This window comes from Streptomyces griseochromogenes (assembly GCF_001542625.1).
In the GTDB taxonomy this organism is placed as follows: domain Bacteria; phylum Actinomycetota; class Actinomycetes; order Streptomycetales; family Streptomycetaceae; genus Streptomyces; species Streptomyces griseochromogenes.
In genome coordinates, this window is record NZ_CP016279.1 from 6,169,368 (window position 1) to 6,224,161 (window position 54,794).

The 54,794-nt window shown below is 72.5% G+C and carries 53 protein-coding genes and 6 pseudogenes (2 of these 59 cut by a window edge); 28 read left to right on the forward strand and 31 right to left on the reverse strand.

Annotated features, from left to right (window positions below):
* From AVL59_RS26460 to hypA, 4 genes are all read left to right on the forward strand, one after another.
* A protein-coding gene (locus AVL59_RS26460) for a DUF5947 family protein (protein WP_099053133.1) crosses the window boundary here: on the forward strand, positions 1-531 show its 3' portion. The gene continues 66 nt to the left of window position 1, outside the view; 531 of the gene's 597 nt are visible here — the last part of the coding sequence; its start codon lies off the left edge, out of view; it ends in the stop codon at positions 529-531.
* A 20-nt stretch (positions 532-551) separates the two neighbouring features.
* Positions 552-758, forward strand: coding sequence for a hypothetical protein (locus AVL59_RS26465; protein ID WP_067309001.1), 207 nt, complete (start codon positions 552-554; stop codon positions 756-758).
* A gap of 83 nt (positions 759-841) precedes the next feature.
* Positions 842-976 carry a hypothetical protein gene (locus AVL59_RS55715; RefSeq protein ID WP_257785108.1) on the forward strand — a complete coding sequence of 45 codons (135 nt, stop codon included), beginning with the start codon at positions 842-844 and terminating at the stop codon, positions 974-976.
* Positions 977-983: 7 nt separating this feature from the next.
* On the forward strand, positions 984-1,331 hold the full coding sequence (gene hypA / locus AVL59_RS26475) for a hydrogenase maturation nickel metallochaperone HypA (protein WP_067309004.1): 348 nt from the start codon (positions 984-986) through the stop codon (positions 1,329-1,331).
* 63 nt (positions 1,332-1,394) lie between these two features.
* Here the strand turns inward: hypA and hypE are convergent, their stop codons facing one another.
* From hypE to AVL59_RS26510, 7 genes are all read right to left on the reverse strand, one after another.
* Positions 1,395-2,486 (reverse strand): hydrogenase expression/formation protein HypE, encoded by a 1,092-nt coding sequence (hypE, locus tag AVL59_RS26480; RefSeq protein WP_067309006.1) that lies wholly within the window; start codon positions 2,484-2,486, stop codon positions 1,395-1,397.
* Positions 2,479-3,621: a hydrogenase formation protein HypD gene (hypD, locus tag AVL59_RS26485; protein ID WP_067309009.1), complete on the reverse strand. Its 1,143-nt coding sequence runs from the start codon at positions 3,619-3,621 to the stop codon at positions 2,479-2,481. The genes hypE and hypD overlap by 8 nt, the downstream gene beginning before the upstream one ends.
* On the reverse strand, positions 3,618-3,908 hold the full coding sequence (locus AVL59_RS26490; protein ID WP_067309012.1) for a HypC/HybG/HupF family hydrogenase formation chaperone: 291 nt from the start codon (positions 3,906-3,908) through the stop codon (positions 3,618-3,620). Before AVL59_RS26490 ends, hypD begins: the two co-directional genes overlap by 4 nt.
* 3 nt (positions 3,909-3,911) lie before the next feature.
* Entirely contained in the window at positions 3,912-6,326 is a 2,415-nt protein-coding gene (hypF, locus tag AVL59_RS26495) for a carbamoyltransferase HypF (protein ID WP_067309014.1), read from the reverse strand.
* Positions 6,323-7,048, reverse strand: a complete 726-nt coding sequence (hypB, locus tag AVL59_RS26500; protein ID WP_067309015.1) for a hydrogenase nickel incorporation protein HypB — start codon at positions 7,046-7,048, stop codon at positions 6,323-6,325. Before hypB ends, hypF begins: the two co-directional genes overlap by 4 nt.
* Positions 7,049-7,109: 61 nt before the next feature.
* Positions 7,110-7,700 (reverse strand): hydrogenase maturation protease, encoded by a 591-nt coding sequence (locus AVL59_RS26505; RefSeq protein ID WP_067309016.1) that lies wholly within the window; start codon positions 7,698-7,700, stop codon positions 7,110-7,112.
* Positions 7,697-9,421, reverse strand: a complete 1,725-nt coding sequence (locus AVL59_RS26510) for a hydrogenase maturation protein (protein ID WP_067309017.1) — start codon at positions 9,419-9,421, stop codon at positions 7,697-7,699. The genes AVL59_RS26505 and AVL59_RS26510 overlap by 4 nt, the downstream gene beginning before the upstream one ends.
* 235 nt (positions 9,422-9,656) lie before the next feature.
* On the opposite strand from AVL59_RS26510, the gene AVL59_RS26515 reads away from it, so the two are divergent.
* From AVL59_RS26515 to AVL59_RS26520, 3 genes are all read left to right on the forward strand, one after another.
* Complete coding sequence (locus AVL59_RS26515) at positions 9,657-10,085, forward strand: DUF2267 domain-containing protein (RefSeq protein ID WP_067309018.1); 429 nt, start codon at positions 9,657-9,659, stop codon at positions 10,083-10,085.
* A 76-nt stretch (positions 10,086-10,161) separates the two neighbouring features.
* Positions 10,162-10,974, forward strand: coding sequence for a nitroreductase family protein (locus AVL59_RS56650; protein ID WP_079146997.1), 813 nt, complete (start codon positions 10,162-10,164; stop codon positions 10,972-10,974).
* Positions 10,863-11,837: an AI-2E family transporter gene (locus AVL59_RS26520; RefSeq protein WP_372450310.1), complete on the forward strand. Its 975-nt coding sequence runs from the start codon at positions 10,863-10,865 to the stop codon at positions 11,835-11,837. Before AVL59_RS56650 ends, AVL59_RS26520 begins: the two co-directional genes overlap by 112 nt.
* Before the next feature lie 346 nt (positions 11,838-12,183).
* Here AVL59_RS26520 and AVL59_RS26525 read toward each other — a convergent pair whose 3' ends face one another.
* Complete coding sequence (locus tag AVL59_RS26525) at positions 12,184-12,741, reverse strand: TetR/AcrR family transcriptional regulator (RefSeq protein WP_067309021.1); 558 nt, start codon at positions 12,739-12,741, stop codon at positions 12,184-12,186.
* 109 nt (positions 12,742-12,850) lie between these two features.
* Between AVL59_RS26525 and AVL59_RS26530 the strand changes: the two genes are divergently transcribed.
* The gene (locus AVL59_RS26530) at positions 12,851-14,008 is read left to right on the forward strand and encodes an FAD-dependent monooxygenase (protein WP_067309023.1); all 1,158 of its coding nucleotides are present in this window, start codon (positions 12,851-12,853) and stop codon (positions 14,006-14,008) included.
* 74 nt (positions 14,009-14,082) lie between these two features.
* Here the strand turns inward: AVL59_RS26530 and AVL59_RS26535 are convergent, their stop codons facing one another.
* The 3 genes from AVL59_RS26535 to AVL59_RS26545 all read right to left on the reverse strand — a co-directional run bounded on the left by AVL59_RS26535 (position 14,083) and on the right by AVL59_RS26545 (position 16,889).
* The gene (locus tag AVL59_RS26535) at positions 14,083-14,991 is read right to left on the reverse strand and encodes a hypothetical protein (RefSeq protein ID WP_067309024.1); all 909 of its coding nucleotides are present in this window, start codon (positions 14,989-14,991) and stop codon (positions 14,083-14,085) included.
* 59 nt (positions 14,992-15,050) lie between these two features.
* Positions 15,051-16,226, reverse strand: coding sequence for a DUF2306 domain-containing protein (locus AVL59_RS26540; protein WP_067317803.1), 1,176 nt, complete (start codon positions 16,224-16,226; stop codon positions 15,051-15,053).
* Between the two features lie 132 nt (positions 16,227-16,358).
* Entirely contained in the window at positions 16,359-16,889 is a 531-nt protein-coding gene (locus AVL59_RS26545) for a PadR family transcriptional regulator (RefSeq protein ID WP_067309026.1), read from the reverse strand.
* A gap of 142 nt (positions 16,890-17,031) precedes the next feature.
* Here AVL59_RS26545 and AVL59_RS26550 point away from each other — a divergent pair, with 142 nt between their 5' ends.
* The 3 genes from AVL59_RS26550 to AVL59_RS26560 all read left to right on the forward strand — a co-directional run bounded on the left by AVL59_RS26550 (position 17,032) and on the right by AVL59_RS26560 (position 20,113).
* Positions 17,032-18,231, forward strand: a complete 1,200-nt coding sequence (locus AVL59_RS26550) for an SMI1/KNR4 family protein (RefSeq protein WP_067317804.1) — start codon at positions 17,032-17,034, stop codon at positions 18,229-18,231.
* 47 nt (positions 18,232-18,278) lie between these two features.
* On the forward strand, positions 18,279-18,989 hold the full coding sequence (locus tag AVL59_RS26555) for a hypothetical protein (RefSeq protein WP_079147450.1): 711 nt from the start codon (positions 18,279-18,281) through the stop codon (positions 18,987-18,989).
* Between the two features lie 185 nt (positions 18,990-19,174).
* The gene (locus AVL59_RS26560) at positions 19,175-20,113 is read left to right on the forward strand and encodes an alpha/beta hydrolase (RefSeq protein WP_067309028.1); all 939 of its coding nucleotides are present in this window, start codon (positions 19,175-19,177) and stop codon (positions 20,111-20,113) included.
* Positions 20,114-20,175: 62 nt separating this feature from the next.
* Here AVL59_RS26560 and AVL59_RS26565 read toward each other — a convergent pair whose 3' ends face one another.
* Complete coding sequence (locus AVL59_RS26565; RefSeq protein WP_067309031.1) at positions 20,176-21,177, reverse strand: LacI family DNA-binding transcriptional regulator; 1,002 nt, start codon at positions 21,175-21,177, stop codon at positions 20,176-20,178.
* Between the two features lie 344 nt (positions 21,178-21,521).
* On the opposite strand from AVL59_RS26565, the gene AVL59_RS26570 reads away from it, so the two are divergent.
* The 3 genes and pseudogenes from AVL59_RS26570 to AVL59_RS26575 all read left to right on the forward strand — a co-directional run bounded on the left by AVL59_RS26570 (position 21,522) and on the right by AVL59_RS26575 (position 23,427).
* Positions 21,522-22,706, forward strand: coding sequence for an MFS transporter (locus AVL59_RS26570; RefSeq protein ID WP_237281680.1), 1,185 nt, complete (start codon positions 21,522-21,524; stop codon positions 22,704-22,706).
* A 110-nt stretch (positions 22,707-22,816) separates the two neighbouring features.
* Positions 22,817-22,909 (forward strand): annotated as a pseudogene (locus tag AVL59_RS52590).
* Positions 22,910-22,965: 56 nt separating this feature from the next.
* Entirely contained in the window at positions 22,966-23,427 is a 462-nt protein-coding gene (locus AVL59_RS26575) for a hypothetical protein (protein ID WP_067309036.1), read from the forward strand.
* 17 nt (positions 23,428-23,444) lie between these two features.
* Here AVL59_RS26575 and AVL59_RS26580 read toward each other — a convergent pair whose 3' ends face one another.
* The 4 genes from AVL59_RS26580 to AVL59_RS26595 all read right to left on the reverse strand — a co-directional run bounded on the left by AVL59_RS26580 (position 23,445) and on the right by AVL59_RS26595 (position 27,423).
* Positions 23,445-24,344, reverse strand: a complete 900-nt coding sequence (locus tag AVL59_RS26580) for a lysozyme (RefSeq protein ID WP_079146999.1) — start codon at positions 24,342-24,344, stop codon at positions 23,445-23,447.
* A gap of 93 nt (positions 24,345-24,437) precedes the next feature.
* Positions 24,438-26,300, reverse strand: a complete 1,863-nt coding sequence (locus tag AVL59_RS26585; protein ID WP_067309039.1) for a M1 family aminopeptidase — start codon at positions 26,298-26,300, stop codon at positions 24,438-24,440.
* A gap of 224 nt (positions 26,301-26,524) precedes the next feature.
* Positions 26,525-27,175, reverse strand: a complete 651-nt coding sequence (locus AVL59_RS26590; RefSeq protein WP_067309044.1) for a maltokinase N-terminal cap-like domain-containing protein — start codon at positions 27,173-27,175, stop codon at positions 26,525-26,527.
* 38 nt (positions 27,176-27,213) lie between these two features.
* Positions 27,214-27,423 (reverse strand): hypothetical protein, encoded by a 210-nt coding sequence (locus AVL59_RS26595; RefSeq protein ID WP_372450292.1) that lies wholly within the window; start codon positions 27,421-27,423, stop codon positions 27,214-27,216.
* 275 nt (positions 27,424-27,698) lie between these two features.
* Between AVL59_RS26595 and AVL59_RS26600 the strand changes: the two genes are divergently transcribed.
* Positions 27,699-28,619 (forward strand): SGNH/GDSL hydrolase family protein, encoded by a 921-nt coding sequence (locus AVL59_RS26600; protein WP_067317806.1) that lies wholly within the window; start codon positions 27,699-27,701, stop codon positions 28,617-28,619.
* Positions 28,620-28,682: 63 nt separating this feature from the next.
* Here AVL59_RS26600 and pgm read toward each other — a convergent pair whose 3' ends face one another.
* The gene (gene pgm, locus AVL59_RS26605; protein ID WP_067309046.1) at positions 28,683-30,323 is read right to left on the reverse strand and encodes a phosphoglucomutase (alpha-D-glucose-1,6-bisphosphate-dependent); all 1,641 of its coding nucleotides are present in this window, start codon (positions 30,321-30,323) and stop codon (positions 28,683-28,685) included.
* A 186-nt stretch (positions 30,324-30,509) separates the two neighbouring features.
* Between pgm and AVL59_RS26610 the strand changes: the two genes are divergently transcribed.
* A complete protein-coding gene (locus AVL59_RS26610; protein ID WP_079147000.1) occupies positions 30,510-31,127 on the forward strand; it encodes a DUF4328 domain-containing protein in 618 nt (205 codons plus the stop codon).
* 99 nt (positions 31,128-31,226) lie between these two features.
* On the opposite strand, the gene AVL59_RS26615 is transcribed toward AVL59_RS26610, so the two are convergent.
* Positions 31,227-32,066, reverse strand: coding sequence for a chitosanase (locus tag AVL59_RS26615; RefSeq protein ID WP_067309048.1), 840 nt, complete (start codon positions 32,064-32,066; stop codon positions 31,227-31,229).
* A gap of 276 nt (positions 32,067-32,342) precedes the next feature.
* Here AVL59_RS26615 and mgrA point away from each other — a divergent pair, with 276 nt between their 5' ends.
* The 6 genes and pseudogenes from mgrA to AVL59_RS26645 form a co-directional block, all read left to right on the forward strand.
* Entirely contained in the window at positions 32,343-33,386 is a 1,044-nt protein-coding gene (gene mgrA, locus AVL59_RS26620) for an L-glyceraldehyde 3-phosphate reductase (RefSeq protein WP_067309051.1), read from the forward strand.
* A 124-nt stretch (positions 33,387-33,510) separates the two neighbouring features.
* Positions 33,511-33,693 (forward strand): hypothetical protein, encoded by a 183-nt coding sequence (locus AVL59_RS26625; RefSeq protein ID WP_067309054.1) that lies wholly within the window; start codon positions 33,511-33,513, stop codon positions 33,691-33,693.
* Between the two features lie 110 nt (positions 33,694-33,803).
* Positions 33,804-34,289: a cation:proton antiporter regulatory subunit gene (locus AVL59_RS26630; protein WP_067309056.1), complete on the forward strand. Its 486-nt coding sequence runs from the start codon at positions 33,804-33,806 to the stop codon at positions 34,287-34,289.
* A gap of 5 nt (positions 34,290-34,294) precedes the next feature.
* Entirely contained in the window at positions 34,295-35,554 is a 1,260-nt protein-coding gene (locus AVL59_RS26635) for a cation:proton antiporter (protein WP_067309058.1), read from the forward strand.
* A 58-nt stretch (positions 35,555-35,612) separates the two neighbouring features.
* Positions 35,613-36,260, forward strand: coding sequence for a DedA family protein (locus AVL59_RS26640; protein ID WP_067309060.1), 648 nt, complete (start codon positions 35,613-35,615; stop codon positions 36,258-36,260).
* A gap of 123 nt (positions 36,261-36,383) precedes the next feature.
* A pseudogene (locus tag AVL59_RS26645) lies at positions 36,384-36,827 on the forward strand (exonuclease/endonuclease/phosphatase family protein); the annotation flags it as partial.
* Here AVL59_RS26645 and AVL59_RS26650 read toward each other — a convergent pair.
* Entirely contained in the window at positions 36,800-38,596 is a 1,797-nt protein-coding gene (locus tag AVL59_RS26650; protein WP_372450293.1) for an MFS transporter, read from the reverse strand. The pseudogene AVL59_RS26645 and the gene AVL59_RS26650 sit on opposite strands and share 28 nt — an antisense overlap.
* Positions 38,593-39,036, reverse strand: a complete 444-nt coding sequence (locus AVL59_RS26655) for a MarR family winged helix-turn-helix transcriptional regulator (RefSeq protein WP_237281682.1) — start codon at positions 39,034-39,036, stop codon at positions 38,593-38,595. The genes AVL59_RS26650 and AVL59_RS26655 overlap by 4 nt, the downstream gene beginning before the upstream one ends.
* Positions 39,037-39,241: 205 nt before the next feature.
* Between AVL59_RS26655 and AVL59_RS55005 the strand changes: the two are divergent.
* Positions 39,242-39,426 (forward strand): annotated as a pseudogene (locus tag AVL59_RS55005) (4Fe-4S dicluster domain-containing protein); the annotation flags it as partial.
* Between the two features lie 2 nt (positions 39,427-39,428).
* Here AVL59_RS55005 and AVL59_RS26660 read toward each other — a convergent pair.
* From AVL59_RS26660 to AVL59_RS26680, 5 genes and pseudogenes are all read right to left on the reverse strand, one after another.
* Positions 39,429-39,695: pseudogene (locus AVL59_RS26660) on the reverse strand (GTP-binding protein); the annotation flags it as partial.
* Positions 39,696-39,700: 5 nt separating this feature from the next.
* Positions 39,701-40,024, reverse strand: a pseudogene (locus AVL59_RS26665) (L-seryl-tRNA(Sec) selenium transferase); the annotation flags it as partial.
* A 90-nt stretch (positions 40,025-40,114) separates the two neighbouring features.
* The gene (locus AVL59_RS26670) at positions 40,115-41,176 is read right to left on the reverse strand and encodes an MASE1 domain-containing protein (protein WP_208870456.1); all 1,062 of its coding nucleotides are present in this window, start codon (positions 41,174-41,176) and stop codon (positions 40,115-40,117) included.
* Between the two features lie 50 nt (positions 41,177-41,226).
* Positions 41,227-42,057 (reverse strand): PP2C family protein-serine/threonine phosphatase, encoded by an 831-nt coding sequence (locus AVL59_RS26675; protein ID WP_067309079.1) that lies wholly within the window; start codon positions 42,055-42,057, stop codon positions 41,227-41,229.
* A gap of 103 nt (positions 42,058-42,160) precedes the next feature.
* Entirely contained in the window at positions 42,161-42,481 is a 321-nt protein-coding gene (locus AVL59_RS26680; protein ID WP_067309082.1) for a hypothetical protein, read from the reverse strand.
* Between AVL59_RS26680 and AVL59_RS56655 the strand changes: the two are divergent.
* Positions 42,480-43,046 (forward strand): annotated as a pseudogene (locus AVL59_RS56655) (hypothetical protein); the annotation flags it as partial. The gene AVL59_RS26680 and the pseudogene AVL59_RS56655 sit on opposite strands and share 2 nt — an antisense overlap.
* 165 nt (positions 43,047-43,211) lie before the next feature.
* Here the strand turns inward: AVL59_RS56655 and AVL59_RS26690 are convergent.
* Complete coding sequence (locus AVL59_RS26690) at positions 43,212-43,904, reverse strand: alpha/beta fold hydrolase (RefSeq protein WP_079147451.1); 693 nt, start codon at positions 43,902-43,904, stop codon at positions 43,212-43,214.
* A gap of 70 nt (positions 43,905-43,974) precedes the next feature.
* A complete protein-coding gene (locus AVL59_RS26695) occupies positions 43,975-45,183 on the reverse strand; it encodes a hypothetical protein (protein WP_067309089.1) in 1,209 nt (402 codons plus the stop codon).
* A gap of 238 nt (positions 45,184-45,421) precedes the next feature.
* On the opposite strand from AVL59_RS26695, the gene AVL59_RS26700 reads away from it, so the two are divergent.
* Complete coding sequence (locus AVL59_RS26700) at positions 45,422-46,867, forward strand: glyceraldehyde-3-phosphate dehydrogenase (RefSeq protein ID WP_067309091.1); 1,446 nt, start codon at positions 45,422-45,424, stop codon at positions 46,865-46,867.
* 72 nt (positions 46,868-46,939) lie between these two features.
* Here AVL59_RS26700 and AVL59_RS26705 read toward each other — a convergent pair whose 3' ends face one another.
* The 3 genes from AVL59_RS26705 to AVL59_RS26715 all read right to left on the reverse strand — a co-directional run bounded on the left by AVL59_RS26705 (position 46,940) and on the right by AVL59_RS26715 (position 51,055).
* Positions 46,940-48,877, reverse strand: coding sequence for a collagenase (locus AVL59_RS26705; protein WP_067309094.1), 1,938 nt, complete (start codon positions 48,875-48,877; stop codon positions 46,940-46,942).
* A gap of 146 nt (positions 48,878-49,023) precedes the next feature.
* The gene (locus tag AVL59_RS26710) at positions 49,024-49,977 is read right to left on the reverse strand and encodes a LysR family transcriptional regulator (protein WP_067309097.1); all 954 of its coding nucleotides are present in this window, start codon (positions 49,975-49,977) and stop codon (positions 49,024-49,026) included.
* Between the two features lie 163 nt (positions 49,978-50,140).
* Complete coding sequence (locus tag AVL59_RS26715) at positions 50,141-51,055, reverse strand: oxidoreductase (RefSeq protein WP_067317812.1); 915 nt, start codon at positions 51,053-51,055, stop codon at positions 50,141-50,143.
* A gap of 72 nt (positions 51,056-51,127) precedes the next feature.
* Here AVL59_RS26715 and AVL59_RS26720 point away from each other — a divergent pair, with 72 nt between their 5' ends.
* Positions 51,128-52,114: an ArsR/SmtB family transcription factor gene (locus tag AVL59_RS26720; protein WP_372450294.1), complete on the forward strand. Its 987-nt coding sequence runs from the start codon at positions 51,128-51,130 to the stop codon at positions 52,112-52,114.
* Between the two features lie 170 nt (positions 52,115-52,284).
* Here AVL59_RS26720 and AVL59_RS26725 read toward each other — a convergent pair whose 3' ends face one another.
* The gene (locus AVL59_RS26725; RefSeq protein WP_067309098.1) at positions 52,285-53,172 is read right to left on the reverse strand and encodes an NAD(P)-dependent oxidoreductase; all 888 of its coding nucleotides are present in this window, start codon (positions 53,170-53,172) and stop codon (positions 52,285-52,287) included.
* Positions 53,173-53,251: 79 nt separating this feature from the next.
* On the opposite strand from AVL59_RS26725, the gene AVL59_RS26730 reads away from it, so the two are divergent.
* Complete coding sequence (locus tag AVL59_RS26730; RefSeq protein WP_067309101.1) at positions 53,252-53,602, forward strand: winged helix-turn-helix transcriptional regulator; 351 nt, start codon at positions 53,252-53,254, stop codon at positions 53,600-53,602.
* Positions 53,603-54,325: 723 nt separating this feature from the next.
* Positions 54,326-54,794: the 5' portion of a TetR/AcrR family transcriptional regulator gene (locus AVL59_RS26735; RefSeq protein ID WP_067309103.1), read on the forward strand. It continues 101 nt past the right edge of the window; the window shows 469 of its 570 coding nt (coding positions 1-469); the start codon lies at positions 54,326-54,328; its stop codon lies beyond the right edge, outside the window.

Below are 54,794 nucleotides of genomic sequence, written 5' to 3' on the forward strand. Positions count from 1 at the left end.
CCCGAGGTGTGCGACCTGTGCGCCGCCCCGGTGGCCGAGGAGCACCCGCACCTGTACGACACCGGGGCGGCGGAGGTGCGGTGCGTGTGCCGCCCGTGCTCGGTGCTGTTCGCCGAGGACGGGGCGGGCGAGGGACGTCACCTGCTGGTGCCCCGGCGCCGGCTCCGGCTGCCGCCGGTCGACACGGCGGTGCTGGGTGTACCGGTGGGCCTGGTGTTCTTCGTGCCGCGCTCCGACGGCACGGTCACCGCCCAGGGCCCGAGCCCGGCGGGAGCCATGCGCTGGGAGGTGGACGCGTCCGCCTGGCAGCGGCTGACCGCTACGTTTCCGCAGCTCGCATCCATGGCACCCGAGGTGGAGGCGCTGCTGGTGAACACCGCCCGGGGCCCGCGCGCACACTGGATCGTGCCCATCGACGACTGTTTCCGGATGGTCGCCCTCGTCCGCCGCGAGTGGCGGGGTCTGTCCGGTGGCGGCCGGGTCTGGCCGGCCGTCGAGCGGTTCTTCGCGGAGCTCACCGAGCGGCCGTGAAGCCCAGAAAGGAGACGACCATGGGCAGCATCAGAGTGGGCCGCCGCCAGGCGAAGCCCGACACGCCCAGCCATGTGCGCGGCCTGCACCAGGGCAACCAGGGCCCGTACGAGCATCAGAGCGGACACCACGCGGACGGTACGTCCGACGCGCGCCGCTCCACGGGGATCGACTCGAAGCGGCATGACGCGCTGATCGAGGAAATGCCGAACATCTCGCCGGGATGAGAGAGCAGGGAGTGAGCGTGATGAAGCGCTGCGAAAGGGCGGGGTCAGCGAGGTCAGCCAGATCGGTGGTGTCCGGTCGCCAGGTGCTGATCGCGCAGGCCCTGCTGGTGAGCGGTCTGGCACTGGCCCTGTTCATGAGGGAACTGCCTGGTGTGGTACGGGAGTTGCGCATCTACCGGATGACCGGTGGTGTCCGCGCGAACCGCCGCTACCCCTGAGCCGGCCGTGCACGAGCTGTCGATCGCGACCGCGATCGTGGAGCAGGCCGAGGAGATCGCCCGCGAGGACGGCTCCGACGGTGTCTCGTCGGTGACCGTCCGGGTCGGGGAGCTGGCGGGGGTGGTGCCCGACGCGCTGCGCTTCGCCTTCGAGGTGGCCCGGGACGGCACGGCCCTCGCCTCGGCCCGGCTCGTCGTCGAGCAGGTGACCGCGCGGGCCTGGTGCGGTGAGTGCGCCGAGGAGTTCGCGGTCGGCATGCCGCCGTTCTTCTGGTGCCCGCGCTGCGACCGGCCCTCGCAGGACCTGCGCAGCGGACGGGAACTGGAGATCACGGGCGTCGAAGCGGTGCCCTGACCGGGTGCAGCGGCCCCGCCGGTGCCTCGGGCTCCGGCGGGGCCGCACGCTGTCCGCACCCCCTCAGCAGATGCGCGGCAGCTGCTCCCCCAGCGGCAGGTCCACCACCCGGGTGCCGCCCAGGGCGGTGGCGACGACGACCATGCCGGGATGGTCCTCGACGCACTCCCCGACGAGGACAGCGCCGCCGCCCTGCGGGTGGGCGCGCATCGCCGCGAGCACCGCCTCGGCCTCCTGCGGGGGCACGAAGGCGACGAGCCGGCCCTCGTTGGCGACGTACAGCGGGTCCAGGCCGAGGAAGCCGCAGGCGTTCACGACCTCGTCCGGGACGGGGATGGCCCGCTCGCGCAGCCGTACGCCGGTCCCGGAGGCGCGGGCGATCTCGTTCAGGGAGGTGCCGAGACCGCCCCGGGTGGGGTCGCGCAGGACGTGGATGTCCCGGGTGACCGCCAGCATGTCCGCCACCAGGCCGGCCAGCGGCGCGGTGTCGGAGGCGATCTCGATGCCGAACTCCAGCCCCTCGCGCACGCTCATGATCGCCACGCCGTGCAGGCCGATCGGGCCGCTGACGATGACGGCGTCGCCCGGCCGGGCGCGCTGCGGGCGGATGTCGACCCCGTCGGGGACGAGGCCGACGCCGGCGGTGGTGACGTAGACGCCGTCGCCGTGTCCGGACTCGACGACCTTGGTGTCGCCCGTGGCGATGATGACGTCCGCCGCGCGGGCGGCCGCCCCGACGGCGTGGGCGATCCGCTCGACGACGGCGAGTTCCACGCCTTCCTCCAGGACGAACGCCGCGGAGAGGTAGGCGGGCCGGGCGCCGCTCATGGCGAGGTCGTTGACGGTGCCGTTGACCGCGAGGTCGCCCAGGCTGCCGCCGGGGAAGAACAGTGGCCGTACGACGTAGGAGTCGGTGGAGAACGCCACTCGCGCGCCGCCCAGGTCGAGGACGGCCGAGTCGGTGAGGGCGGCCAGGGTGGGGTTGCCGTAGGCGGGGGCGAAGACCTGATCGATCAGCTCGGCGGACAGGGCGCCGCCCCCGCCGTGGCCCATCACGACGACCGGCTGGTCGCGCAGGGGGGCGGGGCAGGTCCAGTTCGCGGGGTCTACGGCCGTCGCCGTCGCTTCGGCCGCGACGGTTGCGAGGTCAGCCAACGGGGTTCATCTCCTCCCGCGGGATACGGGATCCCTGGGGCGCGGGGCCGGTCATCCGGCGGTACAGGTAGTAGGCCGCACAGGCGCCCTCGTTGGAGACCATGGTGGCGCCGAGCGGGGTGCGCGGGGTGCAGGTGGTGCCGAACGCCTCGCACTCGGTCGGTTTGATCAGGCCCTGCAGGACCTCGCCGGCGCGGCACTCGGCGGGCTCCTCGGTGCGGATGCCGGCGACGTCGAAGCGGAGCTCGGCGTCGTGGGCACGGTAGGCGTCCGTCAGACGCCAGCCGCTGGCCGGGATGCGGCCGATGCCGCGCCAGTTGCGGTCGGTGATCTCGAACACCTCCTCGATCATGCGCAGAGCCGCCGGGTTGCCCTGCTCGCGCACGGCCCGCGCGTAGGCGTTCTCCACCCGGTGCTCCCCGCGCTCCAGCTGGTGGACGGCGCGGCGGATGCCTTCGAGGATGTCGAGCGGTTCGAAGCCGGTGACCACGATCGGCACCCGGTGCTTGTCGGCCAGGTCCGGGTACTCGGCGGTGCCCATCACGCTGCACACGTGCCCGGCGGCGAGGAAGCCCTGCACCCGGCACTCGGGGGCCGTCATGATGGCATCGATCGCCGGGGGGACCCGGACGTGGGACACGAGCAGGCTGAAGTTGTCCAGGCCGAGGCGGCGGGCCTGGTGCACGGCCATGGCGTTGGCGGGGGCGGTCGTCTCGAAGCCGATCGCGAAGAAGACGACCTGCCGGTCGGGGTTCTTGCGGGCGAGGTCGAGGGCGTCGAGCGGCGAGTACACCACTCGTACGTCACCGCCCTCGCCCTTGACCCGGAACAGGTCCCGGTCGGTGCCGGGCACGCGCAGCATGTCGCCGAAGGAGCAGAAGATCACGTCGGGGCGGGCGGCGATCTCCAGCGCCTGGTCGATGACGTCGAGCGGTGTGACGCACACCGGGCATCCGGGGCCGTGGATCAGCTCCACGTTCTCCGGCAGGAGTTGGTCGATGCCGTGGCGGATGATGGAGTGGGTCTGGCCGCCGCAGACCTCCATCAGCGCCCACGGCCGGGTGGCCGCGGCGTGGATCTCGTCCAGCAACCGGCGTGCCAGATCCGGGTCGTTGAACTCGTCGATGTACTTCACAGGACCTCGCTTCCGGTCTCCTGCCGGGCCGCCTGCTTCCAGGCGTCACCGAACTCCTCCTCCAGCAGCCCCAGTTGCTCGAACAGCTCCAGGGACGCCCGGGCCGACTCCTCGTCCAGGCGCTGCAGGGCGAAGCCGACGTGGACGATGACGTACTCCCCGACCCGTACGTCGGGCAGGTACTCCAGACACGCCTGTTTGCGCACTCCGCCGAAGTCGATCAGCCCGGTGAGCGGGTCGGCGCCGTCGAAAATGGCCACGACCTTGCCGGGCACTGCCAAACACATGGGTCACTCCGTCTCGTGGTTGGTTGCCGTTGCCGCGACCATGAGCTGGCCGAGCGCCAACCCGCCGTCGTTCGGCGGGACTTCGCCGTGCCTGAGGACCGTGAAGCCGTCCGCGGTGAGCAGGGCGGCGCACTCCTCCTCCAGCAGGCAGTTGGCGAAGACGCCTCCGGTGAGGGCGACCGTGGTCAGGCCGGTCGTTCCGCGGGCCCGTCGGCAGATCTCCGTGACGGCTCGCGCCACACCGCGGTGGAAGCGGGCCGCGAGCACCGGGGCGGGGGTGCCGCGGCGCCGGTCGGCGAGGAGGGCCCGCAAGGGGGGTGCGATCTCCCACCGGCCCGCCCGGCTCAGCCGGTCGGGGCTCTGGCGCGGGGGCACTGCGCCCCGGACCCCGCGGGGTGGTGGGAGGGTCCGGAATCCGAAGCGGTACGCCCCGGCGTCCGCATCCCACGCCCGCGTCGCCGCCGCCTCCAGTTCCAGCGCGGCCTGTGCCTCGTATCCCGCGCGATGGCACACGCCGGCCAGCGACGACACGGCGTCGAAGAGACGGCCCATGCTGGACGTGGGCACACAGGCCACCTGCCGGTGCAACTGCTGTCGCAGCGTGGCCAGTTCGGGCTCGGTGCACGCGACGACGCTCGGCAGATCCCGCTCCCACGCCAGCCCCGCCGCCCACAGCCGGGCCAGCGCCGTCCGGCAGGGGTTGGCCACGCCCGCGTCGCCGCCGGGCAGCGGGGCGGGGGTCAGGTGGGCGAAGCGCCGGTAGCCGGAGTAGTCGGCGAGCAGTACCTCGCCGCCCCACACGGTGCCGTCGTCGCCGTAGCCGGTGCCGTCGAAGGCGACGCCGATCACGGGTGCGGTGCCGTCGAGACCGTGCTCGGCCATGGCCGAGGCGATGTGTGCGTGATGGTGCTGGACCGGCTTCGGTGGTTCCAGGGCGAGTCGGGAGGAGCGTCGGCGTGCCCAGGCCGTCGAGTGGTAGCCGGGGTGCAGGTCGGCGGCCAGCAGTCGAGGGACGACTCCGGTGAGGCGGGTGAGGTGCCGTTCGGCCCGCCCGGCGGCTTCGAGGGTGGCGAGGTCACCCATGTCCCCGATGTGCGGTCCGAACCAGGCGTACTCGCCCTCGCCCAGGCAGGGGGCGTTCTTCAGGTCACCGCCGACCGCGAGCGCGGGCCGGACCGGGAGCGGGAGCCTCAGGGGGCGGGGGACGTATCCGCGGGAGCGGCGGAGCACCTGTGCGGTGCCGTCGGGGCGTACCCGCAGCAGGGAGTCGTCGCACGGGGAGGCGATGGGCCGGTCGTGGGCGAGCCAGGCGTCGGCCAGCCCGGCCAGCCGGGACAGCGCGTCGGCGTCGTCGGTGACGATGGGCTCGCCGGAGCGGTTGCCGCTGGTCATGACCAGGACGCGAGGGCCGGGCGGATCGCCCGGCAGCCCGAACAGCAGGGTGTGGACGGGGGTGTAGGGCAGCATCACGCCCACGTGCGGGCTGCCCGGGCAGACCTCGTCGGCGAGGCGGAGGCCGTCCGCCCGTGCGCGTCTGCGCAGCAGGACGATGGGGCGCCGGGCGCTGGTGAGCGCGGTCCGTTCGGCGTCGGACAGGAGCGCGAGGCGCTCGGCCGTGTCGAGGTCTGCGCACATCACGGCGAAGGCCTTGCCACCGCGTTCCTTGCGGGTGCGCAGGGTGGCGACGGCCCGTGGGTCGGTGGCGTCGCAGGCCAGGTGGTAGCCGCCGACGCCCTTCACGGCGACGATCCGCCCCGCGGCCAGCAGGGCCCGTGCCGTGGCCAGGGCGTCGGCGTCCCGGGCCGGGCGGGCGCCGCCGCCGTCGGCCGGGACCAGACTCAGCCGCGGGCCGCAGTCCGGGCAGGCGACGGGCTGCGCGTGGAAGCGCCGGTCGGCCGGGGCTCCGTACTCGCGGGCGCAGACGGGGCACATCGGGAAGTCCGCCATGGTCGTGGCCGCGCGGTCGTACGGCATCCCCGTCGCGATGGTGAAGCGGGGGCCGCAGTGGGTGCAGGTGATGAACGGGTGGCGGTGGCGGCGGTCGGCCGGATCGGCCAGCTCGCGCAGGCAGTCGGCGCAGGTCGCGGTGTCGGGCGGAAGCTGGGTACGGCCCGCTGACCGCTCGGTGGGACGGATGGCGAAGGGGTCGGTCGCGCCGGTGGCCGGGAGGTTCTCGCAGCCGACGCCGGTGACGGCGGCGAGCGGCGGCGGCCGCTCGGCCAGCAGGTCGCAGAAGCGGGCGACGCCCTCCGCCGGGCCCTCGACCTCGATGAGCACGCCGCTCGCGGTGTTGCTCACGAAGCCGGCCAGCGCGAGGTCGGCGGCCAGGCGGTGCACATACGGCCGGAAGCCGACGCCCTGGACCGTGCCGCGCACGGTGAGCCGCCGGCGTACCGGGCCGATGACGGGCGCGGTCACGAGACGGTGGCGGACGCGGGGTGGTGGTGGCCGTGGGGGTGCGGGGCTAGCGGAGGCCGGTGCGGCGGGGCTCCGCGCCGGGCGGCGAGCGCGTGGGCGAGGAAGGTGTCGACTCCGTCGCCGGTGCGGGCGCAGGACCGTACGATCTCCACGCCCGGGTTGACCCGCTGGACGTTCGCCCTGAACGCGGTCTCGTCGAAGCCGGCCGCCTCGGCCAGGTCGGTCTTGGTGATGACGACCAGATGGGCCGAACCGAACGCGGTGGGGTACTTCAGCGGCTTGTCCTCGCCCTCGGTCACCGCCATCAGCACGATGCGCAGGCTCTCGCCGAGGTCGTACGACGCCGGGCAGACGAGATTGCCGACGTTCTCCACGAAGAGCAGGGCGGTGTCCGCCGGCAGCCAGCCCGTCAGATGCTCGGCCACCTGCCGGGCCTCCAGGTGGCACAGTCCGTCGGTGAGCAGTTGCCGGACCGGCGCGCCCGAGCGCGCCAGCCGGACGGCGTCGTTCTCGGTCGCGAGGTCGGCGGTGAGCGCGGCGACCGGAACGCTCCGGTCCACGGCTTGGGCCAGGACCCGGCCGAGCAGTTCCGTCTTGCCGCTGCCGGGGCTGGACAGCAGGTTGACCACCGTGACGCCCTGCCGTGTCAGGTCCTCGCGCAGGCTCGCGGCCAGGTCGTCGTTCTTCGCCAGGACGGCCTGCTTGACGTCGGACCGGCACATGGGCGCAGCTCCTCGCGGTCGTGAAGCGGAGCCCCGGCCGCGTCCCGTGCGGCCCGGGGTCTCACCGATCTTCGGCTCGGTCGGCCACGAGACCGGGCAGCGCAGCCGCGTGCGGGGGCCCGGATTCCATCGGGCGGCCCAACGGCGGTGCGGGGGCGGCCGGATCCGCCAGCAGGACGGGGATCAGGGTGTGCAGCGCCTCCACGGCCCGGTCGACGGCCGCTCGCACCGGTGCGCCCAGGCCCGGCAGGATGTCCTCGTCGCCACGCGGCAGGACGCCGGGTTCGCAGGCCAGGACGAGGACCCGGGGCAGCGGCTCGTCCCCCAGGTGTGCGGCCAGGGCCAGCACCTTCTCCGGGTCCATGCCGTGGGCCTCGGGTACGACCGTGCCGTCGGGCGGTTCCGCCTCGATCAGGGTGAGGGTGCCGGGGCGGTGTCCGCGGGGGGCGGCGTCGACGAGGACGGCGGTGGCACAGCCGTCGAGCAGGGTGTAGGCGAGGTCCAGTCCGCGGATGCCGAAGTCCCGCACGCGTACCTCGGGCGGCAGCGGACGCCGGTCGAGGGCGCGGATCACCTCGGGGCCGAACGCGTCGTCGCCGAGGAAGATGTTGCCGACGCCCGCGACGAGCAGCCGGCCGGGTACGGGGCTCACCGGGCGGTTCCGGTGACCGGTGCCAGGGGACGGGCGGAGCCGGCCGGCTTCTTGCGGACGAAGGCCGACCTCAGCGCGTGGTAGGGGGCCTGGGGGTCGAAGAAGACGGCGTGCATCCGGGCGAGTTCGTCACGCCGGTGGTGCGCGAGCGGTCGTACCTCCTCGTCCGAGTGGCGTGCCGCGGCCTTGGCGGCGATGCGTCGTCGCAGGTCGGGGGCGGCGGCGAGGGCGGCGGCCAGCCGCTCGACCTCGGCGGCGAACGCGGCCGCCCCGGTGGGCACGAGGCGGTCCACCAGCCCGATCCGCTCGGCCGTCGCGGCGCTGATCGGCAAGGCGTCCCGCGTCAGCCGGTGGGCGGTTTCGGCGCCGGTGCGGCGCGGGAGCGTGTACGTCCAGTACTCGGATCCGTACAGGCCCATCCGCCGGTAGTGCGGGTTGAGGACGGTTCCCGTGCGGCACCACACCTGGTCGGCGGCAAGGGCGAGCATGGCACCGCCGGCGGCCGCGTTGCCGGGGAGTGCGGCCACCACCAGCCGGTCGGTGGTGCGCAGTACCGCCTCGACGAGGTCGTCCATGGCGTTGAGGTTGGTCCAGGACTCCTGGGCCGGGTCGGCGGCCGCCTCGATGACGTTCAGGTGGATGCCGTTGGAGAAGAAGTCGCGGTCGGAGCCGAGCACCAGGACCGAGGTGGGGCGGGCGAGCGCGTACCGGTAGGCGGCGAGCAGCCTGCGGCACTGGTCGGTGCTCATCGCCCCGCCGGGGAAGGAGAAGGTCAGAAAGCCGGCGTCGCCGCGCTGCCGGTAGCGGATGTCGCTCCAGGTGCGCCGGCGCGGGGGCAGTTCGAGCGGGACGGTGTCCTCCGCGAGCGGCGGGGTGTCCCGGCCGGAGAAGGCGGCGAGTACGGAGGCCGCGGGGCGCTTGAAGGGTGCCCGGTCGCCGGAGTTCTTGCGCGGGCGCAGTTCCGGGATCCACACGGCGCCGTCGCGGGTGGCCCGGCAGACCGCGCCCGCCCGGGTCGCCAGCAGCTCGCCGGGGCGGCCGCGCAGCAGGTCCTCGGGGTGGCCGCCGTGCAGGAACACCTCCCGGCCGAGGAGTTCGTCGAGGACGCCCGGCTGCGAGTCGGCACCGCGCAGCATGCGCAGCACACGCTCCGTGCTGTCCTTCTCCCAGTCGATCCGGCGCCGCTCCTGCCGGTAGAAGTCGCGCCATACGATCCGGACGGAGTCGTCGGAGTCGTCGGTCTGGGGTCGGGGTTTGTACGAGGCGTCGGCGTACCGGCGCACCGCCAGCAGGACGGCGGCGGCCGCGGCGTCGGAGGCCTCGTTGCGGTACAGGTCGCTCTTGCCGACGGGCGGCACGGGGAAGGACTCGGCCGCCCAGATGTCCCCGGCGTCCATGGCCGCCTCGGCCTGCAGGACGGTCACGCCCCAGCGGGGCGCCCGCTCGGCGATCGCCCAGTCCAGCGAGGAGGGGCCGCGGTCGCCGGGCGGTCCCGGATGCACGATCAGGCAGGTGTGCTCCCGCCAGACGTCCTCGGGCAGGGCCGTCCTCAGCATCGGGGCGACGACCAGGTCCGGGCGCAGTTCGCGGACGGCGGCGCGGACGGGGTCGGCGCCGTGGGTGGCGAGCACGACGTCCACCTGGTGTCCCTGGTCGGACAGTTCGGCGTAGATCCGCTGGGTGAGGCTGTTGAACGCGCTGGCGACGAGCAGAATGTCCATGACATGGCATGTTCGTCAGTTCCCGGGGTGCCGGAAAGAACCCCGGCGGCGTTTCGCCTACCTCGGTGAGGTCTCTTCCGCCATCCGGATCGCGTTCCGCAGCCTCCGGAGCGCCTGGCTCCGCTGGTCCTCGTACCCTTCCGGCAGGGGCACCCGCCGAGGGCGGCACACCGGTCGCAGAGGTCGGCGAATACGGGTACTCGGCCGTTGCCCCCGTGGGGAAGGAGGCCGGTTCATGAAGCACGACGAGATGATCGGAAAGGTGCAGGCGCTCGCCCAGCTGCCCGACCGGGGATCGGCCGAGCGCGCGACGCACGCCGTGCTGAGCACCCTGTCCGAGCGGCTGCCGTCCGGGCTCGCCCGCCATGTGGCCGCCCAGCTGCCGCCGGATCTGGCGGCGGCCGTGCGGCAGGCGGTGGACGCGTCGACGACCCCTGACGCGGGTACCTCGGGTGAGCGGTTCGGGCTGACGGTCTTCGCCGGACGGATCGCCGACCGGGCCGGATCGGACGAGGACACGGCCCTGCGCGATGCCGCCGCCGTGCTGGAGGTGCTCGACGCCGCTCTAGCGCCCGAGCTGACCGAGCGGATGGCCGGGGCGCTGCCCGCGGACATCCGGGAACTGCTGCCCGTGGAGCGCGCACTCGAAAGGGAGACCGGCTGAGGCAGCGGACACACGCCCCGCATGGCGCCTGGTGACCCGCCGGTCCTCGGTCCTGCCCAGGCCGCGGACCGCCGGCATGGCCCGGCGGGCGATCCGCGCGTTCACGGACGAGCCGGTCCCTCGGGTGACACGGGAATGCGTCCCGGCCACCTCGGCCCGGAGCCCTTCGGGCGGCAATCTCCAGCCATGGCGGACCTGTGTCGTGACCGGCGCCCCCTTGGGAAACGTGCGGCCGGGCGCGCCGCGTCCGGGGCCCCGGGGACGAACGGGAGTACCGGATGTGTCCGCGGACCTGAAGTCTCCCTACCACGAACGGCGTTCCGCGGCCGCCGCCCGACGCTTCGGCGCCCCCCTGTCTGCTGCCCTATCGACCGGGCGCCGCTCGCGCAGACCGTCACGTTCGTGGGCGGCCCAGGGCCGCAGGTGCGTCCGTGAGCGGGCGGGACTCCGCGTCGGCGAGGAGGCGTGCGCCACGCGCCCCGAGTGCGGCTCGGGCGCGTTGTACGGTCCCGCCCGCGGCTTGCCCTTACCGTTCTCTAGACGTGACGGACAGTCAGGAGCTGCGGCGAAAAGGAGGCGGGAGGCCTGGTGGGTGATGCGGGCGGACGGTCTGGCCGGGGGCGTGGGGCGGGTGGGGCGGTGCTGGGCAGCAGGCCGTCGTACTCCGTGTGGCTCCCGGCGGCCGCCCGCCGCGGGCCGGGCGGCCCGGTGGCCGAGCACACGGTGCCGTGGCTGCGGGTCGCCGCCGCCTACGCCTGGCGGCTCATCCTCGTCGGCATCGTCGTCTACGGCGTCTTCAGCGTCCTGGGCCGGTTCCAGCTCATCGCCGTCGCCCTGTTCCTCGCCCTCGTCGTCACCTCGGTGCTGCGTCCCCTCGCCGATCTCCTGAACCGCGTCCTCGCCCGGCCGCTGAGCGTCGCCGTGGCCCTCGTCGGCAGTCTGCTGCTCGTGCTGACCTTGTTCGCGCTCGTGGGCAACGCGGTGGCGAACGAGTCGGACAAGCTGGCGGGCGAGTTCCGCGGCGGCATTCACCGGATCGAGGTGTGGCTGCAGAGGCCGCCGCTCCGGCTCAGCCCGGGAAAGCTCTCCGATCTGCAGCGCCAGGTGACGGACTACATCGCCGGGCACCAGGCCAGTCTGCTCAGCAGCGCCGTCTCGGGCCTCGGCCGGGTCGTCGAGCTGATCACGGGCGGCGCGCTCGCGTTCTTCGCCTCCGTCTTCTTCATCCACTCCGGCGAGCGCATGTGGAGCTGGGCGCGCGACCAGTTGCTGCCGAGCGGAGCCCGTGCGCGGTGGGACCGTGCGGGGCGGGCGGCCTGGCGCACGTTCGCCGGGTACACGCGCGGCATCATCATCGTGGCCGCGGCCAACGCCGTCCTCGTCGGCATCGCCCTGTTCGTACTGCGGGTGCCGCTCGCACTGCCCCTGACACTGCTGGAGTTCTTCGCCGCGTTCATTCCCCTGGTGGGCTCGCCCGTCGCGCTCGGAGTGGCCACGGTGGTCGCCCTGGCCGGGCGCGGCCCGCTCACGGCCGCCGCCGTGCTGGTACTCATCGTGGTCATCGGCCAGCTCGAGGGGCATGTGCTGCACCCATTGGTGATGAGCTGGGCGGTCCGGCTGCATCCGCTGGTCGTCGCCGTGTCCGTCATCGCGGGGAGCATCGTGGCCGGGGTGATCGGCGCGGTGGTGGCCGTCCCGTTCATCTCGGTGGTGTGGTCGGTGCTGCGCGCGCTGCGAGCGGCCCCATCTTAGTCAACTCCCGCACATTTCACCGAAGTTGGCATGGCTTCAAATCGATCCGAACACGGGATCACTTGTTCCCTGGAACAGGTGATCGTCGCTCGCGAGACCGGTGGGACGCGGGAGCCGGGACGATACTTTCGGTGTGCAAGCGACGGGCTGCAGACCGTGGTTGACGCACAGGTCCCACTCAGAGCGACACCGCAAGGAGCAACACGATCATGAACGTTCTCACCGACGTCCTCGCCGGGATCATCCACTTCATCGGGTGGCTGGTCTGACGTCCCCGGACGCGTGAAGAAGCGCGGCGCCGTCTCCCCGTCCCAGGGAGGCGGCGCCGCCGTCGTCGTCGTACGGCTCAGCGCAGGGCAGCGGTCACGAGGCTGTGGATCTCCCGCTCGGACACGCTTCCCCCGTTCACCAGCCGGTCGAAGACCAGTCCGTCCACGCAGGTCAGCAGCGTGACCGTACGCTCCTCGGCGTCCTCGACGCCTTGAGCGGCCAGGAAGTCCTGGACGGCCTGTCGGGCCAGGTTCTCGCGGGGCACCAGAATCTCGCGCAGTTCGGGGTGGCGCACACTCTCGATGGCGCAGGCGTAGCGCGCCAGGGAGCGCCTCCGTCCGGGCTCCGCGAGCCGCCGCCGGGTGAAGGCCACGAGGCCGGCCGTCACCTCCCCGGCGTCCCGCAGGGCGGGTGTCATGCCCCCGATCTCCTGCAGCTCCGCCTGGTCGAGTGCCACCAGACGCCGGACCAGCGCGGTGAGCAACGCCTGCCGGGTGCGGTAGTAGGCGGAGGTGGTTCCGGACGGGAGGTCCGCCGCGCGGTCCACGGCCCGGTGCGTCAGTCCCCGCATCCCCGTGTCGGCGAGCACGCCGATGGCCGCGTCGGCGAGGAGAGTACGTCGATCGGTGGGCACCCCCTCTTTCTACACCCCCTTCTTCTACACCTGTAGAGAGCCCGGGTAGTGTGCTTCTACATCTGTAGAAGCACCCGGCGGAAGAACGTGCACGGTGGAGGGGACTGGCATGGGTGGTACGGCGGTCGTGGTCGGGGGCGGTATCGGAGGGCTGGCCACCGCACTCGGGCTGCGCCGGATCGGCTGGGAGGTGACGGTCCTCGAACGCGCCGCCGCACCGGCTGACGCGGGCGCGGGCATCTCGCTGCACGCCAACGGGCTGCGCGCGCTGGACGCGCTCGGCGTCGGCGCGGCCGTGCGGGCGGCGGCCCGGCCGCAGTACAACGGCGGTACGCGCACTCCCGCGGGCGGCAGGCTGGCGCGGATGGACGGGGCCGCGCTCGCCCGCGAGCTCGGCACACCGATCGTCGGGATCCCGCGGGCCGCGCTGCACCAGGTGCTGCGCGCGGCGCTGCCGCCGAAGTGCCTGCGCGTGGGTGTCCGCGTGGCGTCGGTGGACGACTCGGCGCCCGACCGGATCGCGGTCCCGGTCGGCGAGGAGGTCCTGGCGGTGGACCTGGTCGTCGCGGCCGACGGCGTGGGCAGCCGACTGCGCGGCCAGGCGTTCCCCGGCCATCCCGGCCCGGTCTACAGCGGATCGACGGTCCTGCGTGCCATCACCGGGCGTCCGGTGGGGTTGAGCAGCGACTTCGAGCTGACCTGGGGGCCGGGGGCCGAGTTCGGCCACATCGCCTTCGCCGACGGGCGCGCCGAGTGGCACGCGGTGCTCAACTCGCCGCCCGGTGTACGTCATGCCGATCCCCTCGGCGTACTGCGCCGCCGGTTCGGCGCCTGGCACGATCCGATCCCCGCGCTGCTGGAGGCGACCGCGCCCGAGGCCGTTCTGCACCACGACATCCACGAGCTTGTGACGCCCCTGCCGTCCTTCGTCTCCGGCCGGATCGCGTTCCTCGGTGACGCGGCGCACGCCATGACGCCGCATCTCGGCCAGGGCGCCTGCCAGGCCCTGGAGGACGCGGCCACGCTCGCCGCGGCGCTCGCCGAGGCACCGTCGGTCAGCGCGGCGCTGGCCCGGTACGACGCCGAGCGCCGTCCGCGCGCCCAGTCCGTCGCCCGCGCGGCCCGGCAGGCCGGCCGGATGGGCCAGCAGCTGTCCCATCCGGTGGCGGTCGCCCTGCGCAACACGGCGCTGCGCCTCGCCCCGTCCCGGGCGACGGTACGGGCCATCCTGCGCCACGCCGACTGGACGGCGCCGAGCCTCGGTTGAGGCCGCCCACGGTGCAGGCTCGCACGCCGCATTTGCCGCCGCCGGCGCCAGCGTCGTACGAGGAAGCGCCGCGCCTAACCGGCGCCGCGCACCGCCTCACCGGCGGCGGCACCCGACCTGAGCAGGAGACGGCCGCTCGCCCCCGCGAGCAACAGCCCGGCCACCATGGCGACCAGGCTGAGCCCGGGCCCCGAGGCCCAGTCGACGTGCGGGGCGCGCGCGGCCAGGACGGCCGTCATGGCGAGGGCCGTGCCGGGCAGGGACAGCAGGGCGGGCCGAGTGCGCTCCAGGTCGTCCTCGGCGAGGGAGCCCAGCACGCCCGTCCCGAGGGCGAGGGCCCAGACGCCGAGGGCCTGGGCGTCCATCCGGTTGGTGTGCCAGGGCACGAAGTCCGCCCAGAAGCCGGGCCGGAGCAGCAGTCCGGTGCCGATGCCCAGCCAGGACGAGCCGAGCACGGCGAGGGGCGGCTTCGACCAGCCGGGCAGCGGGGCGGTGCGCGGCAGGGCCGGTCCGGGGCGGCGCAGGAGCTGTACGGCGAGGCAGACGACCACTCCCACGCACAGCAGCCCGAGCACGAACAGCCAGCCCAGGCTGAACAGGACGGAGACGATCGGGCCGCCGCGGGCGATGTAGAGCCGGCCGGCGTGGAGCACGCTGACGGCGAACAGACCGGCCAGGACCACGGCGAGCGGAAGGACGAGGGTGCGGGCCTGCTCCCAGGTACGGGCGCCCGCGAGGGCGAACAGGGCCGGGGCGGTGCCCAGCATGCCGGCGCCGATCAGACCGGGGCTGAGCGGGTCCGGCGAGGGCCAGGCGCCGAGGACGTGCCCGCTCAGGGCGACGGCCGTGAGCGTGCCGCCGACGAGAAGGTTGATCACCGCGACCGAGGTGGCCAGGAGGGCGACACCGGCCGACAGCGGCCTCCCCGGTGCGGGCGGGGCGTCCGGCACGACGGTGCGGGGCGGGTCGGTGGACTCTGCCATGGGGGTTCCGTTTCCGAGGGGTCGAACGGGCGGACCGGGGGCGGGAGTCGGCGTACCCGCTAGGCCACCGGAGTCGTCGGGCGCGCGGCGGGCAGCGGGGCGGACGCGGAGCGTCGGCGGACTTCACGGGCGTACATCAGGCGCAGGCTCACCACCTGGGTGGCGCCGAAGGCCGTGAGCCCGCAGCCGATGGCGACGCCCGCCGTCAGGGCGGTGAGCCTGTCGAGGCCCAGCGTGTGCCGGAAGACCGCGACCGCCCCGGCCGAGACCACGGGCGCCAGGCACAGGCCGGTGAGCTGGATCCGCCACTCCTCGCGGGCCCAGGGCCGGTCCTCGCGGGCGGCTCGCCGGGCGCCGAGGGCCATCACCGCGTACGCCAGGGCGTACGGCACCAGGTATCCGGCCAGCAGTCGGCGCCCGCCCGCGCCGTAGGCGGAGAGGGCCTGCACGATCCAGCCGAGAGCGGCGGCCCCGGCGAGGTGCGCGACGGCGGTCACGGGCAGCGGCGCCCAGGACCGGCCGAGTCCTTCGACGGTGTCCCTGCGGTCCCGGGCCCGCGAGGCGAGCAGTGCGCCGAACACGACGAGGGAGCCGAGATGCATGATGGCCACTCGGTTGATCTCCGTCATCGGCAGCCCGGGCAGCAGCGCCGGAAGGGCGCCCCACTCCAGGCGCAGCAGGGGCGCGGTGAGCAGGAAGCCGTAGCACAGGAGCATCCAGCGCTGGTGCAGATCGGGGAAGCCGCCGACGGCCGCGAGGATGCCGAAGGTGACGCTCAGGACCGTGCCGACGAGGATGGTGGCGAGGACGATCCAGAAGGCCGCGCCGCTGAAGGCGTCCCGGGGCGCGGTACGGACGAGATAGAGGCCGGCGCCGGCCATCGAGGCGTAGACGGTGACCGCGAACAGGACCCCCAGCGCGCGGTGCGGACGTGCGCGCCGGCGCGTGGCCGTCAGCAGCTGGGCGGGGCCGAGCAGCATGAGCAGTCCGCCCAGGACGGAGTGCACGATCATCGGGATCAGGCTGTGCCGGTACGGGGCGACGCGCGTCGCGAGGGCGTCGGCGACGTAGCGGGGCGAGACCGCGTGCGCAAGGAGCGACTCCCCGAACGCGGGGGCGCCGGGGCGGGCGTACGGCCACAGCTCGCTCATCGCGATGGGCGCGTATCCGACGCACACGGCGGTCACGGTCACCGCGGCGACCCGGCGCCAGGTGCTGCTCGTCCAAGGGCGCACGGCCACTCCCTGCTCTCAGGCGGCCCCGGCCCGACCCGCCATAGTCTTTTCTGGACTATTGAAGGTCACCGACGGTAGAGCGGCTCGTCGCAGAGGTCAACGGTCGCGGGAGAGATCAGCGGCCGTACGAGGTCAGCGGTCCTGGGCGCGCTCGTCCCGGTGCCGGACCCAGTCCCAGAAGTCGGTCATCATCCGCTCGTAGCGGATGCCGAACTCCAGCGCCTCCCGCTGACCGGGGGTCAGCAACTCACCGACGCTGCCCGCCAGTTCCTCGTACTCGGCCAAGGTGCGTTCGTGTTCGGCGAGCTGGACGGGGGCGAGCAGTTCCGGACGGGCGCCGAACCACAGCTTCAGAATCCCGCGCTCGCGGGCCTCGACGGGGACGAAGTCGGGGTCGGCGAGCCACTGCCGAAGGGCTCGCCGCCCCCGGTCGGTCAGCTCCAGCACACGGCGGTTGCGCCCGCTCTCCTGCCGCACCTGGGCCAGCAGTCCGCCCGCGAGCAGCCGGTCGCACTGTGCGTACACCTGCGCGTGCGGCACCGACCAGAAGGGGGCGACGGTGCGGCCGGCCTCCACCTTCACGTCGTACGCGCTCGCCTCGCCGAGCTTGTCGATGATGCCGAGCACGAGGTACGAGGAGGTGGTCAGCCGGGGTTCAGCCATGGGGCCGACCGTACCCTGCGCCGTACGCGGAAGGGGCCCGGGTGGCGCGGGGAGGAGTGTCCCGGGAAGGCGGAGAGGGGCCGGCGGTCGTGACGTCCGATGACAGAATCCCGCTCATCCGATGATCACCGAGAGGAAGCACATGACCGTGGACCCAGCCGAGTTCGCCGAGCCGCACGCCCAACGCCCGCCCTCCCCCGTCGCCGTGGACTGGCCGGCCGTGAAGCAATGGCTCGGGACGCGGCTGCCGGCCGACTACAAGCGGCTGGCCGACCGGTACGGGCCCGTGGACTTCGGGGAGTTCCTCTGGATCCATGTGCCGTGCGTGCGAGCAGGCCGGTTCGACTACGGCCAGTGGCTGCGGGACACCCACCGGACGGCCCGCATCAAGGCGCGACACCTGCCCGAGGACGAACGGCCGCTGCTGCACCCCGAGCCGGGCGGACTGCTGGCCTGGGGCCACAGCCGGGACGGTGACGTGCTGTTCTGGGACACCTCGACGTCCGACGACCCCGACGAGTGGACGGTGGTCGTCACCCACCAAGGTGCCGTGCCCGGCAGCGGGCTGCTCCCCTGGCACCGGTACGACCTCACGCTCACCGGCTATCTCCGCCACACCGTGCGCGATGCCTGGGAACTCCCCTCCCCGCCCGGCCCGTTGATGGGCCCGCTGCCCGGTACCCTCGCGCGCACCGCCTTCCTGGACACCGCCGAGCCGTGGACTGCGCCCGCGCCCGTCCCGCCCCGGCTGACGGAGGCGGAGCGCCGGGTCGCCCTGGAGACCGGCACGGGACTGGAGGCGCTGCGCCTGCTCACCACGCCGCCGGCCCGTCCGCGCCTCGGCGACGGCACCTGGGAGTGGCTGTTCGAGCAGCTCGGCACCGCGCTGCCCGCCGAGTACGTACGGCTGACGGAGACGTACGGCAGCGGCTGCTGGAGCGGCTGGCTGCGTTTCCCCGAGCCGCTGCGCACGACAGCCCCGCGCCTGACCGCCTTCGTGGACGAGACGCTCGACGCCTACGAGTCACTGAAGTCCGGCCATCCGCAGTGGTACCCGCTCGCCACCTTCCCGGCGCCCGGCGGTTTCCTGCCCTTCGCCGACTCCATCGACGGTGACTACCTGGGCTGGCTCACCGAGGGCGACCGGCCCGACGACTGGCCGCTCGTGTTCTGGCCCCGGCACGCGAACCAGGGCCCGCCCCTGGAGCAGGGGCTGATCGACACGCTGCTGGCCTGGCAGCGCGGCCGGCTGAGCACGGCCGGACTCTGCGTCCTGGACCAGGACGACGACCCGGTCGAGTTCGCGCGCTTCGAGGCCTTCGGCGAGGAGGACGGCGACTGAAGCACCCGGTCGGCGGCGGAGCGCGCCCGCCCGGCATGATGATCTCCATGACTGCGATCACCGGCCTCGATCTGACCGGCTTCACCGCACGCGAGCCGGGCGTGTGGACGGATGCGACGGGACTCGTGCTGGCGGTGCATTTCATCCCCCTCGTCCCCGATCTGCCCGCCCCGCTGCACGAGTTCGAGCGCCTGCGCACCGCGCTCGCGGCGGGCGTGGGAGGGCGCGGGGGCGGGCTCATCGAGGCGGCGCCCGGCACGGTGCACGGCGTCCCGGCGGTCCGTCAGCTGATCAAGCGGCGGCTGCCCGACGCCCAGCACGGCCAGGGGTTCCTCGGCTCGTGGACCGTGCCCAAGGCCACCTGCAGTCTGGTCCTGAACGTGCAGGCCGCCGAGCGCGGAGTGACCGGTGTGCGTGAGGCCATGGTGATGAACCAGGTGGGACTCGAAGCCTACTTCCGGCCCCACCCGTACTCCACCGGCGAACAGTTCGGCGGGCTGCCGTACCACGTGGGCGACGACGAGCAGTGGGACGCCCAATTCCCCGACCATCCGCTCACGCTGGTGCGGGCCGCGCTGCACCGCATCGCTCCGACGGTCACACTGGACGAACAGTTCAGGCAACTGCCCCCGTTCGCCGGCCCCGCACAGCATCCGCACCCCGCTCCCCCGCCTCCGCCGCCGGCCCCGCCCTACGGCCCCCCGCCCGCACCCGCCCCGCCCAAGCGCGGCTGGTTCCGCCGCGGCGGGGGGCGTTGACGCAGCGACGCCGGCACGCGGCGATCTCGTCCACGGCGTAGCACCACACCACCTTCGCGCACCGCATCGGCAAGGCCGCACAGCCGCCCTCGCGCGCCCTCTCGCCAGCTATCAGTTACACGTGTAACATCCCCGCCGAGTACGACACCCCGAACGCTCTCCCAGGCTGACGGAAGGCTCCGGACATGACCTCGACCGCGCCCGCCCCGACCGACACGGGCTGGCCCCCGCCCCCCTTCCTGGCTCCCACTCCGCCCCTGGTCGGCAGCGACGGAGTACGGCGCTTCCACGGGCTGACCTACGCCCGGACGCCGGGCTACCGCCCCTGCCTGCTGGACGTCCACGTACCGGACGCGCGGGCAGCGGTGCCGGCGGTCGTCTGGATCCACGGCGGCGGCTGGCTGGACGGAGACCGGCGCTACCCGCCGCCGACCGTGCCCGTCGAGCTGCTGCACGGGGCGGTCCTCGGCGCCGGCCTGGCGCTGGTCTGCGTCGACTACCGGCACAGTCTCGAAGCCCACTTCCCCGCCCAGCTGCACGACGTCAAGGCGGCCATCCGGTACGTACGACGGCACGCCGACGCCTTCGGCATCGATCCGGAGCGGATCGGCGCCTGGGGCGAGTCGGCCGGTGGCCATCTGGCCGCGCTCGCCGGGCTGGTCCGCGCGGACGCCCACGGAGGCGCCCTCGAAGGCCGGGAAGGCGTACGGGACGAGGACAGCTCCGTGCGGGCCGTCGTCGACTGGTACGGGGTCTCGGAGCTCGTGTCACTGCTCTCGCAGTCCACCCTGCCGCCGGTTCCGGGCGAGCCGCCGTACCCGGACCCCGTGACGTCACTGCTCGGCGGCGCGGAGGAGGACCGGCTGGAGCGGGCCCGCGTCGCGAGTCCGGTGACCTACGCGGGACCCACGACTCCGCCCCCGTTCCTGCTGGTTCACGGCCGGGAGGACAAGGTCGTGCCCTTCGGCCAGAGCGAGCTGCTGGAGCGGGCGCTCGCACGTGCCGGCGCGGAGGTGACGCTGCGCGCCGTCGAGGGGGCCGACCACATCTTCCTGGGATCCGCGGAGGTGCCCGCCGTGGTCACGGAGAGCGTCGACTTCCTGCGGCGCCGTCTGACCGCCTGACCGACCGCGGCCCGCCCGGGCGCCGGTGCACGCGGGACCCGCCCGGGCGGTCGGTCGGGCGGTCAGCTGGACCCGCGGCGCACGAGGGCGGGTTCGACGCCGGGCAGGGGCGCGGTGGTGCCGTTCTCCATGAGTTCGTGCAGCGCCGCGGCGACCTGCGCGGCAGGGGGCGGATCCAGGCGGATCGTGGTCAGGGACGGCCGCTGCAGGGCCGCCGTCACCAGGTCGTCGCAGCCGACCACGGCGACGTCCTCGGGGACCTCCACTCCTTCGTCCAGCAGGGCGCGCAGCAGCAGCGCGGCGTATTCGTCGTTGTAGGCGAAGACGCCGTCCAGGTCCCGCAACGCCCAGCTGCGCGCCAGTTCCACGGCGGACGCGAACGTGTAACCCATCTCCACCGGGGTCACGGTCGCCACCGTCCGGGCGGCCACGCTGCGCGCACCGGCCAGGCGGGGCGCGGCAAAGGTGGACAGGCCCCGCTCCCGGGGCATGAGGACCGCGAGGCGACGGCGGCCGCTCGCCACCAGATGCTCGGCGGCGAGCACGCCCACCCGCTGATCGTCGAAGGCGACCGTGCACACGCCCTCGAGGGGCTGCGGCGCGAACGCCATCAGGGCCCGGACCCCGGCGCGCCCGAGGACGTCGGCGGCGCCCGCGGTGAGGCTGGAGCCGTCCAGCGCCAGCACCGCGCCGGGGCGCAGCTCGGCCCAGGCGCGGGCCGCGGTGACGGGATCGGGGAACCGCCCCGCGTGCAGGACCGTGGTGCAGCCGTACTGCTCCAGTTCCGTGTGGAGGTCGTCGATCCAGCCGCTCACCAGGCGGCCGATGGCGGACACGGCGGCCGGGATCAGCACCAGGTTGTTGCGGCCGGCGCGCAGCGAGCGGGCCGCGGCGTGCGGTACGTACCCGAGCGTGTCCGCCGCGGCGAGGACCTTCGCGCGGGTCGTCTCGCTCACCCGGTGCACCTGGGTGTTGTTGAGCACGAAGGAAACGGTGGCGCGTGAGACGCCCGCCAGCCGTGCCACATCGGCGCTGGTGACGGCAGCGACCGGTTTCCTCGCCATGCTTCCCTTCCGCTCACTGGACCCGATTCCCGCGGCTCTCCAGGGTACACGCAGGGTTGTCAACACGAGTAAGCAACGACCCCGCCTCGTCGATGCAGGCCTCTGTTCAGCCGGGTCTTCGGGGTGCTACACAAGAACCATCCCACTTAGTTACTCGTGTCATCAACGCGTGTAACCGACGATCCGACACCCGCGGATTCCCGTCGCGCAGCCGCCCCTCCCTCGCGGCTCGGCCCGCTCTGAACCCTTCCTCCCCAGGAGTCGCCATGCCCCCGTTCTCCGCGACAGACAGAATCCGGCCGGCCAGAGCCGCCGGTACCCCCGACCCCCGACGGCGCGGACTCATGTCCTTGCTCCTGGTCGCCAACGCCTCGATGTACGCCGTCTACATGGGAGTCGGATCCGTCCTGCTGCCCACCCAGGTCGAGGCGATCGACCCGCACCACAAGGTGGCGCTGCTCAGCCTGATCGGCGGGGTCAGCTCGGTGTTCGCCACCGCGTGCAACCCCGTCGCCGGTGCCCTGTCGGACCGCTCGGGGCGCCGTAACCCCTGGGTGCTCGGCGGCGCCCTGGCCGCGCTGGCCTCCCTCGCCTTCCTGGGCAGTGTGCGCACGGCCCTCCTGGTCGGGATCGCCTGGTGCCTCGTCCAGGCGACCATGAACGTCTACCAGGCCGCCGTCACGGCGATCGTGCCCGACCGCATAGCGCCGGACCGCCGCGGGACGGCCTCCGCGCTGGTGGGCCTGGCCCTGCCCGTGGGCGGCACCCTCGGCGTGCTGATCGCCTCGCATACCGCCCGTCATCTCTCCGCGGGCTACCTCACACTGGGGCTCGTTGCCGCCGTGGCCGCCGTCCTGCTGACGGCGCTGTGCCGGGACGTGCCGCGCGAGCGGAGCGCCGAGCCCGCGCCGTCGGTGCCCTGGCGGCGCCGCGCGGCACTCTTCCTGTCCGCCCTCGGCAACAGGGACTTCCGCTGGGCGTTCATCGGCCGGGCCCTGATGGTGCTGGGCTACTTCTCCGTCGTCGGCTTCCAGCTCTACATCCTCGACGACCACATCACGCTGCCCGAGGGGCTGCGGCCCTCCGAGGCGATGGCCGTGCTGACGCCGGTGTCGATGGCGGCGATGGCCGTCTCCACACTGGTCGGCGGCCTGTTGTCGGACCGCTGGAACCGGCGCAAGGTGTTCGTCGGCGTGTCGGCGGCGCTCGCCGGTCTCGTCATGGCCGTCCCGGTGCTGGCGCCCACCTGGCCGGGGATGCTCGTCTTCAGCGCGCTCGACGGGCTCGCGTTCGGCTGCTTCATGGCCGTGGACACCGCCGTCGTCACGCTGGTCCTTCCGCGCGCCGAGGACGCCGCGCGGGACATGGGTGTGCTCAACATCGCCAACGCGGGCCCGCAGATCGTCGCGCCGTTCGTCGCCTCCGCCGTGGTCACCGCGCTCGGCGGCTACACGCCGCTGTTCCTGTTCGGCGGTGTCCTGTCGCTGCTCGGCGCGCTGGCCATCCGGCCCATCCGCGGTGTGCGTTGAGCCCGGTCCGCTTCCTCCTCCGTCCCACGGTGCTCCCCTGTCAGCGTGCCGTCAGCGGCTCCTGCCACTGTTGTTCCCGTGAACGGCGCGGGAGATCGGGCCGGGAACGAGGAGAGGTGCCCGGAGTGGCTTATCGGGGACCACTGAGCACGCCTCACGGTCGGGCCTGACGGCCCACGCAGGTTCGAATCCTGCCCTCTCCGCTCGGCCTGCCCGGCGCGGGGCCGCCGTTGTCAGTGGTGACCGGCAGGCTTGCCCCATGGTGATCGACGGATACGAGGGCCCGCTCGTCGCCGGGGAGGGTCTGCTGGACCTGCCCGGGTTCTGGGCGGCCTGCCTGCTGGAGTTGTGCGGCGGCGACGAGGAACGGGGCGCCCCGGGCCCTGGCTGGTTCGGGGCGGACCGCTGCGATGTGGACGCGGCCCTGGAAGCGCTGTCGGACGAAGAGCGGTGGCCGGCGTTCCGTGTGCCCTTCGCGTACGGGCACACGCCCGTGGTGGTGGGCCGGAACCACCCGGAGGATGCGGGAACCGACTGCTTCGTCGTGCACCCGGAATGGGACCGCCACGGGTTCCTGGCCACCCTCGACGGCCACCATGCCTGCCCGGGCCTGGCCCGGCGGGAACTCACGCACATAGCCGGCGCCCGGCCGGCGCAGGGAATCTCCCGGGAGCACGGCGACCGGCCGGCGGGAGCGCTCCGCGCCTGGGCGGCCGCCTGAGCGCTCCCGGCGGCATGTCAGCCGGTGGCGAGAGCCTTCAGTCTGTCCTCGGCTCCGTTGAACCTGTCATGGTCCCCGACCGTGGGACCGGAGGAGGTGTACTGCCACATCGTGTGCGTCGACCAACCCGCCGGCAGCGTCCCCGCCGCCGAGGCGTACCGCGCGATCCAGAGGGGGTTGGTCTTGCCGAAGCCCGAATAGTTGCCGGTGCACTGCGTCCACCAGCTGGTGGCGGTGTAGATGACGGCGTCGCGGCCGGTGCGGGCCTTGTAGCGGTTCACGAAGTCGCGGATCCAAGTGACCATCCCGCTCTGGGACTTGCCGTAGCAGGCGGAACCGTACGGGTTCCACTCGATGTCGAGCACGCCCGGCAGGGTCTTGCCGTCCTTGGACCAGCCGCCGCCGTGGGCGACGAAGTAGTCCGCCTGGGTGGCGCCGCCGGTGGTGTCCGGGGCCGCGAAGTGGTACGCGCCGCGGACCATGCCGATGTCGTAGGAGCCGTTGTACTGCTGCGTGAAGTAGGGGTTGGTGTAGGACGTCCCCTCGGTCGCCTTCGTGTACGCCCACTTGGTGGCGTTCTTCCACAGAGTCGACCAGGCGACGTTGCCCTGGTAGCTGGAGACGTCCACGCCCTCGGTCTGGGTCACCTTGGGGTCCGACGTGGGATCCGCCGGCGCGGTGCTCTGGCCGTCGTGGGCGAGCACTCCCATACCCATGTAGGCGCTGCCGCGCTCGGGTATGGCTTCGGCCGCCGAAGGCAGGGCCGAGCAGATCGACAGGGACAGCAGGAGGCCGGTCAGCACGCCGATGAGGGATCGGCGTGAGCGGCGGCGATGAGGGGGCTTTTGGCTTTCCACGCATCCATCTGACCCGTGGCCGGAGCGCACCGCACTCCGGGTTCCGCCCAACGATGCCATCCCGGCGGGCAATTAGTCCATGTGAGTGGCGTGGCGACCGTGCCGCGAGGGTCGTGGGCGCCGTCGGCGGCGCCCACGACCGGCCGGTCCGAATCAGCCGTCGATGCGGTGCTGGGTCCAGAAGGAGGTCAGGTCCGTGCTGGTGGCGGCCTGGGCGGCCGCCTTGAACTCGGCCGTGGTCGAGACGCCGTACCAGTGGGCGGTCGCGTAGTCCTTCATCAGCTTGGCCATGGCGGTGTCGCCGAGGACGCGCCGCAGGTCGTGCAGGGCGCACTTGCCGTAGCCGTAGACGACGGTGGAGTAACGGGAGGAGTTCGCGTCCCAGTAGGCCATGGAGTTGGTGATCTTCTCGGCGCCGGAGGCCCAGGAGACGCCGCTCCAGCAGTTGCTGCCGGTCTTGCCGAGCGCCAGGTCGGTGGCGTAGTCGGTGAACCCCTCGTCCAGCCACGGGCTGTTGTACTCGTCGTCGCCGACGATGCCGTACCACCACTGGTGGCCGATCTCATGGGTGAGCGCCGTGGTGCTGACCAGGTCGAGGACGAACCCGGGGTACTCCATGCCGCCGAACCAGTAGTTGTTGTCGATGACCGCGTCCAGCTCCCCGTACGGGTAGGCGCCGAAGCGGGCCGCGTGGGCGTCCACGGCGGTCTTGGCGGTGCTGAGCATCGACTGGGCGCTGGAGGAACTGATGCCCGAGACGGAGTAGATGTTCACGGGGACGCCACCGGGTGAGGTGCCGGAGATCTTGGTGAAGGGCCCGGCGGCCCAGGCGAAGTCCCGGACCTTGGCGGCGGTGGCGGTGGTGACCGTGCGGCCGCTGGATCCGGGGGTGTCGGTGGAAGTGCCGGTGGCCGGGACCAGCAGGGTGCTGGGGTGGTCGAGGGTCACCTTGAAGTCGGCGGCCAGGGAGTAGAACGACTCGCCGTTGTTGGTGTACGGGTCCAGGTGCCAGCCGGCGCTGTCGCGGACCGCGAGGACCGGCAGGGCGTTCCCTATGAAGCTGAAGGCACCGTCGTGGCCGAACCGGTCGGCGCCGCTGGGCACGGTGATGCCCAGGTCGAAGCCGACGGTGGCGCTCTGGCCCTGGTTCAGGGGCGTCGGCAGGGTGATCTTCAGGGCGGTGCAGCCCACCGAGAGGTCACCCGCGGTGCCGCCGATGACATGGGTGACCTTGATCGGCATCGCCGAGCAGGTGCCGTGGTAGTTGTCCCACAGCCTCAGGTACACCTCGCCGAGCGCGGTGGCGGAGGCGTTGGTGAAGGACACGCTCTCGTGCCCGTTCCAGACGGTGCCGCTCGTGTCGCTGCTGAGGCTGACGGTGTACGAGGGCGCGGCCGGGGTGCGCGTCGAGTCCGACGGGGGCGGGGTGGTGTCGCCGGAGGTGTCGAGGGCGACGTCGTCCAGGACGAAGCTCGTCTGGAGGCTGGAGTCCTCGGTGCCCGTGAAGGACAGGTTCACGGTCTGGCCCGCGAACGACGACACGTCGAACGACTTCTGCACGTAGCCGGTGTTCTCGTCGAGGTTCGAGTAGCTCGCCAGCGTGGTGCCGCCGATCTTGGCCGTCAGCTTGTCGTACGCGATGGACGAGGTCGTCTCGTCGGTGTCGATGTGCAGCCAGAAGGTGAGGGTGGCGGTGCTGCAGCCGCCCGGGATCGTGACGCTCTGGGTGAGCGTGTCGGTGTGGGTGCTGCCGACACCGTCCAGCCAGGCGAACGAGGAGCCGCCGTGGGCGCTCTGGCCGGTGCGGTTGGTGATCACACCGGACGAGGACTGGGTCCAGGACGAGGTGCCGCTTTCGAAGCCGCCGTTGGTGACCGCCTGTGCCGGAGTGCAGGCGGCGGCCGCCGGTTTCTCGGCCGGCTGGGCGGCCGCGGGGGTGACGGGGAGGGAGAGGGCGACCAGCGCGGCGACGGTGAGCGCACCGGCGCCGAGGGTCCTGTGGGGGGTCGATCTCACACGCTACTCCTTTTGCGGCGGCCGGGATTCCGGCCTGCTCGATGGCCGCCGGGTCGGCTGGGTGAGCCGGGGGCGGCCGTGGATTGGGGTTGCGCGAGCCGTGCGGTGAGGAGTGCTCCGCCGCCCTCATGGGGTCAGGGCGACGGTTGTCGAAAGCGTGCCAGATTTGACCGGGCCATGCCATAGCCCGGGAGCCGCCCGGCTGCCGGCGTGCGGCGCCGGGATCAGTCGGCGCTCAGGGTCACGAAGACCGCGCCGGGACGGATGCCGTCCGAGGACGTCCAGGCGCCTGCCACATGGCCGACCGCTCCCTCGGGCGGGAGCGGCGGGTTGGCGGCCGGCTGGAGGACACGGTGGATCCGGAGGGTCGTGCCGTGTGGTGCGGGCAGGCGGGTGCCCTGCTCGTCGTCGGTGGGCTCGGGCCTGAAGTCCCCCAGGCAGATGGGGTCGCCGGCGTAGGAGCGGGTCACCTCACGGTCGGGCGTGTCGGAGACGCTCTGCGCCATGGCCCGGGCGCTGCCCTCGATCAGGAACAGCAGCCGGGTGGCCAGGACCGGGTCGTGACAGCCGTCGTAGGCCCAGCGTTCGCCCAGGACTCCGTGCTCCATCGTGCCGATGAGCGCGTGCTCGGCGCCCTCCAGAGGGGCCCCGCGGTAGGTCAGCGGCACCAGGTAGGCCGTCCGCTCCGGGCCGCTCGTGTCGGTCGCCACCATGAATTCGATCCCGACCTCGCCCTCGGGGTCGTCCAGCCGGAACCCGCCGGACTTCTCCAGGACGGGGACCGCGCCGCCCCGGTACCACGGGCGGGTGGGCAGCCAGCCGGCGAGCAGTTCGACCTTCGTCGGCTTCAGGGTGGTGTGGTGGATGACGGCCATGCCGGTGATTCTCCCCCGTTGCGTGGATGCTGACTCCCTCAGCCTTCCACACCGTCCCCGCCGGTCAGGGCAGGGGTCAACCCGGCCCAGGGATAGGGTGGTTCACCCGTGACCGGTCCGCAGACCGCGGCGCCGCGTTCGTGTGCGGTGCGCGCGGCGGGCGGGACCAGGGCCTCGGGTACGCCCTGGACGAGGTGGCAGAACCGCTCGGGCGGGTGCCGTGCCGTCCGGGCCGGTCCGGTGAGCACCGAGACATACGTCGACCAGCGGCCCTCGAACGTGGCGGTCGGGTCGGCGAGACGGAGGTGGCCGGGCGTCGGGGATGACGTGCTGGTCGCCGATGGGGACGAGCGGCTTGGGCAGCGCGGTGGTGCAGGGACACGGCCGGCCCCCGCGGTCGCGAATGTTCGTTCCCGCTTCTGGTCCGCGAGACCTACCGGACGGTATACAGGCCCAGTCGAACGCGCGCAGGCCGCTCTTCGGCCGGCCCCGCGCGATGCAGCGGCCTCAGGGGGAGGATTCCATGGCGAACGGCATTCCGGTGAGCGACGGGGCGAGAGGGCGGCGGCGGACCGCTGTCCTGGGAGCGGTACTGGGCGGTTGCGCCCTGGTGGCCGCGTCCACGACACCCGCCGCCGCGCACCCCGGGCACGGCCGCGACCTCGGCTACGTCTCCCTCGGCGACTCGTACGCCTCGGGCCCGCTCATCCCCCGCCAGGTGGACGCCGACTGCGCCCGCTCCGACCACAATTACCCCTCGCTCGTGGCAGCGGATCGGCAGGCGACCGCGTTCAAGGACGTGAGCTGTGGCGGGGCCACGACGAACGAGATGTGGAAGCCGCAGGGCACCAACGGTCCCCAACTGGACGCGCTGGGACGGGACACCGATCTGGTGACGGTGCAGATCGGCGGCAACGACGTCGGGTTCGGCTCCATCATCAGCACGTGCGCCCGCCTCGGCGCGCAGGACCCGACGGGCAATCCCTGCGAGCGCTCCTACAATGCCTCCGGATACGACCGGTTGGCACTCACCGTGCTCGAGACCGCGCCGAAGATCGGCCGGGTGCTGCGGGCGGTGCACGCCCGCGCCCCGCACGCGCGGGTCCTCCTCGTCGGCTACCCGGACCTGCTGCCGGACGACGGCAACGGCTGCTTCCCGTCGGTGCCGTTCGCCCAGCGCGACTTCCCCTATCTGCGGGACACCGAGAAGCGCCTGAACCTGATGCTGCGCCTGGTGGCCGCCTGGAACCGGGCCGAGTACGTCGACACCTACGGCCCCACGGTCGGCCACGACATGTGCAAGGCGCCCACGGACCGCTGGATCGAGCCGCTGCGCCCGGCCTCGCCCGCGGCCCCCGCCCACCCCAACGCCACAGGCGAGGCCGCCATGGCGCAGGCCGTGCTGGACCGGCTGGACCAGGGCCGCGGACGCGGACGCGGCTGAGCACACGCGCCGACGGCCCCCGCACCCACCTCGCGGGGGCCGTCGTCGTACGGTCGTGCGCCCTCAGCCGCCGAGCGCGGCCAGGACCACGCCCTTTGCCTCCTCCTGCACCCGGGCCAGATGGTCGGCGCCGAGGAACGACTCGGCATACACCTTGTAGACGTCCTCGGTGCCCGAAGGGCGTGCCGCGAACCAGGCGTTGGGGGTGGTGACCTTGATCCCGCCGATGGCGGCGCCGTTGCCCGGCGCCTCGGTGAGGATGCCGGTGACCGGCTCTCCCGCCAGGGTGTCGGCGGTGACCTGGGCCGGGGACAGTTTCGCCAGCAGCGCCTTCTGCTCGCGGGTGGCGGGGGCGTCGATACGGGCGTAGGCCGGTTCGCCGAAGCGGGCGGTCAGGCCGGCGTAGTACTCCGAGGGGGTCTTGTCCGTGACCGCTGTGATCTCGGAGGCGAGCAGGGCGAGAAGGATGCCGTCCTTGTCTGTGGTCCACACCGAGCCGTCGCGGCGCAGGAAGGCGGCGCCGGCCGACTCCTCGCCGCCGAACCCGAGGGTGCCGGCGGCCAGTCCGTCCACGAACCACTTGAACCCGACCGGCACCTCGACCAGTTGACGGTCCAGGTCGGCGGCGACGCGGTCGATCATCGTGGAGGACACGAGCGTCTTGCCGACGCCCGCGTCCGCGGGCCACTGCTCGCGGTGCCGGTAGAGGTAGGAGATGGCGACGGCGAGGTAGTGGTTGGGGTTCATCAGGCCGGCGTCCGGCGTGACGATGCCGTGCCGGTCGGCGTCGGCGTCGTTGCCGGTGGCGATGCGGAAGCGGTCGCGCTGCTCGATGAGGGAGGCCATCGCGTACGGCGAGGAGCAGTCCATGCGGATCTGGCCGTCCCAGTCCAGCGTCATGAACCGCCAGGCGGGGTCGGTGTGCGGGTTGACCACGGTCAGGTCGAGGCCGTGCTCCTCGGCGATCCGGCCCCAGTAGGCGACCGACGCCCCGCCGAGCGGGTCCGCGCCGATGCGCACGCCGGCCGCGCGGATCGCGTCGAGATCGAGGACGCTGGGCAGGTCACCGACGTAGGCGCCCAGGAAGTCGTACCGCTGGGTCGTCTCGGCCGCGAGCGCACGGGTGTACGGCAGCCGCTGTACGTCCTTCAGGCCGCCCGCGATGATCTGGTTGGCCCGGTCCTGGATCCAGGAGGTCGCGTCCGAGGCCGCCGGGCCGCCGCTGGGCGGGTTGTACTTGAAGCCGCCGTCGGCGGGCGGGTTGTGCGAGGGGGTGACGACCACGCCGTCGGCGAGGCCGGAGGTGCGGCCCCGGTTGTGGGTGAGGATCGCGTGCGAGACGGCGGGCGTGGGGGTGTAGCCGTCCGCGCTGTCGACGAGCGCGGTGACGCCGTTCGCCGCGAAGACCTCCAGGGCGGTGACCTTCGCGGGCTCGGACAGGGCGTGCGTGTCGGCGCCGAGGAACAGGGGGCCGTCCACGCCCTGAGTGGCGCGGTACTCGCAGATGGCCTGGCTGGTGGCGGCGATGTGGTCCTCGTTGAAGGCGGTTGCCAGGGACGAACCCCGGTGCCCCGACGTGCCGAAGGCCACCCGCTGTGCGGGGTCGGCCGGGTCGGGGTGCAGCGCGTAGTACGCCGTGACCAGCCGCGCCACGTCGACAAGGTCCTCGGGACCGGCCGGCCTGCCTGCTCGCTCGTGCGGCATGAGTCCGTTCCTCCGCATCGGTGTGATCGATCGCTGTAGCCCATCCTTCCTCGTCGGGGGCTCGTCGGGCGAGTACGCCACCGGCGCGGAGGGCGGACCGGTGCGTCTGCTCTATGATCCGCTTCTCCCACGACCGTTTTCACGTCACGCCCGTGCGTGCCGCTTCCGACAGGCAGGTGTCCCACCGTGTCCGGACCCGTCGTCAAGGCCTCCTGGCCGCTCGCCCGTTCCGCCCAGGCCGCCGTGGCCGCGGCAGCCGTGGCGGAGGTGTTCCGGGCGGTGACGGTGCGGGCGCACCACCTCCGTCCGCAGGACACGTCTTCGAGCGCGTCGGGGTTCGCGTCGATGGTGAGCGTGTACACGATGACGGCCGCGGTCGTGTTGTTCCTGGTGTGGTTCACCCGCTGCCGGCGCAACGCCGGACTCCTCTCCCCCGAGCCCCTGCCCGGCTCCGCCCCCTGGGCCGTGGCCGGCTGGCTGGTCCCGGTGGTGAACCTCTGGGTGCCGCGCGGGCTGGTCCTCGACGTACACCGGGCGAGCGGCCGCGGCACGGTGGACAGGCGCGACACGGTCCTGGTGAACGTGTGGTGGGCGGCCTGGGTCGGGCGCGCGGTGACCGGCACCGTGGGCACCCAGCTGGGCCAAGGGTCTTCGCTCGTCCCCCTGCTCGTGGCCGAAGCCCTCAACCTGGCCGCGGGTGCCCTGGCGGTCGCCGTGATCCAGCGTGTCACGGCACGGCAGGCCGAAGCGCTCGGCGCCGCGCTCCCGGTCCCGGGCACCGCGGATCTGCCGAGCGCCTCCTGAGGCCGCAGCGGGTGCCCGGCGACGCCGGGACGAGGGGCGAAGAACGGCCGCGGGCCGTCCGGTTCGAACCCGGGCACCTGCCCTTCCGGGCGGCGCGCGTCAGCCGATGTGGTAGCTGTCCCCGTACACCTTCCAGTCCAGGGGCGTGTTCAGGTCGAGGTTGCCCTTGCGCAGGAACACCCGCTGTTCGGTGTCGACCCTGCTGGTGTCGCTGTGGGCCTCCTCCTGCTTCATGGCCCACACCCGGGCGTCCAGGAAGGCGTTGAGGTACGTCGTCTCGTCGCCGCCCTGCGCCGGCGGCTTGGCGCTGCGCAGCGCCCGCTTGCGGATGTTGCGGAAGCTGGTGGGGTCGTCGCCGTCGCCGTGCATGACGATGGCGTCGTAGTAGGTGAACTGGCCCAGCGCGCGCAGTCCGTCCGTCTTGCCCTGGGCGACGGCGGGGTTGAAGTAGACGCGGTCGCGTTCGTCGTTCTGCGCCTGCTGGAAGGCGCTGTCCTGGGCGGCCTTGCGCCAGTCCTTGGGGTAGTCGGGGTCCAGGCCGCTGTGCGAGTCGCTGCCGTTGACCCGGCGCAGGGCCGGCAGGTACTTGGCCAGGACGTTGCCGGGCTTGCGGTCGGTGTAGAGCTGGACGAGGTCGAGCATGTCGCCCGTGCCGGAGCAGAAGCCGATGATGCCGGCGGTGTAGCCGCGGCCGTCGCCGATGTCCTCGATGTACTTGTACTGGGCCTTCCAGTCGAGCGAGGAGTTCTCCGCGCTCGACACCAGCTGCATGGCGATCTCCTTCTTCGCCGGGTCGTCGAGACCCGACCCGGCCGCCCGTGCCGCCGGTGCCGCCGCGACGCGCTCGGCGCCGAGCAGGGCACCGGAGGCGACAACGCCGAGGACGGCGACGACGGTCCGGCGGGAGAGACGGGGGGAGGCCGCTGACGCGCGGTCCATGTGCTCCACGAGGACTCCAAGGAGGGGTGGGGGGTGGGGAGTTGGTCCGTACCGATACTGGTAGGAAAGTTTCCTATCAAATGCGGCGGAGGCCGGTAACCCGTCGCACGGCAAGTTCGTAGGATCGAACAGTGCGACGCCGCCACTCGATTCAGAAGCCAGGGCGCTCAATCCCATGAAGGGCATCGGTTGGACTTACGAATCTTGGTGGCGCAGGGTGGACGAGCCCCTTCAGATACGACGGGCACCCCTACGGCACCACCCGGAGACGACCCGATGAACCACGTCGCGGACCCCGCTCGCTATGACGGCACCATGCGCTACCGGCGCACCGGCCGCTCGGGACTGGACCTCCCGCTCCTGTCCCTGGGCTACTGGCACAACTTCGGCGACGACCGCCCCTTCGAGACCCAGCGCGAGATCGCGCTGCGCGCCTTCGACCTCGGAATCACCCACCACGACCTGGCCAACAACTACGGTCCGCCGTACGGGTCGGCCGAGACCAACTTCGGCCGGCTCATGAAGCAGGACCTCGCGCCCTACCGGGACGAGCTGGTCATCTCCACCAAGGCCGGCTGGGACATGTGGCCCGGCCCCTATGGACAGGGCGGCGGCTCCCGCAAGTACGTACTGGCCTCGCTGGACCAGTCGCTGCGCCGCACGGGCCTGGACTACGTGGACATCTTCTACTCCCACCGGCTGGACGCGAGCACCCCGCTGGAGGAGACGATGGGCGCGCTCGACACCGCGGTGCGCCAGGGCAAGGCCCTGTACGTCGGCATCTCCTCCTACGACGCCGAGCGCACCCGGCAGGCGGCCGCCATCCTGCGCGACCTCGGCACCCCGCTGCTCATCCACCAGCCCTCGTACAGCATGCTGAACCGCTGGATCGAGACCGAAGGACTGCTGGAGGCGGCCGAGGAGGAGGGCTTCGGCGTCATCGGGTTCACGGCACTCGCCCAGGGACTGCTCACCGGCCGCTACCTGGACGGCATCCCCCAGGACTCGCGCGCCGCGCAGGGGACGTCGCTGGACACGGCGTGGCTCACGGACGACATGCGGGGCCGGCTGCGCGCCCTGAACGACATCGCGGCCCGGCGCGGCCAGACGCTGGCCCAGATGGCGCTGGCCTGGGCCCTGCGCGACGAGCGGGTGACGTCGTTGGTGATCGGCGCCTCGCGGGTCGAGCAGCTCGAGCAGAACGTCGCCGCGCTGGAGAACCTCGACTTCAGCGACGAGGAGCTGGCCGAAATCGACAAGTACGCCACCGACGGCGGCGTGGACCTGTGGCGGGACGCCCGGCTGGGAAATCTCGGATAGCCATGACATCTGTGATCTGCATCACAGACGTAAGGGACAAGTAGGACATAATAGAGGCCATCCGGACAGCGTTGTCATCCCAGTCTTCGCGACACACCGCGAACTTCGAGGAGCCGCTCACCGTATGGCACACATAGCCCACCACACCCCGCTCCTGCCTCCCCATCCCGACCTGAGGCGCGCCCGCAACTGCACGCAGTGCCTCGGCTGGGGAACCGTCGTCACCCGCGACGGGGATCACGAACTGTGCCTCACCTGCCAGCCCGACCCGGGCGACAGGGAGGACGGCCTCGACTCCCCCCGTTGACCATCACCCCCTACCCCGCCGGGCTCCGATCGGGCGGCCGTTCGCCGTCAGGTTAAGCTTTCGGTAATCGTTTCACCAAGAAACATTCAAGTCGGGCAGGGGGGGCAGCCATGGGCGCCGCACGCACGAGCAGGACTCCATTGCCGGGCATCGGCGTCCGGTACGACCTGACGACCCGGGAGCGGCGCCGTCTGTCGGTGGTGGCGCACCGGGACGGATCGAGAACGTTGAGCGCCTACCATGGTGACGATCCCGACGCGTGCGCGCTGTCCGTCCGGCTCACCGGCGGCGAGGCGGAGGCGCTGGCCGAGGCCCTGAAGCCGACGCACCACAGCCCCAGCCTGCTGTCCACCACCGAACTCGGTCTGGTGGCCGAACGGGTCTCGCTGTCCGCGACGTCCCGCTGGAACGGGCTGCCGCTCGGCGACACCCGGATGCGCACCGAGACCGGTGTGTCGATCGTGGCCGTGCTGCGCCGCGCCGCGGCCATCCCCTCCCCCGGCCCCGGTTTCCGGCTGGCCGGCGGGGACACCCTGATCCTGATCGGCACCCGCGAGGGCGCCGACGCCGCGGCCGGCATACTCGGCCGGGAGTGACCCGGATGCATTCCTCCGCGGTCTTCCTGATCGAGTTCGGCGCGATCCTCCTCGTCCTCGGCCTGCTGGGCCGGCTCGCCGCACGCCTGAGCTTCTCGCCGATCCCGCTGTACCTGCTGGCCGGGCTGGCCTTCGGCGAGGGCGGGCTGCTGCCGCTCGGCGCCAGCGAGGAGTTCGTGGCGATCGGCGCCGAGATCGGTGTGGTCCTGCTGCTGCTCATGCTGGGCCTGGAGTACACCGCCGGCGATCTGGTCTCCCAGCTCAAGACGCAGTACCCGGCCGGTCTCCTCGACGCCGCCCTCAACGCGCTGCCCGGCGCGGCCATGGCTCTGCTGCTGGGCTGGGGCCCGATCGCCGCCGTGGTCCTCGCCGGCATCACGTGGATCTCGTCGTCCGGTGTCATCGCGAAGGTCCTCGGCGACCTGGGCCGCCTCGGCAACCGGGAGACCCCGGTGATCCTCAGCATCCTGGTCCTGGAGGACCTGTCGATGGCGGTCTACCTGCCGGTCGTCACCGCGCTGCTGGCCGGGACCGGACTCGCCGCGGGCAGCGTCACGCTCGCCGTCGCCCTCGGTGTCGCCGGCCTGGTCCTGCTGGTGGCGGTGCGCTACGGCCGGCACCTCTCCCGCTTCGTCTCCAGCGACGACCCCGAGAAACTGCTGCTGGTCGTGCTGGGCTTGACCCTGCTGGTGGCCGGTGTCGCCCAGCAGTTGCAGGTCTCGGCGGCGGTGGGCGCGTTCCTGGTCGGTATCGCCCTGTCCGGCGAGGTAGCGGAAGGCGCCCATCATCTGCTCGCTCCCTTGCGGGACCTGTTCGCCGCGGTGTTCTTCGTCTTCTTCGGGCTGCACACCGACCCGGCCGCCATCCCGCCCGTCCTGCTGCCCGCCCTCGCCCTGGCGGTCGTCACGACGCTCACGAAGATCGCGACGGGCTACTGGGCCGCGCGCCGGGCGGGCATCCGGGCCCAGGGCCGCTGGCGGGCCGGGGGCACCCTGGTGGCCCGGGGCGAGTTCTCCATCGTCATCGCCGGTCTCGCGGTGACCTCGGGCATCGACTCCGACCTCGGGCCGCTGGCCACGGCATACGTCCTCATCCTGGTGGTCCTCGGCCCGCTGACCGCGCGCTGGACCGAGCCGGTCGCGCTGCGGCTCACCGGCCGGCGCGGCAGCCGTACGGTGTCCGCGGCCCCGGAGAGCGAGAGCGGCACCCCGGTGGCCGGCGCGGAGCCCGGTGTGCGGGACCCGGACACGGTGGGACGGCCGTAACCGACGCCCACGGCAGAGCGGTTGAGGGGCCGTGCCCGCTCCGGCGTACGGTTGAGGCATGGCCGCTCCGCTTCCGGGTCCGCTGGCTCATCTGGCCCCGCTGCTCGGCCACTACGGCTACTGGGCCGTGGGGGCCGTGGTCCTCGTGGAGGACTTCGGGGTCCCGGCACCCGGCGAGACGATCCTGGTCGCCGCCGGTGTCTACGCCGGAGCGGGGCGGCTGAACATCGTCGCCGTGGCGGCCGTCGCGTTCGGCGCGGCCGTGCTCGGGGACAACATCGGCTATCTCGTCGGGCACAGCGGAGGGCGGGCCTTCGTGCACCGCTGGGGCCGTTACGTCCTGCTGACGCCGGAGCGCTTCCAGGAGGCCGAGGACTTCTTCGGGCGGCACGGCGGCAAGATCGTCACGGTGGCCCGTTTCATCGAGGGGTTGCGCCAGGCCAACGGCATCGTCGCGGGCACGACGGGCATGCCCTGGCGCCGCTTCCTCGCCTTCAACGCGCTCGGCGCGGCCCTGTGGGTCGGTCTCTGGGCCTCTCTGGCCTACCTGGTGGGCAGCCACGTCACCACGGTCTACGACGACGTCACGCGCTACCAGCTCTACGCCCTCGTCGCCGCCGGCGTCCTGCTCGCGGCCCTCGTCGTACGGCACCTCGTGCGGCGGCGGCGCGAACACCGACCGGACTCTCCGCTTCCTCGGCCGTGAGTCTTCTGTTGCCCGCACAGCTGTTACCTATGAGTAATCCCCGATGGTTTGATGTGCGGCGCCACTCAACCCCCTCCGCCCACAGGGAGATCCAGTGACGCTCCTCGCACCGCGCCGTGCCCGCTGAAGAGCGCCGCCGCGGCCGAATACCCGTACCAGAGACCGGTGGTGGGCCGCGGCAGGAGCGGCTGGGACGCGACCGGCGGGGCGTACTCGGCCACCACGCCCGAGGACGGCGGAGTCACCGTGCTGAGCAAGTGGCCGATCCTGCACAAGGAGCAGTACGTGTACAAGGCCGACGCCGGCTTCGTCGGTGCCGACGCGCGCACCGGGCACCCGTACTCCTTCGACACCCAGGAGAACTCCATCGCCCACTACCGCTACCCGGACGACCCGCGTGAGGACCTCGACCACGTCCTGGCCCGTGCCGGTCACGCCCGCCCGGCGAACTGGCGCAACGAGGTCGTCGAGCGGCAGTCGGCGCCCTGGACGGTGACGAGCTGGGGCACCTCGTACACGTACACGAACCTCTCGGACCACTACCCCTTGCGGGCGTACGCCGGATAAGAGCCCTTCGGGGTGTCGTCGCCGGCGGGCTCATGGCCGCCGCGCAGGGCGGAGGCGAGGGCCGAGACCAGGGCCATGCCGGCGGCGACGCAGAAGACGATGGTCAGGCCGTGGTGGAAGGGGCCGGAGACCAGCCGCGGGAAGAAGGTGTGACCGGTCAGGGTGGCGCGCTGGGCCGCGGTCAGATGGTCCGGCCCGCCGCCCGCGCCCAGCAGGTGAGCGATGGGGTTGTCGCCCAGGAAGGTCGCGAAGAGGGTGCTGACCGGTGGCAGTGAGGCCACCTCGTGGGCGGTTCCCTCGGACACGCCGTGTGCCTGGAGTCCGCTGCTGAGCGTGGCCGGCAGGGAGGAGGCCAGCCCGGAGACCATCAGCGAGAAGAAGACACCGATGGACAGGGCCGTGCCCGAGTTCTGGAAGGTGGAGCGCATCCCGGACGCCACGCCCCGGTAGCGGGCCGGGACGCTGCCCATCACGGAGGAGGTGTTGGGTGCGGAGAACATGCCCTGGCCCAGGCCGTTGAGGAACAGCAGACCGGCGAACAGGCCGTACGCGAAGTTCACCGGCAGCGCCAGCAGGCCGAGGAAGGAACCGGCGACCACCAGCAGACCGGCCGTGGAGAACGGACGGGCGCCGAACCGGTCCGACAGGTAGCCGGAGACGGGACCGGCGATCAGGAAGCCGAGGGTCAGCGGCAGCATGAAGATGCCGGCCCACAGCGGGGTGTCCTCGAAGTCGTAACCGTGCAGCGGTAGCCAGATGCCCTGCAGCCAGATGATGAGCATGAACTGCAGCCCGCCGCGGGCGATCGCGGTCAGCAGGGCGGCCAGGTTGCCTGCGGCGAACGCCCGCACCCGGAACAGGGACAGCCGGAACATGGGCTCGGCGACCCGGGTCTCGACCACGCAGAACGTGAGCAGCAGGCCGACGCCTCCGATCAGGCCCGCGAGCACCCAGGGGTTGGTCCATCCGGTGGGGTGGCCGCCGTAGGGCTGGATGCCGTAGGTGATGCCGGCGAGGAGGATCCCGGCGCCCGTGGCGAAGGTGAAGTTCCCGAGCCAGTCGATGCGGCCGCGTGCGCCGGCCGCGGTCTCGCGCAGGCTCAGATACGACCACACGGTGCCGGTCACACTGACCGGGACGCTGACCCAGAACACCGCCCGCCAGTCGACCGCGGCGAGCAGGCCGCCCGCGAGCAGGCCGAGGAACTGCCCGGCCAGCGCGGTGATCTGGTTGATGCCCAGGGCCATGCCGCGCTGGCGGGCCGGGAAGGCGTCGGTGAGGATGGCGGCCGAGTTGGCGGTGAGCATGGAGCCGCCGAAGGCCTGCACGATGCGCCACAGGATCAGCCACAGGGCGCCCGCGCCGGCCCGGAACGGGTCGAGGGAGAGCGCGACGGAGGCGCAGGCGAAGACCAGGAAGCCGAGGTTGTAGATGCGGACCCGGCCGAACATGTCGCCGAGCCGGCCGAGGACGACGACCAGCACGGCCGAGACCAGCAGATAGCCGAGGATCATCCACAGCAGGTAGCCGATGTTGCCGGCGGCGAGCGGGTCGAGGCCGATCCCGCGGAAGATCGCCGGCAGCGAGATGATCACGATGGAGGCGTCCATCGTGGCGATCAGGACGCCGAGCGTGGTGTTGGAGAGGGCCACCCACTTGTAGCCGGGGCCCGGGGGCGTGTCCCGGTGGCGGGCGGAACGGGCGAGCAGCCGGCCGCGCGGGCCCTCGGCCGGGCGCCGGTCGCGCGGGCCGTCCGCGTGCCCGGTCACAGCCGTTCCGCCAAGCGGTCGAGCAGGGGCAGCGTGACACGCAGTGCCTCGCGCTCCCGCGGGCTGAACTCCTCCAGGGCGCGGGCGAGCCTGCCCACGGACTCGGAGCGGCGCTCCTCCAGCATCGCCCGGCCCGCGTCGGTGATCGACACGATGGCCCGGCGGCCGTCGGCCGCGTCGGGGCTGCGGCTGACCAGTCCGCGCTGTTCGAGTCCGGCGAGCGTGCCGGCCATCGCCTGGGGCCGGACCCGCTCCAGTTCGGCGAGCGACCCGGGCGAGTCCGGTCCGGTGCCGGCCAGCCGGGCCAGTACCGAGACCCCGGACAGGGTCACGTCCCCCACGGCGTGCGCCTGGCGCAGCCGCCGGACGGTGCGGCCCATGGCGAGCCGCAGCGCGGCGGCCAGCGCCACGGTGTCCTCGGTGCTGTCGTCTATGCCCACGATTACTAACAATAGGTTTATCAGTCTGGACTGTTCAACCCCGCATGCCGGGCCGGTGCGGACGCGCGGGGGCGGGGCACCCGTGCCAGGCTCGAAGCGGAGCACCGAGTGTGCGGCACCCGGCGGAAGGCGGGCACACGGTGGCGCACGGCATGACCCGGGACGACGGCGCGAACGCGGGCGGGGACGCCGACGCGGGCACCAGCTGTACGGCCCCCAGCCGGACGTGGTCCGTGCCGCGGGCTATCCGGACGCCCCGCCGCGGATGGGTTTCTTCACCGACACCTCCGTGTGCATCGCTGCAAGGCGTGCGAGGTGGCCTGCAAGGAGTGGAACGCCGTTCCGGAGGACGAGCTGGAGCTGACCGGCATGTCCTACGACAACACGCGGAGGCCCTGGTCTGCGGCGACCACGAACAGCACGGCGGGCACGGGCCCGACACCGGCCAGCATGGTGGCGACGAACCGCTCGTGCCCGGGTACGTCCACGAAGGCGAGGTGTTCGCCGTCGGCGCCGAGCCTCGTCCATACGAAGCCGAGATCGAGGGTGAGACCCCGGCGGCGCTCCTCCTCGTGGCGGTCGGGCTCCATGCCGGTGAGCGCTCTTACGAGGGCGGACTTGCCGTGGTCGACGTGGCCGGCGGTGGCGAGGACCCGCATCCCGCCTACCGCCCGGCGCCGGGCCGTACCGCCCGTACTGCCTCGGCCGGCCGCGGATCGTCCACCGGCGCGACGGCTCTCAGGTCGAGCAGGCAGCGTCCCGCCTCCAGGCGGCCGACCACGGGGATCCGTCCGGTGCGCAGGGCCTCGGCGTACGGCTCGGGCAGGGACAGCGCGGCGCTGGGCAGCGTGACGCCGGGCGCGCCTCCCCCGCCGACCGTGGCGGCGCTGCGGACAGCCTGTGCGTCGACTCCGTCGGCCACGAGAGCGGTGGCGAGCCGCTCGGCCCGGTCCCTGAGCCCGGCCGCGTCGGCGGTGAGGGCGGTGGCGGCCCGGCCGGCCGTCCGACACGCCGTGACCGTGGTGGGACGCCACGCCCGCGCCGGTGCGGTGACCACGTGGTCACCGGCCCGGCCGCCTCACGGGGCGCCGCTCTGCCGCGGCCGGTGGCCGGTGTCGGTCGGCGGCCCCTCGTCGGTGCCGGTCCGCGGTCGGTCGTCGCTGCCGGTGCGCGGCCGGGGCGGCGGGGCCTCGCCCGCGGTGAGGTGCTCCAGCACCTCGACCAGTTCCTGACAGGCCTGCTCCACCGAGCGTCTGGTGTTGCGCTGCTCGGTGATCAGGGCGGACAGCAGCAGCGCGGTCAGGGCCATCGCGCCGTTGAAGGCCTGGAGCTTCGCCATGACCTCGACCCGGGTCAGGCCCGAGAAGGCGCCGACGCGGTCCGTCGCGGCGACAGTCGCCAGCACGGACGTCAGCAGGGCGCAGAGCATGCCGCCCGCGAGCTGGAAGCGCAGGGCGGCCCAGATGATGAGGGGATAGACGAGGAAGAGCAGGCTGACGGAGCTGTAGGCGGCCAGCGGTACGACGCAGCAGGCGGCGAGGGCCAGTACGGTGGCCTCCTTCCAGCGTGTCATGGGCGGCGGCCGCCGGGTCCTGTACAGCAACAGCAGGAGCGGGGTGACGATCAGGACGCCCATCGCATCGCCGACCCACCAGGCCAGCCAGACGACCCAGAAACTGCGTGCGGGCAGCTTGTCGGTGAGCACGAGGAGGCTGACGCCGATGGTCGCGCTGATCACCATGGCGGACAGTGCGCCCAGGAACACCAGGACGAGGCCGTCGCGCAATCGGCCGAGGTCGGTGCGGAAGCCGGTCCGGCGCAGCAGCAGCGCCGCGCACAGGGGCGCGGCGGTGTTGCCGAACACGAATCCGAGCATGTCGGGGCTGGGGCTGGTGAGGTACAGGACGGTGAAGAACGCCCCGATCGCCACACCCGGCCAGCAGCCCAGCCCGAAGACCAGCAGGGCGGCCACGGCGATGCCGGTCGGCGGCCAGATGGGGGTGAACACGGAGCCCTCGACGACGAGCCGGCGCAGGAGTCCGAGCCGCGCCCCGCCGTAATAGCAGGCGGCGACGGCCAGCACCCGGACGGCGTAGCCGCCCCGCCGGTTCAGATACTGGTAGGCCACCACAGCAGCCATCTCACACCGACGGCCCGCCGTATGCGAGGCGAGAGGCGCCCGTTCCGGCTCTATGGCTGAACCGCGGGCCCGTCGAGACCGACGACGAGGACGGCGGCGTCGTCCTCGTGTCCCACGCTCTCGGCGCCCTTGATCACGGCCGTGGCCAGCGCGTGCGCCTCCAGGCCTGCGACGGCCGCGATGCCCGCGAGCCGCACCACCTGGTCGAGACCGTCCTCGATGCTCAGCGACGGGCCCTCCACCACGCCGTCGGTGAGCAGGACGAACACTCCGCCCGTGGTGAGCCGGTGCCGGGTCACGGGGTATTCCGACCCGCGCTGGATGCCGAGCGGAGGTCCTCCCTCGTCGTCCACCACACCGGACTTTCCCTCGGCCGTGGCCCAGATGAAGGGGATGTGACCGGCCCGGGCGCTCTCCAGCACGCCCGTGGCCGGGTCGAGCCGCATGAAGGTGCAGGTGGCGAACAGCTCGCTGCCGAGGGAGAGCAGCAGCTCGTTGGTCCGGGCGAGCAGTTCCCCGGGCTCGCTGGTGACGGAGGCGAGTGCCCGCATCCCGGCCCGGACCTGGCCCATGAAGGCGGCCGCCTCGATGTTGTGGCCCTGCACGTCGCCGATGGACAGCCCGATACGGCCGTCGGGCATGGTGAAGGCGTCGTACCAGTCGCCGCCGACGTTGAGGCCGTAACACGCGGGCGCGTACCGCACCGCGAGGTGCAGGCCGGGGGCGGCGGGCAGGTCCGGGGGCAGCATGCCGCGCTGCAGGGCGATGGCCAGCTCGACCTGGGTGCGCTGCAGCTCCGCGCGCTCGCGTGCCTGGGCGGTGAGCGACCCGAGTCTGGCCAGCAGCTCGTCGCCGTCGTCCGTGGAGCGCTTGCTCGGCATCGATCACTTCCGGCTGGGCGGTGGCCCTTCTGGGCAAACGCCTAGATTTTACCTTTATCGGATGATCCTGCCTCAAGGGGGAAGGTCTGCGGTGACAGGCTGCTCAGTCGGCTTCCGAATCGATGCCGGTGATCACGGCGGGTCCCAGCGCCGCCGCCCCCTCGTCCAGTCCCGCGCCGCGCAGGGCGGAGTCAGCGAGCCGGCCCGCCTCCTCCACGGCGTGCGGGCCGGTGTCCGCATGGACGGTCAGACGCAGGGTGAACGTGTTGTCCTCGTTGACGTTGAGTACGTCCAGATCTTCGGCGTACCCCATCCGCGTGGTGTGCGGATCGGCCGGCCCGAGCGCCCGGCTCAGCCGCGCCCGGGCGCCGTCCCCGACCCCCGTGGCGAAGGTGCCGGGCACGGTGATGACGTAGGTCGTCATGGCGATCCCTTCCTCGGACCCTCCTTCGACTACCCCGATTCGCGCCCTTCGCACAGCGGCGCGCGGGACGAGAAGGCCCTCGGCGGAGCCGGCCACCGGGCGTCCGGTCACACGGTCGGACCCGGCCGCCGCGTTCGGCCGCACGGCGACGACGATCTCCGGGCTGCCGCGGCGGTGCGCCGATACCGATACCTCACGCCGGCCTCGCTGCGCCGACCCGCCGGGGCGGCCGACGGCACACCTGGCGCGCGCCGCCCACCGGGCCCGCGAGGCCGAGCGGCGGCCGCGCGCCCCGGACGCGCCGACCCCTGCGGACCAGGACCCGTTCGGCACCCCGGCCCACCGGCCGGCCGACCACATCACGGCCGAGGTGGACCTCGACCGGGCCGGCGGCACCCGCATATCCGCCCTCCGGCCGGAGCACACCGCCCTCCGTCTCGTCAGGGCCGACCACGGCTGCGCCGTACCGGCCCTGCTCGACCGGCAGGGCGCCTGCGACCAGGGCATGTCGGGGCGTCGGCACCAGGCGGTACTGCGCCACTTCCACGAGCGGTACGGCGTCGAGCCGGCCACTCTGGTGAGGCAGGTGCTGGACCTGCCGGTCACCAGGATGCCCACTGTTCCGACATCGTCGACCCGGGAGTCGGCAGCCCGGAGGAACTGGCCGCGCCCCAGTCGCTCGCCGGCACCTGGTGCTTCCGGCGGGACCGAGGACGCCGCCGGCCTGCCCTCAGATCCAGCCGTCCAGAGCGCCCATGAATCCCTGGAAGTCGTCCCGGTACAGGGAGTGCCCGGCTCCGGGGACCGTGCGGGCCGTGAAGCCCCGCCGGGTCAGCTCCCCTTCCAGTTCCGGGGAGACGAGGTCACTCGGGTCGGCCAGCAGGACGAGTGAGGGCGCCACCGGGCGCCGAGGGGTCCGGCCGACGGCGTAGGCCTCGGGCAGGGCGTGGGCCGTCGCGGGGTCCCAGTCGGCGAGCGTGGACAGCTCGATCTCCACGTCGGCCGCGTCCCAGCGCGGGTTGAAGTGTTCGATCACGGCGCGGTTGACGTGCTTGGCCTCCGCGAAGGAGCGGGCCACCAGGTCGAGGTCCCGCCTGAGCTCCCAGGCCGGGTCGCAGTAGACGACCCGTTCCGGTGCCAGCCGCTCGGCGGCGAGGGCCAGCGCCATGGCGCCCAGCGAGTGCCCGATCGCCAGCTGCGGGCCGTGCGGGAGGGTTTCCACGAGGTCGTCCGCCCAGATCTCGGCGCCGTACTCACCCCGGCCGCTCGCTCCGTGTCCGCGCAGGTCCACCGCGATCACCCGGTAACCCTTGTCCGCCAGGGCCGGCGCGACCCGGTGCCAGGTCCTGTGGTCGGACATGATCCCGTGGACCAGGACGGCGACCCGGTCTCCGGTCCCCCACTCGCGGGTGTGCAGCTTCATCGACACGCCTCTCTCGTCCGGACTCCGCTCGATCTTTTCATTGAACCGATACCGGATCCACCGTGACGGCTCACAGCGGGGAGTGGGCCACCACTGTCACATACGCCCCGTACAACACGGACACAACGGCAAGGGACCCGCCGATGAGCAGCACCTGGGCCGGCCGGACCCGCCAGGTGCGGGCGAAGGCTCGCGCCGGCGGGATCAGCAGGGGGAAGACGGGCAGCAGGAAGCGCGGCTTGGACGAGAAAGAGCCGGAGCCCCCGACCACGAGCAGGATCAGCACCCCCGCGAAGACCACCAGGACCAACGGGGCGCTGTCCAGACAGAGCAGCCCGAACAGCACGACGCCGAGCACGACCACCATCAGGGCCGCCGGGTAGACGGCGCTGCCACCGTGCAGGAACAGCACCTTGAGGAAACGCAGGGCGCCGGCGCCGAAGTCGAAGCGCGAGTCCCAGGCGCTCTGGATCTTGAAGTAGCCGCCCAGCGGGTCGCCGGTCCGCTGCCCCACCCAGAGCACATAGCCGAGCCAGCCCAGCGGGGCGAGGAGGGCACCGGCCCACAGTCCCGCCGGCACCCGGCCACGGCACCGGAGCACCTCGTGCACGGCGGCGGCGCCGACGGCCACCGCCACCGCGAACCCGGTCGGCCGGGACAGGCCCGCCAGCGCGGCCAGCGAACCGGCCCACAGCCAGCGGCCCTTGAGCACGCAGTACAGGGACCAGACGGCGAGTGCGGCGAAGAGCGACTCGGTGTAGGCGATGGTCAGTTCGACGGCGTGCGGCAGAACGGCCCACAGGCCGACCAGGGCGGTGGCGACGGCACGCCCGTAGAGGTGGTGGCCGAGGACGTAGAGGCCGTAGGCGGCCACGCCCGCGGCGGCCCAGGCGATCAGTATCCCGGCCTGGCCGGGGGTGAACGGGAGGACCGTGATCAGGGCCCGGATGAGTCCGGGATAGAGCGGGAAGAACGCCCAGTCGGCCTGCACCCCGCCGGTCTGGGTGATCCAGATGAGGTGTCCGTAGCCGTGGCCGGCGATGTGCAGGTACCAGCGGGAGTCCCAGGAGTGGGCCAGGCTGCGCACCAGCGGGTGTCCGGTGAGGTGATTGGTGACGATCACCGCGACCACTCCGGCGAGCCGGACGACCGCGAACAGCGCGAGGGCCGGCAGGGCACCCTGCGGACCCCGGGGCCGGACGGCCGGGGGGAGCGCGGGACGGCGGAGGAGACCGGACGGCGCGGCCGGCTCGGGACGAGGTACAGAAGACGTGCTCACCCTACGACCTTGGTCACGCCCGTGGGGGCACGCAATCCGCAACCCGGCTTTCTTACGATCTTCCACCCTGATTCAGGAATCGCGGCAACCTACGCCTGAATTCAGGGTGAATCAGCTCCGAATCAACGCCTAAATCGGGGCAAATTACCCCTCCGCCCACCCCTGCTCCAGAGACCCGAAATGGCCACCGTAAGGTGTGGTTAGCATATGAGCGCTGCCTAGCTCGAAAGATAGATCTGTGACTGTCAACGACGACTCGTTCACCAACTGGAAGACCCGCGAGGAGATCGCGGAGTCGATGATCCCGATCATCGGGAAGCTGCACCGTGAGCGGGACGTGACCGTCCTGCTGCACAGCCGCTCCTTGGTGAACAAGTCGGTGGTCAGCATCCTGAAGACGCACCGCTTCGCCCGGCAGATCGCCGGCGAGGAGCTCTCGGTCACCGAGACGATGCCGTTCCTCCAGGCCCTCACCACCCTCGACCTCGGGCCCTCCCAGATCGACCTGGGCATGCTCGCCGCCACCTACAAGGCCGACGACCGCGGCCTGAGCGTCGCCGGGTTCACCGCCGAGGCCGTCGCCGGCGCCACGGGCGCCAACAAGATAGAGCGCCGCGAGCCGCGCGACGTCGTCCTCTACGGCTTCGGCCGCATCGGCCGCCTCGTCGCCCGCCTGCTGATCGAGAAGGCCGGCTCCGGCAACGGCCTGCGCCTGCGCGCCATCGTCGTGCGCGGTGGCGGCGATCAGGACATCGTGAAGCGTGCCTCGCTGCTGCGCCGCGACTCCATCCACGGCCAGTTCCACGGCACCATCACCGTGGACGAGGACAGCAGCACGATCGTCGCCAACGGCAACGCCATCAAGGTGATCTACGCCGACGACCCGACGGCCGTCGACTACACCGAGTACGGCATCCGGGACGCCATCCTCATCGACAACACCGGCAAGTGGCGCGACCTCGAGGGCCTGTCCAAGCACCTGCGCCCGGGCATCGAGAAGGTCGTCCTGACCGCGCCGGGCAAGGGCGACGTCCCGAACATCGTGCACGGCGTCAACCACGACACGATCAAGCCGGACGAGCAGATCCTGTCCTGCGCCTCCTGCACCACCAACGCGATCGTCCCGCCGCTGAAGGCCATGGACGACGAGTACGGCGTGCTGCGCGGCCACGTGGAGACGGTCCACTCGTTCACCAACGACCAGAACCTCCTGGACAACTACCACAAGTCCGAGCGCCGCGGCCGCTCGGCGCCGCTCAACATGGTGATCACCGAGACCGGTGCCGCCTCCGCCGTCGCCAAGGCCCTGCCCGACCTCAAGGCGCGGATCACCGGCAGCTCGATCCGTGTCCCGGTGCCGGACGTGTCGATCGCGATCCTCAACCTCCAGCTGGCCCGCGAGACCACCCGCGAGGACGTCCACGACTACCTGCGGGACGTGTCGCTGACCTCGCCGCTCAAGCGCCAGATCGACTTCACCACGGCGCCCGACGCGGTCTCCAGCGACTTCATCGGCTCGCGCCACGCCTCGATCGTGGACGCCGGCGCCCTCAAGGTCGAGGGGGACAACGCGATCCTCTACCTCTGGTACGACAACGAGTTCGGCTACTCCTGCCAGGTCGTCCGGGTCGTCCAGCACGTCTCGGGCGTGGAGTACCCGACGTACCCGTCGACCGCTGTCTGACGGGTGTCCGCGCACGCGTGCGGCCGCCGACCGGGGTTCCGGTCGGCGGCCGTTTCGCTCGGGCGCGGGCGGTCAGGCCTTGGCCCGTTTGGCGCAGGCGCCCCCGGCGCACGCCGTGAGCCACTGGTCGAAGTCGGCGTCGTAGCGGGTGCCGATGCCGTCGTGGTAGACGGCGTATCCGCCGGTGTAGTCACCGACGCGGAAGCGGGAGAGCATGCTCTGGATGTCGTCGGGGTGCCGCTCGGCCATGTAGCGCACGGCCAGGTAGCCCCACGGGTAGGTGCGGGTCACGTCGCTGTTGTCGTAGGTGCTCTCGAACAGCGTGCTCAGCTTGTAGGTGTGCTTGCCGGCCTCCTGGATCGCCTGGTCGTCGGCGAGGTTCCGGTAGCTGTAGGAGACGTACTCGGCGAGGCCCTCGATCCACCAGATGTCCGGCACCGAGATCTGCTGGGGGAAGTCGCCCTTCATGTCGTCGCGGCCGTCGAGGAAGTGCGTGTACTCGTGGTTGAGGTTCCAGATCCGGGCCACGAAGCCGTCGTCGGAGTCCTTCTGGTACATGATCGACTTCACCTGGTTGCCCGGGTCGGAGGGGTTCCCGTCCAGGGTGATGCCGCCGTTGTCGGTGCTGACGCCGTAGATCGCGCCCGCGTAGGTCTGGTAGTCGGCGCGGCTGGCGAAGACGACCAGCTGGATGGTGGAGACGTACTGGCCGGGTATCGCGCCGCCGGCCTTGACGACGCCCCGGAAGTAGGTGTCCTGGTTCAGCACGCTGGCACACGCGGCGGCGAGGTCGTCGGCGGTCAGGGACTGGGCGAGGATGGTGTGCTGCTCGTCGCAGTGGTGGGTGATCGGCAGGGCCGCCTTGGTGAGCTTGGCGGGCAGGTCGCAGACGTCGTAGTACGAGCAGTTGGCGCCGTCGTAGGAGTTCGCCTGCGTCGCCACCGCGACCCACAGTCCGGCCGTGGGGCCGGTGATCTCCGACTCGTCCAGCAGTTCCTTGGCCAACGGCCGTACGGTGGCCTGGAGTTCGGGGTGTTCGACGTAACGCGCCACGTTCATGCCGGCATTGGAGTCCAGGAAGGCATTGGCGGTGCCGAGCAGGTCCGTGTGGTCCAGCGCGAAGTCGTGCAGGGTGTCGGCGATGCCCGGGTCGGCGGCGACCGCTTTCACGTAGTCCGGGTTCCAGTTGCCGCGCCACAGCGGGGTGTACACATTGTTGACGGCCCTGACCATGCTGTCGATCGCGTCGTAGGAGCTGTCGTAGGCGTCCAGCAGGCGCTGGTAGACATCCAGGTAGCGACCCTGCTGGTCGGCGCTGTCGGTGAGGATGACGATCTCTCCGAGGATGTCGCCGTTGGCGGCCGTGACGTCCTCGGAGTGGCTCCGGGCGAAGAAGGCGTCCAGGCCATGCGTGGTGGCGGTGGTCAGCTGGGAGCTGTACGACCCCACGTCACCGGGGTGGTTGAACTGGACGTAGTAGCCGGCACGCAGGAAGAGGACCAGTTGCAGCAGTCCGGCGGAGTTGTCGCCGCGGTACTGCCCGGCGGTGCGGGTGAAGGCGTCCGCGACGCTCAGCATCTGGGACTCGCGGAAGATGTCGTGGGCGTCCCTGCCGGTGACCGGGAAGAGGGTGTTGACGCAGTCCGTGGTGGAGGACCTCACGAACGTGACGAGGGCGGATCCGGTGCGGCTGCCGAAGTCGCCCGGGGTGCAGGAGGCCTTCTTCGCCCCGGTACGCGGGCGCGTTTCCGCGCTACGGGTCAGCGACGGTGCGTGGGGAGGGAGTTGGGCGGGGCTGAGCCGCCGTGTCTGCGCCGCTGGACGTTCGGTGGCACCGCTGGTCGGCCCGGCCGGGGGTGGCGCGGGGACGTGCCTGCCGGGGGCGGGGGCGCCCGTACGGGCATGCGGCTGGGGTGAGGCCAACGCCGGTGTGGACAGCAGGCCGGCCACGGTGACACAGACGGCGGAGGCGTAGGCCAGGCGTCTGGGCAGCGCGAAGCGATAGCGCATCGGGATTCCTCCACGAAGAGATGCGCCTCGGTGGGGTGTTGAGGCGTGTGAGGCACTGTCTCAGCGGGTCACCCGTGTCAACAATGGCGTGTGACATAGCACATGACACTGACCACCCATAACATCGCGCACCCCCGCCCGGCCCGCTACGCCCCCGCGGCGCTCCAGGTCCGCGCGGCCCATGTCCTCAAGTGCGGTGCCTGGGCCACCAGATCGCGGTAGGCGTCGGTGGCCGACCGGAGCAGCGTGTCCACCACGTCGTCGGTGACGGTGCCGGGCCGCCAGGCCAGCACATAGCGGCACCACAGCGGGGATCCGGCCAGCGGCTTGACGACGACGTGCGGGATCGGGCGCAGCGTCGGCTGTACGAGGGAGACACCGAGCCCGTCCGCGATCATGCTCTGCAACTGGGTCTGGTCACCGAGGAACTCGTGCACCGCGACGGGGGTGAAGCCGGCCGCCGTGCAGGCGTCGTAGAACACCCCGGGCCAGCCGGCGCCGTCGTCCGGGGTCACGAACCACGCGTCCTCGGCCAGGTCGGCCAGCTGCACCTGGGCGCACTGGCGCAGCCGGTGACGCGCGGGCAGGGCGACGAACGTGGGCTCGGTGACGATCCCACGGTGCCGCACGGCAGTCGAGTGGCGCAGTTCCATGCCGGGGTAGTCGGCGGCTATGGCCGCGTCCACCGCTCCCTCCTCCAGCAGCTCCACGATCCGCGAGGAGGCGTAGACGCTGGTCACGGCGAGGGAGAGTTCCGGCAGCCGGGTGCGCACGCGGGAGACCGTGCCCGAGAGCATGGGTGAGTTGGTCGCGGCGACGCGCAGGGTGCGGGGGGCCGGGGCGGCGGCCGGGCGGTGGCCGATGGCGTCGGCGCGGGCCAGGACGTCCCGGGCCTGCGCGACGACCTCGGCGCCGTACCGGGTCGGCCGCACGCCGCTCGCGCTCCGCTCGAACAGCGGCTCGCCCAGGTGCTGCTCGATACGCCTGAGCTGGGTGCTCACGGCGGGCTGTGAGTACCCGAGGTGTGTCGCGGCGCGGCCCACGCTGCCCGCGTCGGCGATCGCGCACAGCACCCGCAGGTGCCGAAGCTCCAGCTCCATCGGTCCACTCCCCGTTCCGTCCCACGGCCTGCCCCGGGAGATCGTCCCTCTCCCGGGAAACCCGGTGCTCACCGCCCCGGCCGGCCGTGGTCGCGACCGGCGGACCGAAGCGTTCCATTGTGCCCTCGCGGGCACAAGGCGCGCGTCCGCCAGGTCCGGGCGGCTACCCTCCCTCCGCCTGCCGGTGCACGGTGTCGAGCAGGGCCAGGTCCTCGGCGGTCAGGCGCAGGGAGCCCGCCGCCACGTTGGACTCCAGGTGGGCCGGGTCGCCGGTGCCGGGGATGGCGAGCACATGCGGGCCGCGCCGCAGTGTCCAGGCGATGCGGACCTGGGCCGGGGTCGCGCCGTGGGCCAGGGCGACCTGCCGGATCCCCGGGGCGTCCGCGTCCTCGGCGCCGTACTGCCCGCCGTCGGCGGCGATCGAGTAGAACGGGACGAAGGCGATGCCCTGCTCGCCGCAGGAGCGGACGACGGCGTCCTGGTCGGGGCGGACCGCGATGCCGTACCTGTTCTGGACGCAGACCACGGGGGCGACGGCCCGGGCCTCGGCGAGCTGGGCGGGGGTCACGTTCGACAGGCCGAGGTGCCGGATGAGACCTGCCTCGCGCAGTTCGGCGAGGGCACCGAAGCGGTCGGCGAGGGAGTCCGTGCCGACCACGCGCAGGTTCACCACGTCCAGGTGGTCGCGGCCGAGCTGGCGCAGGTTCTCCTCGACCTGGCCCCGTAGTTCGCCGGGCCCGGCATGCGGCAGCCAGTGCCCGCGGAGGTCACGGCCGGGGCCCACCTTGGTGGTGATGACGAGGTCGTCCGGGTAGGGCGCGAGGGCCCGGTCGATCAGTTCGTTGGCGGAGCGGAGCGGCGAGAAGTAGAAGGCGGCGGTGTCGATGTGGTTCACGCCGAGCTCGACCGCGCGACGCAGCACGGCGACCGCCTGGTCACGGTCGCGGGGTACGGCGCGGGGCACGAGCGCCGGGCCGGTCTGCGGCAGGCGCATCGCACCGAAGCCGATGCGGCGGACCTCCAGGTCCCCCAGCTTCCAGGTGCCCGATGCCGCCGCGGTGATGATCGTCGAGGTCATGCCGGAATGATCCGCGGGCCGTAGGATCACGGCCATCGATTCGGATATGGGTGAATCCTCGGGGGCTCGGGCGTGGCGGACCTGCTGTTCTCGGTGCGGGACCTGGCGCACACCCGCTTCGCCGTGAGCCCCATGTGGGAGGTCGGTCCGGGCTTCCGGCTTCTGCGCGCCCGGACGGCGCATCCGGTCCACCGGACCTGGCTGGACCGGACACGGCCCCGCGTCCTGGCCGCCGGGCTGGACCGGGGCTGGCTGGCCGAGCTGATCCCGCCGTCCGGTTACGTCCCCGACTTCCTCAACCCGACGCCTTCGGGCCCGGCTCCCGCCCTGGCCGCCGAGCTGGACGGCATCGCCGCCGCGCCGCCCGGGCGGGTCCGGGACGACCTCGACCGCCTGCGCCGCGAACAGGGCGGCCTCGGACCGCGGGCACGCGCCCTGTACGCCCGCCCGGAGGCACGGCTCTCCCGGGTCGTCGAGGAGATAGAGACGTTCTGGGAGGTGGCGTACGCCCCCTACTGGGCGCGGATCAGGGCCGTGCTGGACGCGGATGTGTCCCACCGCGCGCGCCAGGTCGCCGAGCACGGCGCGGCCCGTCTCCTCAACGATCTGCACGCCTCGGTGCGCTGGGACGACGACACGCTCCGTCTGCTGCGCCGGCACCGCGCCCTGTCCCGGACGACGACGGGGCCGGGGATGCTGCTGATCCCCTCGGTATTCACCGGCCCGCTCCCGCTGACCAGGGTGACGCCGCCCGATCCGCCCCAACTCGCCTATCCGGCCCGGGGCATCGGCTCGCTGTGGGAACCGAGGCAGCGCACCCGTACCGATGCCCTGGCCGGTGTGCTCGGGCGTTCCCGGACGCTGTTGCTGACCGAGCTGGACAGCCCTGCCTCCACCACCGAACTGGCCACCCGGACCGGGCTGTCCGCGGCCGGCGTCTCCCAGAACCTGACGGCGCTTCGGGACGCCGGCCTGGTCAGCGCCCACCGGGCGGGCCGCTGGGTGCTGTACGCGAGGACACCGGCCGGGGAGTCACTGCTGGCGGCCGCGTGTCCGTGAAGGCCGCGGGACGCCCGCCGGGGCGCCTGCGTCCGCGACCACGAAGCCATCAGCACTGCCAGGCCGCCAGCACCGCCGAGCCGGCCGCGCCCGTTCCTAGGCGACAGCCGGCTCGGTGAGCAGTTCACGAAGTAGGGCCGCCCGGTGGCGGTCCTTCTGGACCGCACCGCTCAGTGGCGCCCGAGCACCTCCGCGACCCGGATGAACCCGTCCGTGCCGTGGCCGAGGCCGATGACCCGGCGGGCCATTCCCTCGGTCGCGCGCATCACGCCCGCGTCGATCCCGTGGCTCTCGGAGACGGCGACGACATGGGCCATGGTCGAGACGGCCGAGGTGATGGGGTTGATCGCCCCGGAGTAGGTGCCGCTGTCGGCGTCCTCGGCGAACTCGGCGAAGAGCGGCGGAAGGATCGCGCCGATGCCCTGGGCGAACGGCGCCAGTTCCCGGGCGGTGACGCCCTCGGCCCGGGCGATCGCCACGGCGTGCGCGTAGCCGGCCATCGCGGTCCAGAAGATGTCGAGCAGCGCGATGTCGAAGGTGGCGGCGCGCCCGATCTCCTCGCCGAGGTGGCTGTGTGTACCGCCCAGGGCCTCCAGGCGGGGCAGGTGCTCCTGGAAGAGGTCCCGCGGGCCGCTGTGCAGGAACACGGCGTCCGGTGTGCCGATGCTGGGGGCGGGTGTCATGATCGCGCCGTCCAGATAGCGGATGCCGTGGGCGGCCGCCCAGTCGGCCGTGCCGCGCGCACGGTCCGGGGTGTCGGCGGTGAGGTTGACGACGGTACGGCCCTTGAGCGCCCGGGTCACCGCCTCGCCCCGCAGGATCGAATCGGCGGCGTCGTAGTCGACCACGCAGACGACGACCAGGTCGCTCGCGGCGACGGCCTCCTCGGCGGTGGCGGCACCGGCCGCGCCCTGTCCGGTCAGCTCGTGGGCGCGGCCCGGCGTACGGTTCCAGACCGTGGTCCGCAGCCCCGCCTTCAGGAAGGCGGCCGCGAGCGAGCGGCCCATCGGGCCGAGACCGAGCACGGTGACGGTGGACGGTGCGTAGGGTGTGGACATGATTCAACTCCCGTATGCATAAAGATAAGTGGCGAAAGGACAGTCGAAGGGGCTGTGCCGGGAAACGAAGGGGACGAGGATGACGCGCGGCCGCGCCCGGGATCCGAACGTGTGCGGAGTGACCGCCGCGATCGCCGTGATCGACGGCAAGTGGAAGACGCACCTGCTCTGGCTTCTGGAGTCCGGCCCGTACCGGCCCGGCGAACTGCGGCGCCGGCTGCCGGGGCTGAGCGAGAAGGTGCTGACTCAGGCGCTGCGCGAGATGGAGTCGGACGGGCTGGTGCACCGGGAGGTGCACGACGTGCTGCCGCCGAAGACCGTGTATTCGCTGACCGGGTTCGGCCGCGACCTGGCCGAGGCCCTGGCTCCGCTGTCCGACTGGGGCCATCGCCGTCTGGAACGGCTCGTCGAGGCCGAGCCGGCGTCCTGAAGCACTGTCATCCTCCTCTCCGTCTCCCGTCCCGGCGGCCCCTGCCCTCGCACCACAGCCTCTCCCGGTGGAGCGGGGCTGCCAAGTACCCACAAAAAAGTGGGTGTTCCCCGGCGTCGGCCTGACTCTTGACGCGCCTCGACTCCGATGGGACACACTCGTCCGTCGTGGTGCGGGCACCCGTGACCCTCGCGGACCGAGAGGAACCCGCCATGGACCGGCCGCTCCCCGCCCGGCACCTGCGCCCCGATGGACTGCAACAGCTGGGACCGCCACAGCACCACGGCCACCGAGGACGAGGTGCTCGCGAACGCCCGTTTCCTGCGGGAGCATCTGCTCGCGCACGGCCGGGACACCGTCGTGGTGGACATCCAGTGGTACGAGCCGAGGGCCCGAGCCCATGGCTACAACCCCGTCGCCCCGCTGGTCCCGCGCCGAGCGCGGCGAGGACCGGCTGTGCCGTCTCACCCGCCCCGCGCAGATCGGCCTGCTCACCCTGTGGCTGATCTCCCGTTCGCCGCTGAGGATGGACGACGGCCTGCCCTCCGGCCCACCGAAGACCCTCGAACCGCTCACCACTGACGCGGCGTTGGCCGTGCGCTGTGGCACAGCACCGGCAACCATGAGGTGCTCCGCGAGCGGGAGCTCAGCTATAGCACTCTGCTATTTGCCTAAAGCTTTTAGGCAGGTGCATAATTTCTTTCGGTTCACGGGAGGAAGCTCATGGTGCGCGCAGGTCTGTCCACGGAGCGTCTCGTCCGTGCGGGAGCGGAGCTGGCCGACGAGGTCGGCTTCGAGCAGGTGACGGTGTCCGCGCTGGCCCGCCGGTTCGACGTCAAGGTCGCCAGCCTGTACTCGCATCTGAAGAACTCCCAGGACCTGAAGACCCGGATCGCCCTGCTCGCGCTGGAGGAACTGGCCGACCGGGCAGCCGACGCGCTGGCCGGGCGGGCCGGCAAGGACGCCCTCACGGCCTTCGCCGACGTGTACCGCGACTACGCCCGCGAGCACCCGGGCCGCTACGAGGCGGCCCGGTTCCGGCCGGACCCGAAGACGGCCGCGGCGAGCGCCGGGGGCCGGCACGCGCAGATGACCCGGGCGATCCTGCGCGGTTACGACCTGACGGAACCCGACGAGACCCATGCGGTCCGGCTGCTGGGCAGCGTCTTCCACGGCTACGTCAGCCTGGAGA

What these genes read in the sequence shown, in the direction of transcription:
- AVL59_RS26465 (WP_067309001.1), top strand. Translation starts at nt 552, where the DNA reads ATGGGCAGCATCAGAGTGGGCCGCCGCCAGGCGAAGCCCGACACGCCC.
- AVL59_RS26490 (WP_067309012.1), bottom strand. Translation starts at nt 3,908, where the DNA reads ATGTGTTTGGCAGTGCCCGGCAAGGTCGTGGCCATTTTCGACGGCGCC.
- hypB (WP_067309015.1), bottom strand. Translation starts at nt 7,048, where the DNA reads ATGTGCCGGTCCGACGTCAAGCAGGCCGTCCTGGCGAAGAACGACGAC.
- AVL59_RS26510 (WP_067309017.1), bottom strand. Translation starts at nt 9,421, where the DNA reads ATGGACATTCTGCTCGTCGCCAGCGCGTTCAACAGCCTCACCCAGCGG.
- AVL59_RS26515 (WP_067309018.1), top strand. Translation starts at nt 9,657, where the DNA reads ATGAAGCACGACGAGATGATCGGAAAGGTGCAGGCGCTCGCCCAGCTG.
- AVL59_RS56650 (WP_079146997.1), top strand. Translation starts at nt 10,162, where the DNA reads ATGGCCCGGCGGGCGATCCGCGCGTTCACGGACGAGCCGGTCCCTCGG.
- AVL59_RS26530 (WP_067309023.1), top strand. Translation starts at nt 12,851, where the DNA reads ATGGGTGGTACGGCGGTCGTGGTCGGGGGCGGTATCGGAGGGCTGGCC.
- AVL59_RS26535 (WP_067309024.1), bottom strand. Translation starts at nt 14,991, where the DNA reads ATGGCAGAGTCCACCGACCCGCCCCGCACCGTCGTGCCGGACGCCCCG.
- AVL59_RS26545 (WP_067309026.1), bottom strand. Translation starts at nt 16,889, where the DNA reads ATGGCTGAACCCCGGCTGACCACCTCCTCGTACCTCGTGCTCGGCATC.
- AVL59_RS26550 (WP_067317804.1), top strand. Translation starts at nt 17,032, where the DNA reads ATGACCGTGGACCCAGCCGAGTTCGCCGAGCCGCACGCCCAACGCCCG.
- AVL59_RS26555 (WP_079147450.1), top strand. Translation starts at nt 18,279, where the DNA reads ATGACTGCGATCACCGGCCTCGATCTGACCGGCTTCACCGCACGCGAG.
- AVL59_RS26560 (WP_067309028.1), top strand. Translation starts at nt 19,175, where the DNA reads ATGACCTCGACCGCGCCCGCCCCGACCGACACGGGCTGGCCCCCGCCC.
- AVL59_RS26565 (WP_067309031.1), bottom strand. Translation starts at nt 21,177, where the DNA reads ATGGCGAGGAAACCGGTCGCTGCCGTCACCAGCGCCGATGTGGCACGG.
- AVL59_RS26570 (WP_237281680.1), top strand. Translation starts at nt 21,522, where the DNA reads ATGTCCTTGCTCCTGGTCGCCAACGCCTCGATGTACGCCGTCTACATG.
- AVL59_RS26575 (WP_067309036.1), top strand. Translation starts at nt 22,966, where the DNA reads ATGGTGATCGACGGATACGAGGGCCCGCTCGTCGCCGGGGAGGGTCTG.
- AVL59_RS26580 (WP_079146999.1), bottom strand. Translation starts at nt 24,344, where the DNA reads ATGGCATCGTTGGGCGGAACCCGGAGTGCGGTGCGCTCCGGCCACGGG.
- AVL59_RS26590 (WP_067309044.1), bottom strand. Translation starts at nt 27,175, where the DNA reads ATGGCCGTCATCCACCACACCACCCTGAAGCCGACGAAGGTCGAACTG.
- AVL59_RS26600 (WP_067317806.1), top strand. Translation starts at nt 27,699, where the DNA reads ATGGCGAACGGCATTCCGGTGAGCGACGGGGCGAGAGGGCGGCGGCGG.
- pgm (WP_067309046.1), bottom strand. Translation starts at nt 30,323, where the DNA reads ATGCCGCACGAGCGAGCAGGCAGGCCGGCCGGTCCCGAGGACCTTGTC.
- AVL59_RS26615 (WP_067309048.1), bottom strand. Translation starts at nt 32,066, where the DNA reads ATGGACCGCGCGTCAGCGGCCTCCCCCCGTCTCTCCCGCCGGACCGTC.
- mgrA (WP_067309051.1), top strand. Translation starts at nt 32,343, where the DNA reads ATGAACCACGTCGCGGACCCCGCTCGCTATGACGGCACCATGCGCTAC.
- AVL59_RS26625 (WP_067309054.1), top strand. Translation starts at nt 33,511, where the DNA reads ATGGCACACATAGCCCACCACACCCCGCTCCTGCCTCCCCATCCCGAC.
- AVL59_RS26630 (WP_067309056.1), top strand. Translation starts at nt 33,804, where the DNA reads ATGGGCGCCGCACGCACGAGCAGGACTCCATTGCCGGGCATCGGCGTC.
- AVL59_RS26635 (WP_067309058.1), top strand. Translation starts at nt 34,295, where the DNA reads ATGCATTCCTCCGCGGTCTTCCTGATCGAGTTCGGCGCGATCCTCCTC.
- AVL59_RS26640 (WP_067309060.1), top strand. Translation starts at nt 35,613, where the DNA reads ATGGCCGCTCCGCTTCCGGGTCCGCTGGCTCATCTGGCCCCGCTGCTC.
- AVL59_RS26670 (WP_208870456.1), bottom strand. Translation starts at nt 41,176, where the DNA reads ATGGCTGCTGTGGTGGCCTACCAGTATCTGAACCGGCGGGGCGGCTAC.
- AVL59_RS26675 (WP_067309079.1), bottom strand. Translation starts at nt 42,057, where the DNA reads ATGCCGAGCAAGCGCTCCACGGACGACGGCGACGAGCTGCTGGCCAGA.
- AVL59_RS26680 (WP_067309082.1), bottom strand. Translation starts at nt 42,481, where the DNA reads ATGACGACCTACGTCATCACCGTGCCCGGCACCTTCGCCACGGGGGTC.
- AVL59_RS26690 (WP_079147451.1), bottom strand. Translation starts at nt 43,904, where the DNA reads ATGAAGCTGCACACCCGCGAGTGGGGGACCGGAGACCGGGTCGCCGTC.
- AVL59_RS26705 (WP_067309094.1), bottom strand. Translation starts at nt 48,877, where the DNA reads ATGCGCTATCGCTTCGCGCTGCCCAGACGCCTGGCCTACGCCTCCGCC.
- AVL59_RS26710 (WP_067309097.1), bottom strand. Translation starts at nt 49,977, where the DNA reads ATGGAGCTGGAGCTTCGGCACCTGCGGGTGCTGTGCGCGATCGCCGAC.
- AVL59_RS26715 (WP_067317812.1), bottom strand. Translation starts at nt 51,055, where the DNA reads ATGACCTCGACGATCATCACCGCGGCGGCATCGGGCACCTGGAAGCTG.
- AVL59_RS26725 (WP_067309098.1), bottom strand. Translation starts at nt 53,172, where the DNA reads ATGTCCACACCCTACGCACCGTCCACCGTCACCGTGCTCGGTCTCGGC.
- AVL59_RS26730 (WP_067309101.1), top strand. Translation starts at nt 53,252, where the DNA reads ATGACGCGCGGCCGCGCCCGGGATCCGAACGTGTGCGGAGTGACCGCC.